The organism is Micromonospora sp. NPDC048935 (genome assembly GCF_043197875.1).
In the GTDB taxonomy this organism is placed as follows: Bacteria; Actinomycetota; Actinomycetes; order Mycobacteriales; family Micromonosporaceae; genus Micromonospora.
In genome coordinates, this window is the sequence record NZ_JBICTZ010000004.1 from 425331 (window position 1) to 483001 (window position 57671).

A 57671-nucleotide genomic window follows, 5' to 3' on the forward strand; every position below is an offset into this window, starting at 1 on the left:
GCTCCGATAGCTTGGCGGCGCGGTCGGGTAGTGTAATCACGAGGCGATCGTACGGCTGGCGCCAGGTTGCCGCTAGCGACGAAAGTGCGACCTGCCTATAGCAACCTGTCACCCTCCTCCAGTACCTTCACCGCATGGAGCGAATCTTTCCGTCGCGCCCCTCGGGTTTGGAGCGACAGCAGACCCTCTTCCTGGATGCCGTAGAGGTCCTGACTCCCGCCGTCGACCTGTTCTATAGACGGATGCTGTCTGCTGCAACCGACTATGAGGCAGCGATGCGGGGCCGCGAGGTGCCAGAAGGCTTTCAATTGTCACTCGTAAGCGATGTCATCGCGTTCGTCGGTACAGTGCAGCGACTTCGTCTTGTAGTGAAAAGGCTTCCTGGTACACCAGAGGTTCGATTGGCGAAGCGGGCATTCGAAGCAGAGGTCAGCAAATACGAGCCAGCGCGACATCACTTCGAGCACTTGGATGAGAGGATTCCCCAGATCGCGGCCACTGGACATGGCCCATTCGGGGGCATCTCTTGGCAAACCCTTACATCGGAAGGCCTTTTAATAACGATGATTGCACCGGGGTCATTGGGAGGGTCTAGAGCGGTTGCTGTGACACGGTCGCATAGCACCTTCCGTCCCCCGACAGATCATTTCTACGCGTCAATCGGCGGAGATCCGTACTACCTGACGGGCGCTCACGATGCGGTCATCGCCTTAGCTAATCGGCTGCGAGATTGGAGCGAATCAATATCCACTTAGCCGCTTCCGACTGGCGCTGGGTCGAAATCCGGTTGGGGCGTCAACTTCGAGATCCCACTGCCCACGCCGAAGGTATGGCCCCGCGCTCGTGGGCGGACAAGCTATCTGTGCAGGTGGAGCCCAAGCGCTGAGGCGCAACGATCACTACCATTGATGCCGTTCTGGTGGACGTGAGAAGACGGCAGGAAGGCGATTAGGAGGAACCATTTCTATTAACTGGGATCACCTGAATCAGCCGGAATTTGACGTGCGGATCGAGGCTCTGCTTTTTCGGCTATACAGCGGACCGGGCGACGAAGTGCGGGTTTACGACGGCCGAGGTGGCGACGGCGGCCGTGACGTCGTCGTCCGACAGGGGCAACGCCTGCGCATCTTTCAGCTCAAGTATTTCCGGGACGGCTTCGGAGCCGAACGTCGAACCCAGCGTAGGCAGATCGCCAACTCGTTCCGCGAAGCCATGGCGCACCAACCCGATGAGTGGACATTAGTAATCCCAACAAACCCGACTCCTGGCGAGGAGCGATTCGTCCACGAGCTTGGTACGGGCCAGCCCAATCTCAAGATTCGGATTCTGGGGAGGGTCGAGCTTGACAACTGGTTCGCGAGGAATGCCGACCTTGTGGACTACTTCAACAGGGATCAGCTTCGGGAAGCCGCGCAGATTTTTCAGCAGGAGCGAGCGGTCCTCGCAGGTGGGCTAGCCGATCTGACCGCACGAACCCGAGCACTTACGCGCGTCGCGGACACACTGGACCCCCACTGGGCCGTTAGGACGGTGATGGATGGGGACGAGGTTGTGCACAGGATCCAGGCGAAGCACCCGCATGCCCATGTCGTCTCGCCGATCACCTTGAGGGTCAGTGGCGATGCGCTGGGGCCTGAGCACGCCGACCTGCGACCGGTCCTACGACGGGTTATAGGGTTCGGTACCGCTGAGCGACTGACTCTTCCGCCTGAGGTCACGCGCAACCTCACCTACACCGGGCCACCTTGGTTGCCCGCGCCGACTGGTCACCTGGAGATTGAAGCGGTTCCGGCTGAGGTGCCGACGGACCATGAAGTGACAGCGCGACTGACTGCGCTTGCCGGCGATGGCAAGCCAACCGCCTCGTTTCAGGGCACTTTGGTGCGGGTCGGGAGGGGCGATCTCGGCAACTCGCTGACGTTGAGGTTCGAAGACACTGCCACCATTCAAATGCTCATCGGCAACGACCACCAGAGTCATATGGATGGGAGCTTCAGGTTCACCCGTGCCATGCCTGCGACTGTGCTGCAAACGATCGCGCTGTACCGCAGCCTGCAAGACAGCGCCTCGATAGAGTTTGAGTTCGACGGACAGCGACTCGGCACCTTTAACCGCGACACCCCACCTGCGGTCGACGACGAGGACCGCCGCTTGCTTCGAATCACGGAGATGCTGGCAGACGACCTGGACGTCGTCCAGCGCCACTGCCGAACCTACTTTCCTATCCCAGACGAGATATCGGCCGCAGATCGCATCGACCTCAGGATTGCTCGGCTACTCATCGAGGGGCATTGCGTGGCGATGCGGACGGTGGTCGCCTACACGGCGACCTTGAACGGATCGGTAGACGAAACTCTTCGATGCCTGCTCAGCCGAGAGACGTCGGTCATACGCGTCACCGCTGATGTCCGTTTGGAGATTCTCGGCATGCATCTAGACCTAGGCCCGGTCACATATTTTCATACAAAGACCGAGATCACAGATCGGTTGGACCTGCTGGCGGAACTTGAAGCGGGTCGCGGGGCAGGAAGAGCCATGAAGATTCGGCCGGCAGACGGTGAGCCGTTCCGCGCTTTTATGCCTGGCCAACGGGCTGGCCGGGACGATGAGCCACTCAAGATTACGGGCTGGGGTTTCCCGGGCCTTGACGGTCCTGAAAAACGGCTCGTCCGGTAGGTGCGCCCAGGTGGTGAGGCGCTGTTGTGATCAGTCGACGGAGGGAGGCTTGCCGAACGTCAGTTGACGGATCACAGGCTGTGGGCAAGATGTGGTGTGAGAACTTTCTGTACGAGATCAAGGCGGCCCGCTTCGCGGACCGCTCGCGCCGCCGAACCTGGGCCGGGCCGATGGCCCGCCGCTCGCGCCTTAGGCCTGCGGCCACGGCGCGATCGGTGATAGCCCGCCGGCGGCGCGACATACGAAGAAGCCCCGGGCCGCCATGATCGATGGCAGATCCGGGGCTTCGGTTTGGTCGAGACACAGACAGTGCCTCCGGCGGGGCGCTCGGGCGCTCTGGGATGGTTGATGCCATCCCGACAACCTTCGTCCGGGCTCAGCCGAGCAGATGGGGCCTGCCTGGCCAAGGTCGTTCAGACAGTGGGGTGCTCCACCTTGGCCAGGCAGGCCCCACCCACTCCACGAAGTGCGGACGAAGGCTGACGGGATGGCCGGTAGGGCGGGGACACGGATCGGGCTTGGAGGCCACCCAGGTTTCAATCGCCGACCAGATAGATCAGAGACAGACCCAGCAGTACATTCTCTCGTTGCGTTCTGTCGCTCTGCGTGCCAGGCCCGCCAACTCGATCAGAACCTCGGCCAGGTCGGACGGCTCCGCATGCCCCCAGAACTCCTCGATCTGTGACCAGGGCACCGCTGCCTCGCGGAGCTGGCTCTCCGAAGCACCAGCCAGCGCGGCCTGGACCTCGTCAGTCAGCGAGACGACCAGTAGTTCGCCGTCATCACGGACGGCGACGTCGTGAACCCACCTCGGATTCTCCGTCACGGCGTCGTAGTCGATGCCGGTCAATAGCTCTTCCAGCTTCCCGAGCTGCACGAAGGGCTGGATCCCCTTCAGCTCGACAACGTCGAAGCCCGGATCTGACGCAACGCGGGGACCGCCTAGGACGTCGATCACCTCGGCGGCGGCCTCATCGGTGGGAGCTGAGAAGTAGTCACAGAGAATCCCCATCGCGCGATCATGCCAGCAACGCGGAGTCCGTGACGGTCGGTCGTGAGCCTCGCCGCCTGCCGCAAGATCATGCCGTCTCCAGGCCGTCGAACGAGACCTAGTGATGACCATCGCTGACCATCCATGCGAGGTGCGGCAGCAGCTCAGGGGTGGAGTCGTCCGGTTTGATCGACTACCTCTCCGGCCTAGATCAATACCGCTGGAAGTAGCAGCGGCATAGCCCCTGGCCTGCGGCTGCCAGCACGGGAGGTCGTGCTCGGCGAGCCGCAGCAGCGAGTCAATCTCCGCGCGGCTATCGCTTGCGCCGTGGAGCTCCGCGCTCGCGTACAAGATAGAAACCCACCCGCCGATCCCGAGCGTTCTGATGAATAGCACCGCGCTGGATTTCGAATCGAGCGACCCGCGCCTGGATCGCAAGGTTCGCGCTGTCAAGGCAGTGGATGCACCCGCTGTACTCGCGTAGTAGCGCCTTGACCGCCGGCTGGGTGGAGATCCGCTCGTCTTGTGTGAGAAGTGACCACCCGCGCTGCAGCCCATACTCGATCCATTCGGGGTCGCTGACCGCCTGGGCGTCGTCTGGAAAATGATCACCAATTACGTGAACAATCCAGCCCAGCTCAACTAGCAACGCCGGTGCCTGTTTGCCGAGGCAGCGGTCAGCGAAGAACTCAGGCGGCGACTCGGATGAGCGCTTCGACCTGCTCAACGCTCAGTCCGTACTCGCTGGCGACGACATCGGGACTTTCTCCGCCTCTCCACATGCCGAGGATCGTGTCAACGGTGACCTTGGCGGGCTCGACAATGGGAGCCCCCCACGCAAACCGTGGGTCGATGACGACCTGGGCGACGGCCGGGTCGTAGCGCCGCAGGGTCAGCCTTCTGGCGAAGCCGTCATCGTCCCATGCGATGTACTGCAGGTAGTTCTCGACGATCTGCCGAATCGGCATTTGCCCGTCGGGTGCGCGGGCGATCTCGTCGCTGTCGAGATAGTGCACGAATACGTCGATGCCGTCGGTCGCGATTTTGCGGGTTGCCAGGCCGTACTCGGTGCCGAACTGGGTTCTAACCGTTGCTGCAGCTTCAGCGATTCTGTGAGGGGAAAGCCCCAGGTCGCGCAGAGCACGTAGTACATAAGCCTCGACCAGCGCGATGAAGGGCACTGACGGCCAGCCTCGACGCTCAGGCCTAACGCTGTGCACAAGCGGCGATCCTGCAGCGTTCTGGTGCAGCCAGCGGCGCATGGTCCGCTCGGGAATCTGCAGGTGTGTGGCGGCTTCGAAGGGGGTCAGCAGTGGAACCGTGAATTTGTCGATCATGGTTCACCCCTTGGTCCTTGGCATCCTCGCCTGAGGATCGCACATGAGAGACGGACGCGACGACTGCCGTCCGGCCGGACACGCTCTGAATGTACCTGGCGCACTCGGTTCCCACGCGCGGCGCCGACCCGCAGGCGGGTGCCAGTCGACAGGCGCCAGCAGCACGGGCGGGAGTCGGCCGTCGAAGCAGTGGCCGAACTTGGCTGACAGGTATGCCTCGTCGAAGTAGCCGAGCCATTGCGGGTCGCTGCTGCGGTCAGGATCGCGCCTGGCGGGCCGTCTCGCGTCCGACCGGGGATAGTCCTACCTGAGTGCGTTCAACGCTTCCCGGAAGTCTTGGGTGGCGTGTTCCCGTGGATACCGGCGGTGCAACTCGGCGTCGACCTCGCCAGCGACCAGCAGCAGGGACGGCAGGGACCGTCGAGCCGCGGTGAATGCGGCCAGCCCCGAGTCGACCGCGCGTTCCAGGTCGCCGGAACGCACGGCGGTGGCGGCGAGGGTGAGACGGGCCTCGGCTACCCGCATCGGTGACCGCTCGACGCCGTTGGGGCCGGTGCCGGTGCGGATGACTTCAGTGGCGTCGTGCTCTGCCAGGGCGTCGTCGCCGGCGAGCCGGTAGGCGTCCATGGCGTAGAACAGCCACTTGTCGGGATCGACTTCGAAGTGGTTGTCGGGCCGGTCCGGTGCCGGCAGGGCGTCGAGTAACTGGAGGCCACGGTCCAGCGCCTCGCGTACTGCGGGAGCGTCGCCGAGTCGAGCCAGCGCTTTGGCTTCCTGGGCGATCAGTTGCACCGTCACCCCTTGCCGTCCGGCGGCCCGTTGTCCGGCACGAGAGGCGGCCAGCACCGCGCCGTGGCGTGACTGGGTGAGGGCAAACCATGCGGCCATCTCCCACGACCAGCCGGTGATGCCGGTGTGGCCGGCTTCGTCGCCGAGCTGACGGGCGGCCGTGCGAGTGGCTTCCGCGCCGGCCCGCATCCCGAGGTCGTACTCGACGCAGCCGACCAGAAGCGCCAGCCATCCGGCGCAGACCAGTAGCTCTTGGTGCTGCTGTAGCCCGGTCGGGCGGTGTAGCAGCCGGACAACCTCGCGGATCCAGCCCTGGCCTTCGGCGCGGAGTTCCCGGGCATCTCGCCACCCGTACTGGCAGCACAGCTCCGTGACGGTCGCCTGCAAGGTTTCGATTGTGGCGGGAGAGGCGTCGTTGGCGCGCATCCGGTGCAGCAGCTCGGCGGTTTCCCAAGGTCGGGCATCCAAGGCGGCGGACACGTCCAGGGTGGCGCACGTGATCAGCTCGCCGCGGGTGCCGAGGACTTCGTCGACCCGACGGGCCAGGTCTTCACCGGGCCGACGGTGGCCATTCTCGATCCGGGACAGGTGACCCTTGTCGGCGGGAAGCAGCTCGGCGAGGTCGGCCAGGCTGAGTCCTCGGGCTTCCCGTGCTGCCCGCATCTGGGCGCCGAACGCTGGCATGTCTCTGCCTTCCGCCGGGGGTTGCCGGGTTGCTGATGCTCCCGGCAACCCGCAACCCATCGACTCCACTGAGCGTACCGCTGCAGGGTAGATCGCACGGATACGAGCAGTAACGAGGATGCCGTATGGAGGATGTCGTGATGATCAGACCGTTCCGCTGGCACCGCCGGCCAGTGCAACTGGACCAAGGCGAGCCCGGTGGCACCCACCCCAAACCCGAGTGGACCGACCCGTCCACGCTGCCGCCGGGTGCGACCCCCCGCACCTGCGGGGACATGAGGTGAGCCAGTGCCAGGCCATCATCCGGTGGGAGACTCCGCCTCCGGTGACCCGTCGACCGGCCACCCGCGACGGGATGACCCCGGTGGAGCGGGTCCGGCAGATGGCCGACGAGCTGCGTGCCCGGCCCGGTGAGTGGGGTGTCGTCGCCGAGGGCGCCAACGCCCGCGCGCACACCACCCGGATCCGTGAGGGCATGGCGCTGGCGTGGCGGCCTGCTGGTGCGTTCGAGGCAGCAGCCCGCACCGTCGACGGGCGGATCACCATCTATGCCCGCTACGTCGGCGTAGCCCAGTGATGGGCGAGGAACCCACGACGGTCCGGGCGGCCCGCGCCGACCTGGCGCAACGGTCGGCCAGAGCGCTCGGCGAGCGCCTGGAGGGTGAGCACCTGCCCAGTCGGCCGACGTGGGACTGCCGAACCTGCGAAACCCCGTGGCCCTGCGATCCGGCGCGCGTTCGTCTCGCCGAGACGTACGGCGAGAACCGGGTCAGCCTGTCCATGTACCTGGCGTCGCTGCTGGACGTCGCCCTCGTCGAGATGCCGGGCACCCCGGCCGCGGAGCTGCACGAGCGGTTCGTGTCCTGGACCCGGTGACCGCCACCACGGCCAGGAGCAGAGGCCCGCCCACCGCCGCGGCTAGACTGACCCGGCCCGTGAGCTGCCCAGATCCCGCCATCAGATCGGAGAGCACCGTGCAGGTATCCCAGGCCCTGGACGTGATGGAGGCCCTACTGCGGGCATCCGAACACCCGGACATCACCGCGATCGAGCGGTACGGACGGGACGCCCAGGTGGGAGGCCAGTCCCCTCCTGGAATCTCGGTGCTGCACCGGTCATCGGACACGCGGGCGTTGCTCACGGCCCTCCCCGCACCGCGTGACGCCACGCCGGTGCAGCTGCCCACGGAGCCGCTGTCGATGCAGCACCGGGCAGCTCGAATGCTCGTGTTCGCGCACCAACTGCTGGACGCCACTCGCCCCGAGGTCTTCGCCTCGTGGGAACTCTGCTCTGAGCCAGGCACGAAGGGGCCGGTCGCTGCGGCGATCCGGATCGCCGCACGTGATGGCTCGGTGATCTACCTGCGAGGCCTCGCGGCGTCGGGCTCGATGCGCGAACCCGAGACCGACCCTCACCCGGACTACCAAATCCCCCAGCGAGTCCAGTCATGGCACCTCAGTCCCAGTGCGGCACGTGCGGAGCCCGTGTCGGCGTAACCCCCGGCAAGCCCGCCCCTGCCCATCAGGCGATGGGCAGCCGGGGCACGTGCCCCGGCACCGGTCGACCCACGATGTAACAGCAAGCGGCCCCGCTCTCCGTGAGAGCGGGGCCGCTACGCGTCTCGATACTGGGGCTGTTGTGTCGACACTGTGGCTCCCATCGAATGATGGCCTGGCCTCTGGCTCACCGCATGTCCCCGCAGGTGCGTGTCTTCCGGCCGGGACAGCACCCTGTCGGGCATGCCGCCACATTGACACATCGTCTAGCAGTTCCGAAGGATGCGCTCGACGTCCGCGCCTGCCTGAACGACCACGGCGTCGGCGCGAAGGTCCTCGGGTAGGTGGCACCGCTGACCTTCGTGTGCGAGCAGGGCGGGGCAGCCAGGTGGAAGCACAACGGCATCAGCGAGTCCGACGAACGTGACGAGCATGTCGAGAACGGTGCCGCCAGAGAACCGGCTGATCATCAGACTGCGGAGCGAGTCGTCGGCAAGTTTGGCGTAGACGTCCGCAGTGCTGCCGTCGTCGGCGCTGATGTGCCAGTAGCTGTACTGCGGCTCCCGATGGTCGGCCCTGGGCGCGAAGACGGCCAGGAAGGCAGCACCCGGCATTGGGGCGGCATCGCCCTGCTCGAACCGCTGAACGGCCATGTTGTAGCTCACCGCAGGAAGTTAGCGCCTCTGGGCGATGTCGAATCTAGGTAGACTGCTCCGAAGTAAGATTCAATCTAGCTTCGGGAGCGCCGATGTTCGTCGGGCGTCGCGCAGAACTTGACCTGCTCGGCCGGCAGCTTGATCAAGTGAAGCGCACCGGCGAGGGGCGATCTGTCGCCGTCCGTGGCCGACGGCAGGTGGGCAAGTCGCGGCTGGTGCAGGAGTTGTGCGACCGGGTCGACCTGCCGTACTGCTTCTACACCGCGGTCAAGGGCGCGTCGAGCATCGAAGCGGTCGGCTATTTTCTCGGTGCCCTGCGCGACTCGTCGCTGCTCACCGCTGGCGGTCGTGATCTTCTGCCGTCCCAGCCGCCGGCCGGTGGCTGGGGAGACATGCTGCGGGTCCTGGCGGGTGTCCTACCCGATACGCCGAGTGTGGTCGTCCTGGACGAACTGCCCTGGATCTCCGAGCAGGACGCGACGTTCGACGGGCACCTTCAGGTCGCCTGGGACCGGCTCATCTCCAGCAAGCCAGTGCTCCTGCTGCTGCTCGGCAGTGATCTGCACATGATGCGGCGATTCACCGAGTACGACCGGCCGTTCTACGGAAGGGCCACGAACATGGTCCTTGGCCCGTTCAATCCTGCCGAAACCGCCGCCGTGACCGGGTTGGGCGGCGCGGACGCGATCGATGCGTACCTGATCACCGGTGGACTGCCCGGTATCGCCCTGGAATGGCTGCCGGGAACGCCGCCCGCCGATTTCCTGACTCAGGAAATTGCCAACAAGACGTCAGCTTTGTTCACCGTCCCTGAACAGTCCCTGGCGTCGGAGTTTCCCGCTCCGGACACTGCCCGGCGCATCTTGGAAGCGGTCGGCGGGACAGGTAGCCGCACGTTCAGCAACATCGCCGCCGCCGCCGGGGACCGGGGTGGCCCGGTCAGCTCCGGCACCCTGTCGCCGCTGCTGCACCGGCTGGTCGAGGAGAAACAGATCCTGGCTGTCGACAAGCCGCTCTCCACAAAGCCCAGCAAGCTGGCCCAGTATCGAATCGCCGACAGCAACCTGCGCCTGTACCTGGCCATTCTGCGAGACGTGCACCAACTGGTTCTGCGTGATCGGACAGCTGCCGCTCGCGCCATCCTTGACAGTCGGTGGTCCGCCTGGCGGGGCAACGCCGTCGAGCCGATCATCCGCGACGCGCTTGCCATCTCCGCTGGCGCTGGCGATTTGCCCTGGACCGACACGTGGGAGGTTGGCGGCTGGTGGAACCGGCAGTCCAACCCGGAGATCGACCTTGTCGGAGCCGACCGCGCCCCGATCGCCTCCCGCATCGCGTTCGCTGGCTCGATCAAGTGGCAGGACGGCCCCTTCGACCGGCACCATCTCGACGACCTGCGCCGCCACGCCCCGATGATTCCGGGTTTTCAGCCCGGGGCCAGCGGGCTGGTCATCGTCAGTCGCTCTGGGGTCAACCTTCCGGCTGGGGCCGTGGACCTTGTCTGGGGGCCCGACGACATCGTGCGGGCGTGGTCGGTCTGATGCCGCCCCCAAGCGAACGGGATCGGCCGCCGCGACCCGGACGGGTCCCGCCGGCCTGGGGGCAAAGCCGTTCGGTGATTCTCCTTGACGACGGTATCGGTAAGTCGTAGCTTACGTTCGTGGCCACTTACGGAGTGCACCCGGGCTGGGAGGCGCTGGGCGACCCCAGCCGGCTCGCGATCGTTCAGCGGCTGGCTGAGCGTCCACGCGCCGTCGGGGAACTGGCAGACGAGCTGCCGATCAGCCGGCCTGCCGTGTCGCAGCACCTCAAGGTGCTCAAGGGTGCGGGCCTGGTCGTCGACCAGTCGGTGGGGACCCGCCGCGTCTACCGGCTCAGCCCAGTTGGGCTGACTGCCCTACGGGACCAGCTCGACACCTTCTGGCGCCGGGCGTTGGACGGTTATCAGGACGTCGTTGAATCGACCGAGGAGAGTTCATGACGCAAGCAGCTACGGCGGTGGTCCGCCGACAGATCGTCGTCAACGCGCCGATCGAGCGTGCCTTCACCGTGTTCACCGAGCGGTTCGGCGACTTCAAGCCGCGCGAGCACAACCTGCTCCAGGCCCCGATCGTCGGGACCGTGTTCGAGCCCAAGGTCGGCGGGCACATCTACGACCAGGGTGCCGACGGCAGCGAATGCCGATGGGCGCGCATCCTGGCGTACGAGCCGCCAACCCGGGTCCTCTTCAGCTGGGACATCGGACCGACCTGGCAGGTCGAGACCGATCCGGACCTCACCAGCGAGGTCGAAGTCGTCTTCGTCGCCGAGACTCCAGACCAGACCCGGATCGAGCTGGAACACCGGCAGCTCGACCGGCACGGCCCCGGCTGGGAGTCGGTCCGAGACGGGGTGGACAGCGATACCGGATGGCCCCTCTACCTCAACCGCTACCACTCCCTCTTCGGTGGCGAAAGCTAACGGTGCGACCCAGCCGCCGCAGGAGTGCGGCATGACTCACCCTTCGCGTGATCGTGCTCGATCCTGGTTGTAGTCCCCTCGCTCGTGGTCGAGGGCCCTCTTTCCTGGATCGAGCACGATCTTGGGTGGGCCGGCCGGCCGAGCGCAGCCGGGGCCGCCGGCCGTTCCGTCAGAAGGGATAGGTGCGGGCGACCGCCAGCATCTCGGAGCTGTGCGACCCGACCACGCCGACACCCGGCGGCCGGGGGCGGAAGCCGGGCAGCGCGTCCAACCCGTCGCTGGCGTCCATGGCCCGCAACGCCACCTGCCCGGTGATCGGCCGCAGGGTCAACGTGACCTCGATGCCCTCGCTGGGCGGGGCGTGGAACACCAGCCCGAAGCCCCACCTGCCCGTGCGGGGCTCCACCGGCACCGGCCGCCCGGCCACCTCGGCCCGTAGCACGGTGGCGGTCGACGTGTCGACGTGCAGGGTGGCGAGCCGGACCGTCCGCTGCGGGGTGAGCCGCAGCCGCAGGGAGCGTTCACCACCGGACGTGGTGTCGGCCACCACCTCCAGCTTCGGCGCCGGCAGGCTGGCCGGCTGCGCCGGGCCGGCCCGCAGCTCAGCGTCGCCGAGCCCGGGGAAGTCGTCGCCGACGTCGGCCGTCCCGTCCACGTAGCCGTCCGTCCACGACTGGGGGTCACTCTCGTGGCTGAGCCAGCGGGCCTGGCCGGTGCCGGCGTCCATCGCGTACATCAGGTGGGTGGGCGCGGGATGGGCGGCGTCGAACCGGTCGGTGCCCAGCCCGACCCCGGCGAGCACCACCGCTGCCACGGCGGCGGCCCCGGCCGGCAGCAGGCCGAGCCGGCGGGCCCGCAACGCCCGCAGGCCGCGCTGGCCACCGGCCTGCGGGTGCAGCAGGTCGACCACCGGCAGGGCGGTCAGGCCGAGCAGCACCGCGACAAGCGCGGCCACTCCGCCCATCGCCATCCCCAGCGCGGGGAAGAGCAACACCACCGTGGGCAGCAGGATGACCACGCCGACCGCCGCGGCGGCGGTCACCGCCACCACCGGCCACGGCCCGGTCTGCCGGGTCCGCAGCGCGACCAGCCCACCGAGGGCGCCGGCCAGCGCCGGCAGGGTGGTGAGGTACGCCCCGCCGGGCACCGCCACGGCGAGCAGCACCCCGAGCAGGGCCAGCCAGGTCAGCCCGCCGACGGCCAGCGCGGCCGGGCCGATCCGGCGACGTAGCAGGGCGTACCAGGCGAACACGATGGCGGCGGCGAGCGCCAGGACGGCCAACCGGTACCAGATCGGGCGGTACGGGTCGAGTAGTTCCGCGTACCCCGGTCGGATCGTGGTGATCGCCAGCCAGAGCAACTGGGCGGCGACCGGCGCGGCGGCGATCGGCACCAGGGCCAGCCCGAAGCCGGCGACCAGCCGCCCGGTGCTGGCCCGGCCGCTGCGGCGGGTCAGCCAGCCCAGCGCGGCGACCAGGGCCACCGCGAGCAGGGCCAGCGGCAGGGTGAGCCAGCCCGGGTAGCGGACCAGCCCACCGGGGACCGGGAAGTAGGTGGCGTCGTGCCCAGAGCGCAGGTCGGTCAGGTCGGTCCGGCCGAACTCCCGGGCCAGGCCCAGCGCGTTGTCCCCGTGCTGTTGGAGGCTGCCCCGGTCCATGGCCGCCGGGGTGTCCAGCGGGGTGTGGTAGATCGCCCCGCCGTCGATGTACGCCGAGTTCAGCCCGACGAACTTCCGATCCAGGAACGCCGTGAAGTCGGTGTCGTTGGGCAGCGCCCGGTAGATCTCCACCGCGAACGAGGTGCCGACCGGGTGCGGGGCGGCCCGGCCGAAGACGTCCACGAGTTTCGCGTTGTTCCGGGACGTCTCGAACATGATCACCGGTCCGGTGGAGCCGCGCGCCTCCAGGTTGAGCACCACACCGCCGTCGGCGGCCAGCGGGTGGCTGGCGGCGAACGCGGACGCCCCGCAGAGGCACGCCTCCTCGGCGTCGGTCAACACGAACACGATGTCGTTGCGGGGACGCGGGCCGGTGGTCAGCGCGCGGGCCACCTCCAGGATGGTCGAGGTGCCGGCCGCGTCGTCGTTGCCGCCCGGCCCGGTCTGCACCGAGTCGTAGTGGGCGACCAGGAAGACGCGGCCGGTCGAGTCGGTCCCGGGCAGCCGGGCCACCACATTGCGGACCCGGGCCAGGGTCGCCCCGCCCGCCGCCCCGCTGAGTTGACCGGCCTCCGGAGCCACGGTGTCCTGCACCTCGGTCTCCAGGCCCAACCCGCGCAACTGCTGCTCAAGGTGCGCGCGGACCTGGTCGTTGGCCGAGCTGCCCGCGGCGTGCGGCCGGGCGGCGATCACCTGGACGTGCTCGTAGGCCCGGCCGGCGCTGAACTCGCCCACCGGGGCGTCCGCCGGCTCCGGCGTCGGCGTGCGCAGGTCGAGCAGGCTGCCGGCGCCGACGGCGACCAGCGCCACAAGCGCCGCCGCGGCGGCCACGAGCCGCCGGTGCGGCCGGGTCAGCGCGCGGTCCGCAGGGGGTACGCCCGGAGTCGCGCGGGCCGGTGTGCCCGTCGTGGCCGGGGTGGGGGGTGCGCCCACGGAAACTCCTCGGGGGTGGTGGGGCCTGGGGTGGCACCATCCTGCCCTTCGTCGACCCGGGGTGGGACGGCCGATCGGCTGCCTGTCCCTGGGCGGGCAGTGATGCGCCCCATCCCCGCCCGTGCCGTGGGCATCGTGTTGTGTGCGACCGTTGTCTAATACAGGATCAGCAGGGCACTCGGAAGGAGCCCGACATCACCAGCGAACTCCCGCGTCTCGCGGCGGTGACCCGGCCGCACCGGGGGTCCGGCTCGACCGGGTCCCCAGCCGTGCCGTACCCGCACGGTGGCCTGGCGCGGCACGCCGACCTGCCACCCGGCGAGCGGTTACGGGTGCTGCTGGTGGAGGACGACGAGGGCGACGCGTTCCTGGTCGGAGAGCTGCTCGCCGAGACCAACTCGATGATCGACCTGTTGGTCGCCACCAGCCTCCGCGAGGCCCGGGAGCGGATCACCGACGTCGACTGCGTCCTGCTCGACCTGGGCCTGCCCGACGCACAGGGGCTGGACGGGCTGCGTCAGGTGCTGGAGATGTCCAGCGGTGCCGCGGTCTGTGTGCTGACCGGCCGCTCGGACGAGCACCTGGGCGTCGTGGCGGTCGCCGAGGGCGCACAGGACTACCTGGTCAAGGGTCAGGTCGACGGGGTGCTGCTGACCCGGGCGCTGCGCTACGCCGTGGAGCGCAAGCGCGCCGACGAGAACGCCCGCCGGCTGCGCGAGGTCGAGTTGCGCCAGGCCGAGTCGGCCCGCCTCGAACGCGGCCTGCTGCCCCAGCCGCTGATGACGACCGACCAGGTGGCGGTGCACACCTTCTACCGGCCGGGCCGGCACGCCGCGTTGATCGGCGGCGACTTCTACGACGTGGTGCAGACCCGTCCGGACCGTCTCGACCTGATCGTCGGCGACGTCTGCGGGCACGGGGTGGACGAGGCCGCGCTCGGCGTCGAGTTGCGGGTGGCCTGGCGGGCCCTGGTGCTCGCCGGTGTGCCGGACGACGAGGTGCTGCCCGCGCTGGAGCAGGTGCTGATGAGTGAGCGCCGCCTTCAGGAGATCTTCGCGACGGTGGCCACGACCAGGCTGGACCTGGACGCCAACCGCGCGACAGTCCGACTCGCCGGGCACCCTCCGCCGCTGCTGCTCTCCGGCGGCCGGGTCGCCCCGGTGCCCGCACCCGGCGGCCTGCTGCTGGGCGTACGACCCCGCCGGCCGATCGCCTACGACCTGGAGTTCGACACTGATGACTGGTCCCTGCTGATGTACACCGACGGTCTCATCGAGGGGCGGGTGGGCGCCGGCGACGAGCGGCTCGACGTGCCGGGCCTGAGTGGGCTGCTGGACGAGCCGGCCAACCGCGAGGTGTCGCTGCCGGCCCTGCCGGGCTGGCTGGTCGGGCGGGCCGAGCAGATCAACGGCGGCCCGCTCGCCGACGACGTGGCCATGCTGCTGGTGAGCCGGGGTGGTGGCCGGTGAGGCCGGTGGCCGGCGGCTGGAGCCTGCGCCGTCGGGTCATCACGCTGCTCACCGTCGTGGGGGTGCTGCTGATCGCCCTGGCCGCCGCGGAGGCGACCATGGCCGCCCGCAACCGCACCCAGATCGACGCCGTGCTCAACCAGACCGGCCCGCTGCGGGTGCAGTCGCAGGAGCTGCTCAACGCGCTGCTCGACCAGGAGACGGCGATCCGCGGGTACGCGGTCAGTGGTGATCCGGCCGACCTGAGCCCCTACAAGGAGGGGCTCGCGCAGGAAAAGAGCGTCATCGCCGCGATGCGGGGGCTGCTGCGCGACTATCCGCAGATCGGCCAGGAGTTGCAGGCCGTCGAGGAGCGCACCGCGCAGTGGCGGCAGTCGGTGGCGGAGCCGGTCATCGCCACCACCGAGCAGGCTGGCACCAGCGCGGGGCAGGCGTTGGTCACCGAACGGGCCCGGCAGCAGTTCGACCAGGTGCGGTCGACCGTGAACGACCTTCAGCAGGAGATCCTGGCCGCCCGGGAGCAGGCCGCCGACGACGTACGCACCAGCAGCAACGTCCTTGTCGTCCTGCTGATCGTGGCCGCCCTGGTGGTCGTCGTGGCCGGCGCGGTGCTGCTGCTCTCCCTGGACCGGATGGTGGTCCGGCCACTGACCGGCCTGGCCACGCAGGTCCGCGAGGTCGCCGAGGGCGACTACCAGCACCGCATCGCCACCACCGGCCCGCCGGAGTTCATCCAGCTCGGCGACGACGTGGACGCGATGCGCCAGAAGATCGCCGCCGACCTGGCCGAGGTGCGGGCCGCCCGCGAGCGGATCGAGTGGGTCAACAGCCAGCTTCAGAAGCAGGCCGAGGAGTTGACCCGGTCCAACCGCGACCTGGAGCAGTTCGCGTACGTGGCCTCGCACGACCTCCAGGAGCCGCTGCGCAAGGTGGCCAGCTTCTGCCAGTTGCTCCAGCGCCGCTACGCCGGGCAGCTCGACGAGCGGGCCGACCAGTACATCGCCTTCGCGGTGGACGGCGCGCAGCGGATGCAGCGCCTGATCAACGACCTGCTCGCGTTCTCCCGGATCGGTCGGCTCACCACCGGCTTCGTCGAGGTCGACCTCAACAAGGTGATGGGCGACGTGGCCGGCCAGACCGAGGCCGCCCGGCAGTACGCCGACGCCGAGCTGACCTGGACCGATCTGCCGGTGATCTCGGGTGAGGAACCACTGCTCACCAACCTGCTGGCCAACCTGGTCAGCAACGCGATCAAGTTCCGCCGCGCGGACGTCCCGCCCACGGTGCACGTCTCGGCCCGGCTGGTGGGCAGCGAGTGGGAGATCAGCTGCCAGGACAACGGCATCGGGATCGAGCCGGAGTTCGCCGACAAGATCTTCGTGATCTTCCAGCGGCTGCACTCGAAGGACGCGTACCCGGGCACGGGCATCGGGTTGGCCATCGTCAAGAAGATCGTCGAATATCACGGGGGTCGGGTCTGGGTGGACACCGACGTGCCGGAGGGCACCGCGATCCGGTTCACGCTTCCGGCGCTTCCCCGGGACCTGGAGGCGGCTGCCGCCGTCGACTCGTCGGAGCAGCCGCCGGCCCTGACAGCGGGCGACGCCGCGCCCTCGAACGAGACTCCGGCAGCGCCGACGGAGGAGTCCGGGGGGTCGGACCGGCCGGACCTGGCCGACGGGTCGCCGGAAGGCGGTAGAACGGGTGACATGAGGGAGACGGTGGGATGACCGCGCCGGCGGATGGCAAGAGCCCGATCGAGGTCCTGCTCGTCGAGGACGACCCGGGCGACGTGCTGATGACCCAGGAGGCGTTCGAGGAGCACAAGCTGCGTAACCGGCTGACCGTCGTCTCCGACGGCGCCGAGGCGCTCGCCTACCTGCGGCGGGAGGGCCAGTACGCGGACGCGGTCGCCCCCGACCTGATCCTGCTCGACCTCAACCTGCCCCGGCGGGACGGCCGGGAGGTGCTGGAAGAGATCAAGAACGATCCGGAGCTGCGTCGGATCCCGGTGGTGGTGCTCACCACCTCGCAGGCCGACGAGGACATCCTGCGCAGTTACCAGCTACACGCCAACGCCTACGTGACCAAGCCGGTGGACTTCGAGCGCTTCATCTCGGTGGTCCGCCAGATCGACGAGTTCTTCGTCAGCGTGGTCAAGCTGCCGCCGCGTGGCTGACACCCTGCTCGACGACGTTGGCGACCTGCTGCGGGAGGCCGCCGACCAGGTCGTCGTGCCACTGTTCCGCAAGCTCGACGACGCCGACGTGTCGGAGAAGGCACCCGGTGAGGTGGTCACCGTCGCCGACCGCCGCGCCGAGGAACTGCTGTCGGCGGGGTTGCGCCGGCTGCGGCCGGGTTCGAAGGTGGTCGGTGAGGAGGGCGTCGCCGACGATCCGACGTTGCTGCGGCACCTGCGCGACGCCGGCGACGTCTGGCTGGTCGACCCGGTCGACGGCACCGCAAACTTCGCCGCCGGTCGCCGGCCGTTCGCCCTGATGGTGTCGTTGCTGACCGATGGCCAGCCGATCGCCGGATGGATCCTCGACCCACTCGCCGACACCCTCGCGGCCGGCCGGGCGGACGACGGCACGCTGCTCAACGGCCAGCCGGTGGACGGCACCATCTCGGTGCCGCCGCTAGGCGAGCTGCGCGGCGCGGCGATGACCCAGTTCCTGCCGCCGGAGACCCGCGACCGGGTCCGTGCCGGCGGTCGACGGCTCGGTGAGCTGCTGCCCGGCCAGCACTGCGCCGGCCGGGAGTATCTGGACATCCTCACCGGCGAGCAGCAGTTCGTCCTCTTCTGGCGCACCCTGCCGTGGGACCATGCCCCGGGCACCGTGCTGGTCCGTGCGGCCGGTGGCGTCGCCCGCCGGTTCGACGGCGTCGACTACCACCCCGCCGACGACGGCCGCGGTCTGCTCGTCGCCGCCAACGAGGAGATCTGGGCCGAGGTGCGCGACGCCCTCCTCGACGGCTGATCCGCGCGCCGCGCGACGGCTGATCCGCGCGCCGCGCGACGGCTGATCCGCGCGCCGCGCGACGGCTGATCCGCGCGCTGCGCGACGGTGCCGGGACGCTCCGTCGACATCTGGGCACACCGGCGGTCAGGGGGCTGGTCAGCAGTCCACAGTCCGGTATCGTGACCGGCGGTCTCCGCCAGCAGGCCGCCGACCGGCGCCGGTGGGGACGCCGCCGTGCAGTTGTTCACCGGGGGCCGGCGGTCGACGGAAGGACGCTTTCGTGCCCAGGACCAGGCTCCGCCCGCGGCTCGGTCGCCGCGCTCTGTTCGCCCTGCTCGCCGCCGTCGCGCTGGTGCTCGGCGGTGCCGCCGTGCCGGCGTACGCCGAGCCCGGCGAGGGTGGCAGCAAGAAGTTGCAGGACGCGTTGGAGCTGACCGCCAAGGGGCACATCGAGGCCAAGGCCAAGCTCGACAACTCCAAGCGTCGCCAGACGGCGTTGACCGGCGAGTTGACGGCGATCGAGGGCCGTATGGGTGGGCTCACCGCCCAGGTCGGCGAGGTCGCCGCGCAGTCCTATCGGATCGGCCGGCTCGGGCCGGCGTCGATGCTGCTCAACACCGCCACGCCGCAGGCGTTCCTGGAACGGGCGAGCGATCTCGACCTGATGGCCCAGCGGGACAGCAAGCGGCTGCGTGAACTCGTCGACGCCCGGCAGCAGGCGCAGGAGGCGAAGGTCGCCATCGACGCGGAGGTCCGCGAGCAGCAGAAGCAGCTCGCCGTCATGGCGAAGAAGAAGAAGGAGGCCGAGGCTGCGCTCGCCGAGGTCAGCTCGGGCAGCAGCAACGGTTTCAGCGGCGGCAGCTCCGCCTCGGCGAAGCCGGCGCCGCGCAACTCCGACGGATCCTGGCCCTCGGAGTCGTGCTCGGTGAAGGACCCGACCACGTCCGGCTGCATCACCCCACGCACCCTCAACGCGCTCAAGCAGACCCAGGCGGCCGGCTACAAGCGGCACGTCTCCTGTAAGCGAGAAGGTGGCGGCGGCGAGCACCCGAAGGGGCGTGCCTGCGACTTCGCGGCCGCCACGAACGGCTTCGAGGACAAGAACGCGACAGGCGGCGACAAGGCGTACGGCGACAGCCTGGCCGCCTGGCACGTGCGCAACGCCGAACGACTGGGTGTGCTCTACGTGATCTGGTACCGGCAGATCTGGCATCCCGGCACCGGGTGGCGGTCGTACAGCGGCAGCGGCAGTCCCGCCGCGTCCCACACGAACCACGTTCATCTATCGCTGTACTGACCCTGGGCACCAGCTTCGCTGCGTACCATCGCGACGATGAGTTCCCCATCGCCTGACGTCGCGGCCCCGCCGGCCGCCGCGGCCCCGTCCGTGCCGGTCACCGGCCGGGCGCTGCCCAACGGCCTGGCCGCCTTCCTGGTCTTCTTCTCCAGCGGTGCCGTGCTGGTGTTGGAGACCGTCGCGCTGCGCCTGGTCGGCCCGTACGTCGGGGTGACCCTCCAGGTGACCAGCTCGGTGATCGGTGTCGCGCTGGCCGCGATCGCCTACGGGGCGTGGACCGGTGGCTGGCTTGCCGACCGGCGCAACCCGCGCGGTCTGCTGGCCCCGGCGCTGGTGCTGGCCGGCATCGCCACCGCCGTCACCCTGCCCGTCGTCCGGTACGCCGGAGAGGTGCTGCGCGGTGGCGCGGCCAGCGGCATCCTGCTTCTGGTCTCGCTTGCCGTGTTCGTGCCGGCCGCGCTGTTGGCGGCGGTCACCCCGTTGGTCGTGAAGCTTCAACTGGCCGATCTGCGCCGCACCGGTCAGGTGGTCGGTCGACTCTCCGGGATCGGCACCCTGGGCGGCATCACCGCGACCCTGCTCACCGGCTTCGTGCTGGTCGCCGCCCTGCGCAGCACCGTCATCCTGCTGACCCTGGCGATCGGGCTCGGGTTGGTCGGCATCGGTCTCGGCTGGTATCTGCGCCGGCAGGAGCCCACCGAACTGCCCGGTCCGGCCCGGACCCGGGCCGCGCTGGCCGTGCTCGGCCTGGTGGGGGCGGGGCTGAGCACCGTGGCACCGAACCCGTGCGACATCGAGACGGCGTACCACTGCGCCCGGGTCACCACCGACCCGAACCGGCCCACCGGCCGGACGCTGCTGCTCAACTCGGCCCAGCACTCGTACGTGGACCTCGCCGATCCCAAACACCTGGAGTACGCGTACACGAAGTGGATCGGCGCCGTCGCGGACGTCACCGCGCCGGCCGGTCAGCGGCTGGACGCGCTGCACCTGGGCGGCGGCGGATTCACCGTGCCCCGCTACCTGACCGCCACCCGGCCGGGCACCGACAACGTGGTGTTCGAGATCGACGGCGGGCTTGTCGAGCTGGGCGAGCAGGAGTTGGGCGTACGGACGGGGCCGGAGCTGCGGGCGGTGGTGGGCGACGCCCGGATGCTTGTCGCGGGCGAGCCGACGGACAGCCGTGACCTGGTGGTCGGTGACGCGTTCGGTCACCTGGTGGTGCCCTGGCACCTGGCGACCCGGGAGATGGCCGCCGAGGTCCGGCGGGTGACCCGCCCCGGCGGCGTGTACGTGCAGAACGTCATCGACTATCCGCCGCTGCGGTTCATCCGCGCCGAGCTGGCCACGGTGGCCGCCGAGTTCCGCAACGTCGCGTTGATCGCGCCGCCGGAGGCCCTCGCCGAGGAGCAGGGCGCCAACTTCCTCCTCGTCGGCTCCGACGCGCCGCTGCCGCTGGAGGCCGTGCGGGCCCGGCTGGCCGAGGTGGACCCGAAGGTCAGCCTGCTCTCCGGCGCCGAGCTGACGGACTTCGTCGGCGGGGCGCTGGTGCTGACCGACGACTACGCCCCGGTGGACCAACTGCTTGCCACCGCCTGAACGGGTGACAATCCTGACCGATTCCGATACTCCAGGTGTAGGTTGTTTGATCCTGGGCAACAACGGTCACCATGGGCGGTGGGGACCGAAACAGCGCGCAGCTCCTCGATGAGCGGTACAGGCTGATCGAGCAGCTCGGCGCGGGGGGCATGTCCGTGGTGTGGCGCGGCTACGACGAGGTGCTCGGCCGTCAGGTCGCGGTGAAGGTGCTGGCCTCCAGGCTGGCCAGCGACCGGGCCTTCCGCCACCGGCTCCGGATCGAGGCGCAGGCCGCCGCACGACTCTGCCACCCCAACATCACCAACGTGTACGACTACGGCGAGTCCGAGCAGGTCGGTCTGACCGTGCCGTACGTGGTGATGGAACTCGTCGACGGCACCTCGCTGGCCGGTCGACTGGGCCGGGAGAGCCAACTGCCCTGGCGGGAGGCGGTGACGATCGGCGCGGAGGTCAGCTCGGCGTTGGCCACCGCACACGCCCGGGGCGTGGTGCACCGCGACGTCACCCCGGGCAACGTCATGCTCACCACCAACGGGGTCAAGGTCGTCGACTTCGGCATCTCCGCCCTCGTGGGGGAGAGCGAGAAGGGGCCGGACGGCGCGCTGCTGGGCACACCCGCGTACCTCGCCCCGGAACGGCTGGACAACGGCCAGGTGTCCCCGGCCACCGACGTGTACGCCGTCGGGCTGCTGCTCTACCGGATGCTCACCGGCCGGCTGCCGTGGCAGGCCACGACGACCACCCAGATGTTGCGCGCGCACATGTACGCCGACCCGGAGCCGATGCCCACCGTCGTGGGGCTGCCCGCGGAGGTGACCGACCTGGTGGGGCGCTGCCTGGCGAAGCGGCCCGCCGACCGGCCGGCCTCCGCCGAGCTCACCCGGATCCTCTCCGACGCGGCGGGCATGCTCCCGGCGGTGCCGGTCTCCCCGGCCGGCGGCCCCTTGGACCCGGCCCTGCTGAGCAGCGCGCGGACCACGATTCTGCCCTGGTCGGCGGCGACCGACGCGATGCCGCTGCCGCGTACCCGCGAACGGGACCGGCGAGCCCGGCAGCGGGTGACCCGGCGTCGGCGGGTGGAGGCCGGCGTGGCAGCCGTCGGGCTGATCGCGGTCACCGGCGTGATGTGGGGGTTCACCTCCCGCAGCCCGGCCAGCGGCGAGGGCCGTCCGACGACCGAGGCCCGGATGGGTCCGCCGGCCGCGGCGCCCTGCGAGGTGGCGTACGCGCTGCGCACGGACTCCGGCACCGACTTCGCGGCCGACCTGACGCTTACCAACACCGGTGACCGGGAGCTGCGGGACTGGGCGATGAGTTTCAGCTTCCCCGGTCAGCAGACGGTGACGAAGGCGGAACCCGCACCGGTGCACCAGCAGGGGAGCACTGTGGTGATCCGGCCGGCGGCCCACCGCAACACGCTGGCCCCCGGCGCGGCCGAGAAGCTCACCCTCACCGGGACGTACAACGGGGCCAACCCGCTGCCTGTGGAGTTCCGACTCGGCGGGGTGACCTGCGGCGTACGCGTCTCCGGGGTCGCCGGCAGCACGCCGTCCACGGCCCCGCCGCCCAAGCCCACCGCGCCGAAGGCCCCGCCGAAGAAGACGACGGTGCGTGCCGGCACCGGTGCCGGCGGTGGAGCGCCGAAGGCCAAGCCACCGGCGGCGCCCAAGGGCCCGGCGAAACCGAAGGCCGCGGGCCCGGGTGGTGGTCCGGGAAAAGCGCCACACTGACCGGGGGGCATGGTCACGGCCCCCGTCTGCGGTGACGGTCAGCGCTGCCCGGCGAAGCGCTGCACCTGGTCGATCCCACCCTCCACGATGAGCACCCCACCCTCGGGAAGCGCGGTGTCGTCCGAGGTGTAGCGGAAGCGTTCACCCGGCAGCTTGGCGCCGACCACCCGGATCCCGTAGTGCTCCTCGGGCCGCAGGTCGCGCAGGGTACGACCCACCAGGGTCTGGGGCACTCGGACGGTGGCGATGGCGAAGTCGTCGTCGAACTCGATGAAGTCCAGCAACCGGCTGACGATCAGGTGCGCGACCCGGTCCCCGGTCTCCGCCTCCGGAAAGATCACGTGGTGGGCGCCCACCGACGACAGGATCTTCGCGTGCTTCTGCGAGGTGGCCCGAGCCCAGATCTGCGGCAGGCCCAGCTCGACAAGGGCCAGCACGGTGAGCACACTCGCCTCCACCGAGGCCCCGATGGCCACCACCGCCTGGCCGAAACCGGTGATCCCGAGTTGCCGCAGCGCCCCCTCCTCGGTCGAGTCCGCCTGCACGACCCGGTCGAGCTGCGCCGACCAGCGCTGCACCTGCGCCGGGTTGTGGTCGATGGCCAACACCTCGCGGTTCATCCGGGTCAGCGACCCGGCCAGGTGGCAACCGAAGCGACCCAGCCCGATCACCACGATGCCGCCGCTGTCCGCCCGTCTCGCCGACACTCGCCCCTCCTCGTGCTAACCGACAACTGGTTGTTCCTGGGGATAGCGGTAGAGCCGGCGTCGCGTGTTCAGGGCGATCGCCGACCCGAGGGTGAGCGTCCCGACCCGGCCGATGAACATCAGCACGGTCAGGACGAGTTGACCGCCGGCCGGCAACTCGGCGGCCAGACCGATGGTCAGACCGGTGGTGCTGAACGCGGAGGTCACCTCGAACAGGGCCGCCACGAAGCGGACGCCCTCGGTGAGCAGCAGCAACGTCATCGTTCCGGCCGTGACCAGTGCGACGCTGAGCAGCGCCACGGTGATCGCCTGCCGCTGGCTGGCGGTGGCCACCCGGCGGTGCCCGACCGTCACGTCGGGCTCGCCGCGCAGCTCCGCCCAGATGGTGAACGCCAGCAGGAAGAAGGTGGCGACCTTGATGCCTCCCGCCGTGCTGGCGCTGCCCCCACCGATGAACATCAGCACGATCAGCAGGGGGTAGCTCTCCTCCTGTAGGGCGACGATGTCCAGGACGCTGAAACCACCCGTTCGGCTCAACGCGATCTGGGTGAACGACGCGAGCACCTTGCCGGGTACGTCGTACTGGCCGATCGTGCCCGCGTTTGTCCACTCGGCGGAGAGCAGGCCGACGAAGCCGACCACCAGCAGCACGACGGTGCCCCAGACGGTCAGCTTGGTCGCGACCGCCCAGTGCGCCGGTTGACGCCACTCGCGGACCGCCTCGAACAGGGCGGGAAACCCGAGCCCGCCGATGATCGCACCGCCCGCCAGGGGCAGCGAGACCCACGCGTCGCGACTGAAGGCCAGCAGGCCGTCCGAATAGAGCGCGAATCCGCCGTTGTTGAACCCCTGCACGGCGTGGAAGACACCCGACCACAGCGCCCGCCCGGGTGGGTAGTCGTAGGCCAGCCAGAGCCGGCCGGAGATCAGCGCGGTCATCACCGCCTCGCAGGCGAAGACTGTCACCGCGATCCGGCGCAACAGCCGACCCACCTCGCCGATGCCGAACTCCGCGGTCTCGGCCTGCACGAGCAGCCGGTTGCGCAGCCCGAGCTGGCTGGAGACCACCAGGATGACAAGCGCCGCGACGGTGAGGATGCCGAGACCGCCGAGCTGGGTGAGCAGGGTGATCACCACCAGTCCCCAGCCGGACCAGTAGTTCGGCGTGTCGGTGATCGCCATGCCGGTGACCGAGACGGCCGAGGTGGCGGTGAAGAGCGCCGTGACCAGGGGCGGACGTTGGTGATCGGCGGTCGCCCAGCGCGCCGTCAGCAGCCCGGTGCCCAGCAGGATCGGCACCAGGAACGCGAACGGCACCAGCCGCACGGGGTTGCGGAAGAACCGGCGCACCAGACAATCTTCCTTTTCCGCTCGCCGCCTGGCACGGGAACGCGCATACCCGGAGATTCACCTTCCGGCCAGCCATCGACCAACTGCCGGTCAATCCAGGGCGGTCTGCTGTAGCGGCTTCCCCCACGACAGGAGACGGCGATGCGACGTACCCTTGCGACCCTCGGCCTGGCCGGCGTGCTGCTCGCCGCCGCCGTGGCCGTGCCAACCATGGCCGAAGCCGGCCCCGCGACCGACGCGGACCGCTCCCGGGCGAACGACCGACCGATTGTGATCGGTCACCGGGGCGCCAGCGGCTACCGACCGGAGCACACGTTGGAGGCGTACCGGTTGGCGATCCGGATGGGTGCCGACTACATCGAGCCGGACCTGGTCTCCACCCGCGACGGGGTGTTGGTCGCCCGGCACGAGAACGAGATCTCCGGCACCACCGACGTGTCCGCGCACCCGGAGTACGCGGCCCGCAAGGCGACGAAGACCATCGACGGCGTCGCGGTGACCGGATGGTTCACCGAGGACTTCACCCTCGCCGAGCTGAGGACGCTGCGAGCCAAGGAGCGGCTGCCGCAGGTCCGGGTGGCGAACACCGCCTTCGACGGCCGCTTCGAGGTGCCCACCCTCCAGCAGGTCATCGACCTCGCCCGAGCCGAGGGGCGGGCACGGGGCCGCACCATCGGCATCTACCCGGAGACCAAGCACCCGAGCTACTTCGCCTCGATCGGCCTGCCGCTGGAGGAGCCGCTGCTGAAGGTGCTGCGCCAGAACAAGCTGGACCACAAGAACTCGCCGGTCTTCATCCAGTCGTTCGAGACGGCCAACCTGCGTCGCCTGAGCCGGCTGACCGACGTGAAGCTGATCCAACTGCTCGACGCGACCGGCCGCCCGTACGACTTCACCGTCTCCGGCGACACCCGCGGCTACCAGGACCTCGCCACCGCGGCCGGGCTGAAGTGGATCGCCGGTTACGCCGACGGCATCGGGGCGAACAAGAACCTGATCGTGCCCCGGGACGCCGCCGGCAAGCTGCTCGCCCCGACGAACGTGGTGCGTGACGCGCACCGCGAGCGGCTGCTCGTGCACGCCTGGACGTTCCGCGCCGAGAACCAGTTCCTCCCGGTCGACTTCCGGATCGGCACCGACCCCAACGCACGTGGCGACATCACCGCCGAGTACGAACTCTTCCTCGGCCTGGGTCTGGACGGCGTGTTCAGCGACCACCCGGACACCGCAGTCGCCGCCCGCGCCGGCCGCTGACCCCGCTTCACCGCTGACCCCGCTCCGCCTCGGAGTTACCGCGAGCCTCGGCCCGGAGCTGACCCGCTCCGAGTCGACCACCGGGCCGATCACGCCCGGCCCACCCGCTGGCCCGTCGTCCGCCACCTCGGACGCCGGGCCAGCGGCGTTCCCGACGCTGGCACCGGATCGCGCCACAGCAGGGGCCGCCACACGCTCCGCACGGGAACCACCCGCAAGATCGTGCTCGATCGTGGATGTAGTGGCATCGCCGCGCCCCGAGGCCACTACATCCACGACCGAGCACGATCTTGGCGGGGGCGAACGCGGCAGGAGACAGCAACATCAGGGAAGTTGCTGTCTCGGGCCCGGCGGAGGCAGCAACATCAGGGAAGTTGCGACGATCTTCGCCTGCACGACCTCGGGGCGCGGTGCCCGCGCCCGGCGGACCACGACGGGTCGTGCGGGTGACGGCGGATGGCGCGAGGCGACACACGGCCCTGGTGGCCCGTGGGGGTGTGAGCCAGCGAGGGGGTGGCCCGCTGTTACCCCCGGCCACCCCCTTCCTGTTACTTGTGTGTTTCCGCCACATAGCTCGTGGGTGACGTCACTTCTAGCGTGAGCCGACAACACAGCATCCTGTCCTCACCTGGAGTCGCGATGACGGTCCGGCACACGCGGCGGGCGTTCCTCTCCGCCGCCACGATGATGGCCGCGGCGCTGGCCGCCACGGCCTGCGGTAGCCCGCAGGACACCGCCACCGGCGGCGGCGACAACGCCGCGCCGGTCAAGGTTGGCCTGGTGTACTCCCAGTCGGGAGCCCTGGCCAGCTACGGAAAGCAGTACATCGAGGGGTTCAGGGCGGGGCTGGACTTCGCCACCCAGGGCACCGGCAAGGTCGGCGACCGGAAGATCGAGCTGACCGAGGTCGACGACGCGGGCGACCCGGCCAAGGCCGTCTCCGCCGCGAAGGACCTGATCGGCAAGGGCACGAAGATCATTGCCGGTTCCACCGCCTCCGGGGTGGCGTTGCAGGTAGCGCCGATCGCGGCGCAGAACAAGGTCCTGTTCATCTCCGGCCCGGCCGCCACCGACGCGGTGACCGGTGCGAACAAGTACACGTTCCGCTCGGGCCGGCAGTCCTACCAGGACGTCGTCACCGCCAAGTCGTTCATCGGCGACCCGACCGGCAAGAAGGTGGTGGTCTTCGCCCAGGACGGCGCGTTCGGTGACGCCAACGAGGCTGCCGTCAAGGCCGTCATCGGCGGCGCGGGTGCCACCGTGAGCAGCGTCCGGGCGCCGGCCAGCGCCACCGAGTTCACCCCGTTCGCCAGCCAGATCAAGGCGGCCAAGCCGGACCTGCTCTTCGTGGCCTGGGCCGGCACCACCGCCCCGGCGATGTGGCAGAGCCTCGACCAGCAGGGCGTGCTCTCGTCCACCACAGTCGTCACCGGCCTGGACATCCGCTCGTCCTGGCCCACCTTCGGCGCGGCCGGCACGAAGATCTCCTTCCTGTCGCACTACTTCGACGGCGCCAGCGACACCGAGGCCAGCAAGGCCCTGAAGGCCAAGGTCAGCACCATCGACCTGTTCCACCCGGACGGCTTCGCCGCCGCCCAGATGGTGGTCCGCGCGGTGCAGGAGGGCGGGGACGACGTCGACAGGATGGTCACCGCCCTGGAGGGCTGGAGCTTCGACGGGGTCAAGGGCAAGATGACCATCCGCGCCGCCGACCACGCGCTGCTCCAGCCGATGTTCCAGGCCAAGCTGACCGGCAGCGGCACCGCGTTCACGGCCACCGCGCAGAAGAGCCTCACCGGTGACGAGACCGCGCCGCCGGCCGTGGCGATGAAGGGCTGAGCCGTGCTCGCCACCCGCGGTCTGACCTGGCGGATCGGTGAGGTCGCCATCGTCGACAGCGTCTACCTCGACCTGGCGCCCGGGGAGTTCCTGGGCGTGATCGGGCCGAACGGCGCCGGCAAGACCTCACTGTTCAACCTGATCACCGGCCTGCGCCGGGCCACGGAGGGCCGGGTCGTCCTGGACGGACAGGACATCGGGGAGCTGCCGCCGCACCGGCGGGCCCGCCTCGGGCTGGGCCGTACCTTCCAGGCGTCCTCGGTCTTCGGCTCGCTCAGCGTTCGGGAGAACGTCCGGCTCGCCGTGCAGGCGCACCGCGGGGGCTCGATGGCACTGTGGCGGCGGGCGGCGGCCGACCGGGAGGTCGTCGCCGCCGCCGACGCGGCGCTCGACCGGGTCGGCCTCGCCCACCGGGGTACGGCGCTCGCCGGCACCCTGGCGCACGGCGAGAAGCGCAAGCTGGAGATCGCCCTGCTGCTCGCCGGCGAACCGCGGGTGATGCTGCTGGACGAGCCGATGGCCGGGGTCAGCGCCGAGGACGTGCCCGAGCTGGTGACCGTCATCAAGTCGTTGACCGGCGACAGCGGCCGGGCGGTGCTGATGGTCGAACACCACATGGACGTCATCCTGGAACTGGCCGACCGGATCGCCGTCATGCACCACGGCGCGCTGCTGGCCTGCGACACCCCGGAGACGGTGATGGCCAACCCCACGGTGCAAGAGGCATACCTGGGGGAGTCGCTCTGATGGAACCGATCCTCAGCGTGCAGGATCTGTCGGTCCGGATCTCCGGGCTGCACATCCTGCAGGGGGTGTCCTTCACCGTCGCCCCGACCGGCGTGACGGTCCTGCTCGGCCGCAACGGAGTCGGCAAGACCACCACGCTGCGCGCGATCGTCGGCCTCACCCCGCCCGCCGGGGAGGTCCGCGGCACGATCCGGATGGGCGCGCAGAGCCTGCTGGCCCGCCCGACGCACCGGCTGGTCCGCGGTGGGCTCGGCTACGTGCCCGAGGACCGCTGCGTGTTCGCCGGCCTCACCGTCGCGGAGAACCTGCGGCTCGCCGAGCGGCGCGGCACCAGCCCGGCGTACGACAGGGTCTTCGCGCTCTTCCCGGAGCTGGACCGGCGCGGACGGCAACGGGCCGGTTCGCTGTCCGGCGGGCAGCAGCAGATGCTCGCGATCGGGCGGGTGCTGCTCAACGACAACCGGCTGCTGCTCGTCGACGAGCCGACCAAGGGGTTGGCGCCGAAGGTGGTGACCGAGGTCGCCGAGGTGCTGGAACGGGTCGCGGAGTCGGTGCCGGTGCTGCTCGTCGAGCAGAACCTGGCGGTGGTACGCCGACTGGCCCGCGACGCGGTGGTGCTGGCCGCCGGCAGGGTGGCCTGGACCGGCGACGCCCGGGAGTTGCTGCTGGAGACGGCGCTGACCAAGTCGCTGCTGGGTGTGGGCTCGGCGGAGGTGAGTCACTGATGGACACCGTGATCCTGTTGACGTTGACCGGGCTGGGCCTGGCGGCGCTGTACTTCCTTGTCGCCTCCGGCCTGTCCCTGGTCTTCGGCCTGGCCGACGTGCTCAACTTCGCGCACGGGCTGTTCCTCGGCGTCGGCGCGTACGGCACCTGGTGGGCGGCGGGCAACCTGCCGGGCGCGGGCTCCGACGGGTTCGGCTTCCTGCTCGCGGTCGCGTTCGGGGTGGCCGCCGGCACGCTCGTGGCGATCCTGGTCGAGCTGGTGCTGATCCGCCCGCTCTACTCCCGCACCATCGAACAGGTGCTGGTCACGGTCGGCCTGTCGCTGGCCGGGGTGGCGTTGTTGCAGGCCACCTGGGGTGCGGACGCCCGCACCTTCCCGCGCCCCGACTGGACCCGGCAGGTGACCGGCATCCTCGGCGCGCAGGTGCCCAACGGTGGCCTGCTGCTGATCATCGCGGCGGTGCTGATGCTCGGTGCGATCCTGGCGTTCCTGCGCTGGACCCGGTACGGCCTGGTGATCCGGGCCGGGGTGGAGAACCGGGAAATGGTGACCGCGCTCGGCATCGACGTGCGCAAGGCGTTCACGCTCGTCTTCGCCATCGGTGGGGCGGCAGCGGCGCTCGCCGGTGCGCTCGGCGGGGTCTACTTCGGCACCGTCTCGCCCGGTCAGGGCGGCTCGCTGCTGATCTTCGCGTTCATCGTGGTGGTGATCGGGGGGATGGGCTCGGTGGTCGGCTCCGCGTACGCGGCGGTCGTCGTCGGGCTGGTGCAGCAGTTCGTCAACTACTACGGCACGTCCGGGCTCGGCGACATCTGCGTGGTCGGGCTGCTGGCCGTGGTGCTGCTGCTGCGTCCGCAGGGCATCGCCGGAAAGGTGGCAACGGCATGACCCTCATCGAGGCAACACCGGCACCGGCCCCCACCTCGCCCCGACCGAGCCGGGTGCACCGTGTGCGTCCGTTCCTGCCGTTGGTCGCGGTGGTCGTGCTGGCGATCCTGCCGTACTCGACGATCTCCCTGCCGGGGATCTTCGAGGGGCCGCTCAACTCACCCGGGACCCTGCAACTGCTCGCCATCTGCCTGATCTTCGGCGGGCTGGCCGCCGGGTACGACCTGCTCTTCGGCCGGACCGGCATGCTCTCCTTCGGGCACGCGCTGTACTTCGCCGCCGGCGTGTACGGCACCGACATCCTCGTCACCCGGGCCGGTCTGCCGCTGTGGCAGGCGGCGCTGCTGACCATCACCGGCGGCACCATCCTCGCGGCGCTGCTCGGCGCGGTGGCGCTGCGGACCGTCGGCATCGCGTTCGCCATGGTCACGCTGGCCTTCGCCCAGGTCGGCGCGATCCTGGTCGCCCGGGACTTCGGCGGCCTCACCGGTGGCGAGGAGGGCCTGCCGCTGGACGTGTCCGGTCTGCCCGCCGGGCTGGTGGGGGTGACCAACACGGTCAACCTGTACTGGCTGGCGCTCGCGTACCTGACGCTCGTGGTCTTCGTGGTGCACCGGGTGAGCGGGTCGCCGACCGGGCGGGTGCTCGCCGGGCTGCGCGACGACGAGCGGCGAATCGGTGTGCTCGGGCTGGACCCGTACCGCTACAAGCTTGTGGCGTTCACCCTGGCCGGCGGGCTGGCGTCGGCGGGCGGGGTGGTCTACGTCCTGATCGTCGGGGGCGCGTCACCGCACATCACGTCCTCCGAGCTGACCCTGTCGCTGCTGGTCATGGTGGTGCTCGGTGGGCCCGGCACCCGGTGGGGGCCGGTGCTCGGCGGCGTCCTCTACATGTACCTGGACCACCGGCTCACCGCGTTCGGCACGAGCGACGCGGTGGACAACCTGCCGGCCGTCCTGAGCCACCCGCTGAGCCAGCCCCTCTTCGTCCTGGGCACGGTCTTCATCCTGGCCGTCTACTTCTTCCCCGGCGGCCTCACGAGCCTGGCCCCGCGCCTGTCCCACCTGACCCGAACCCTCCGCCCTCCAAGCTGACCCCACCCCCTCTGACCCCGTCGATCATGCGCTATCGCCACGACGCGCCATGGTGGATGGCGATAACGTCATGATCGACGGGGTTCGGTGGATGGGGAGGGTGGGACATGGGGTCGCGGACTGCGGTTGTCAGCGGGGGCGGGACCGGGATTGGTGCGGCCGTCGCGGGGTCGCTCGCGCGGGACGGGTACGACGTGCTGATCGTCGGGCGGCGGACGGACGTGGTGACGGCTGCCGCCGAACGGATCTCCGTCGAGTGTGGACGGCCGGACTCCGTGTCCGCCGTGACGGCCGACCTGACCGACCCGGAACAGGTCGACCGGGTGCTGACGGCACTCGGCGGTCGGCCGGTCGACGTGGTGGTCAACAACGCCGGCAGCTACCTGGCCGGAGACACTGGCACGTTGGCCGGGATCGCCGCGCACTGGCGGGCCAACCTGGATGCCAACGTCCTCACCGCGGTACTGCTGACCGAGGCGCTGCGACAGGTGCTGCGTCGACCCGGCGGGCGGGTGATCCTGATCAGCTCGATCTCCGCGCAGCGGGGCGGCGGTGGGCCCTACTCGGCGGGGAAGGCGGCCCTGCACGGCTGGGCGTACGACCTGGCGGCGCAGCTCGGCCCGGACCAGATCACGGTCAACGTGGTGAGCCCGGGCTATGTCGCCGAGACCGATTTCTTCGGTGACCGGATGACCGCCGAGGGGCACGCGAAGCGGGTGGCGGCGACACTTGTCGGGCGGGCCGGGGTGCCGGACGACGTCGCCGAGGCCGTCCGCTATCTCGCCAGCCCGGCCGCCGGCTACGTCACCGGCCAGGTCCTCGGCGTCAACGGGGGTTCGGTCCTCGGCCGTTGACGCACACGTACACCGAGGGGCGGCGGCCCCCCGTGTGGCCGCCGCCCCTCGTGCGTCGTCTGTCAGTTGTTCAAGATCTCGTACGCCATCTTCGGCGCATTCGTCGCGGCGGCACCGGTCGGTACGGTGATCTTCGGCGCGGTGCCGTAGTCGGCGTAGTTGATCACGTAGTCGTACGCCTTCGCCTTACCGGCGGCCGGGATCTTCAGCGTCAGCGAGGACAGTTGTTTGTCCGCGCCGACCACCGCGGTGAACGGCACCGTCTTGGCGGCTTCGCCCAGCGCCGCCGCCTCACCCTCCTCCAGCACCTTGGCGGCGTTACCGACACTGACGTCGATGACACCCGCGTACTGCCCGGGGCTCTGCTCCTGCACCGAGGTGGCCGCCTGGATGAGCGGACCCGCGTTGCCCTGGTCGGCACCGTCGTAGGCCGGGATGGTGTCGCTGTCGGTGAGCTTCGTGCGGTCCAGCTTCATCCACTTGTCCGGGAACTTCGGCAGGCCCGCCTGGCCCGTCAACTTCATCTTCATCCAGGCTTCCTCGGCAATGATCAGCACCGACATCTTGACGGAGATGCCATCGGCGCCCGGCGGGATCGTGGTGTTCAGTTCGACGCCCTTCGCGGCCGGGTCGACTCGTCCGCTGATCGTGCTTGTCGCGTCCTTGCCACTGAACCGGAACGTCCCCTCGGTGCCGTCCGGAACGGCGTCGAGGAGCGACTCCTTCGGGTCGGCGGTCGGGCTGGCGCTCGGGCTGCTCTGCGGTGCCGAGGCCGGTTCGCTCTTGGGCCCACACCCCCCGAGCAGGGTGGTTGTGGCCAGCATGGCGGCGATCACGCCAACCGTGCGTCGGGTGGTGCTCGCGCTGCCCGTTGCCTGTGTCATCACATTTCTCTTTCTCGCTGCGTGGCCTGTGCCGGTGACCATCCTGGGGGCGGGCACGGCGGTTCGGCTGCCGATATGCTGCCGTCCGGCTGCCGGGCACTGCCGTCCGGCGCTGCCGGAGGTGTCAGGAGCGGGAATTCGCATGTCAGCAACGCTGCGTTTCGAGATCCTCGGGCCTCAGCGGGCCTGGTATGCCGACCGCGAGATCGACCTCGGTCCCGGCAAACAGCGTGCCGTGCTGACCGTTCTGCTGCTTTCCGCGGGACGTCCGGTGCCCACCGGGCAGATCGTCGAGGCGGTCTGGCCGGAGGATCCGCCCGCGAACGGCCCGAACGTGGTGCAGAAGTACGTCGCCGGGTTGCGCCGGGTGCTGGAGCCGGACCGGTCACCGCGTACGCCGGGGCAGGTGTTGAGCCTGACCGATGCCGGCTATCTGCTCCGCGTCGATCCGGACGCGCTCGACGCGGTCCGTTTCCAACGAGGAATCCACCGCGCCCGGCAGCGCCGCGCCGAGGGCCGTGCCGCCGAGGCGCTGACCGAGGTGGCCACCGCCCTGGCGCTCTGGCAGGGAGAGCCGTTCACCGGCTTCACCGGGCCGTTCCTGGAGGCGGCCCGGCAACGACTTGTCGAGCTGCGGGCCGTGGCGTTGGAGACCCGGGCCGATCTGATGCTGGACCTCGGCCGGCACCGCGAGATGGTCGGGGAGCTTGTGGAGGTGGTGGCCGAGTTCCCGGTCCGGGAACGACTGCGGCACCAGCTCATGCTCGCGCTGTACCGCAGCGGGCGGCAGGCGGAGGCGCTCGCGGCCTATCGGGAGTTCGGTGACCTGCTCCGGGAGGAGTACGGCATCGAGCCGGGCGAGGCACTTCAGGAGCTGCACCGACGCATCCTCTGCTCCGACCCGACGCTCACGGTGGCGAGGCCGCCGAACGCGCCGGACCTGCCACGCCCCACGCCGGCCCCCAGCCCCCGCCAACCAGCCGCGCCGCCAGCACCCGCGCCAACGCCGACCGCGCTTCCCGTGCCGACCGCGCTTCCCGTGCCGCCCGCGCCAACGTCGGCCGCGCCGCCAACGTCGGCCGCGCCGCCGCCGATGTCCGCGCCGCCGCCGGCCGCGCGGCCCAGCCCGCCCGGTGTCGCGGTCACCCCGCAGCCCGCTCCGTTTCCGGTCTCGGTGCCCCCGGACGGACATTCGTCCCGGGACACCCGGGGGCAGTCGATGCCGCGCTGGCTGAGTCTCAGCGCGACGGTCCTCGGCACGCTGACCGCCGTGTTCTCCTTCGGTCTGCTCACCTGGCTGGTGGTGCTGCTCTACGCCAGTTGGCGGCGGAGCTGGCGCAACGGGCTCACCGCCGTGGGCTACCTGTCGCTGACCGCCACGCTCATCGCGATCTTCGGCAGCAGCGACTCGGAGGAGACGAGCGACACCGAAGCTTTCCTGATCGTGGCCTGGATGCTCGTCTGGCTGCTCGGGGTCCTGCACACGATCCTGCTCAACGGCGCGCTCTGGTCGGCCCTCACGAACCGGATCGCGGGGTCGCCACCGCCGGTGGTCGACGATCGTCGGGTCCGCCGTGAGCAGGCCCGCTATCTGCTGTACCACTACCCGGCGGCGCGGCAGGAACTGCACATCGGCCGGCCCGACCTGCACCGCACCTTCGACGACGGCGGCCTGGTGGACGTCAACGCGGTCGGGGAGCGGACGATTGCCGAGCTGCCCGGGGTCACCGCCGGGCAGGCGCGTCAGGTGGTGACGGACCGTTGGCTTCGTGGCCCGTTCGGTTCGATGGAGGACCTGGCCGGCCGGTGCCTCCTCCCGCCGGTGCTCACCGATTCCCTGCGTGACCTCCTCCTCTTCCTTCCCCCACCGTCCGTGCCCGCCGCACCCACGGGCGTGCCCGGTCGGGTCGAGTGAGGCATACCGCTCAGGCGCGACGCGGTGGGAAGTCTCCCGTTGCTGGTAGAAATGCCGGATGAGCGACGAGCGGGCGGCGGTACGGGAACGGGCCGAGGCGGTGCTGCGTCGGCTGGCCGGGGACCATGCCCGGCTGCGCGAGGACCAGTGGCGGGCCATCGAGGCACTTGTCGTCGACCGGCGGCGGGTGCTCTGCGTGCAGCGCACCGGTTGGGGCAAGTCGGCTGTCTACTTCGTGGCCACCGCCCTGCTCCGGGACCGCGAGCAGGGCCACCAGGCCGGGCCGACCGTCATCGTCTCGCCGCTGCTGGCGTTGATGCGCAACCAGGTCGAGGCGGCCGCGCGGGCCGGCATCCGGGCCCGCACGATCAACTCGGCGAACCTGGACGAGTGGGACGAGATCACCGCCGAGATCCAGACCGGTGCGGTGGACGTGCTGCTGATCAGCCCGGAGCGGCTCAACAACCCCGACTTCCGCGACGGTGTGCTGCCGAAGCTGGCCGCGACCACCGGGCTGCTGGTGGTCGACGAGGCGCACTGTGTCTCCGACTGGGGGCACGACTTCCGGCCCGACTACCGGCGACTGCGGACGTTCCTCGCCGAGCTGCCCGAGCGCACTCCGGTGCTGGCGACCACCGCCACCGCCAACACCCGGGTCACCCAGGACGTGGCGGAGCAGTTGGGTGACGCCCTCGTCCTGCGCGGCACCCTGGACCGGGAGTCGCTGCGCCTCGGCGTCCTCGACCTGCCCAGCCCGGCGCACCGGCTGGCCTGGCTCGCCGACCATCTGGACCAGCTGCCCGGTTCCGGCATCGTCTACACGCTGACCGTGGCGGCAGCGGGGGAGACGGCCGAGTTCCTGCGCAGCCGTGGCTACCCCGTCTCCTCGTACACGGGTCAGGTCGAGGACGCCGATCGGCGGGCCGCCGAGCAGGACCTGCTCGACAACAAGATCAAGGCTTTGGTCGCCACCAGCGCCCTCGGCATGGGATTCGACAAGCCCGACCTGGGCTTCGTCGTGCACCTGGGCGCTCCGCCCTCGCCGATCGCGTACTACCAGCAGGTCGGCCGCGCCGGCCGCGCCGTGGAGCACGCCGAGGTGCTGCTGCTGCCCGGCGTCGAGGACGCGGCGATCTGGCGCTACTTCGCCTCACTGGCGTTCCCTCCCGAGCAGCAGGTGCGCGCCGTGCTGGCCGCCCTGCACACCGACCGCCCGCTCAGCACGCAGGCCCTCGAACCTCTCGTCGACCTGCGCCGGGCCCGGTTGGAGCTGATGCTCAAGGTGCTCGACGTGGACGGCGCGGTCCGCCGGGTGCGCGGTGGTTGGCTCGCCACCGGCGAGCCCTGGGTCTACGACGAGGCCCGGTTGCGGCGCGTCGCCGAGGCACGCACCGTCGAGCAACAGGCCATGCGGGAGTACGCGGCCACACCCGACTGCCGGATGCGGTATCTACGGGAGTGCCTGGACGACACCGGGGCGACCGACTGCGGCCGGTGCGACAGGTGCGCCGACCCGCTCTTCGGCGCCGACGTGTCGACGGCCGCGCTCGCCGCCGCGCAGACGTTCCTGGGCCGGCCCGGCGTGGAGATCGCTCCGAAGAAGCTCTGGCCGACCGGGCTCGACGCGGTGGGCGTACCGCTGAAGGGCCGGATCGCCCCCGCGGAGCAGGCGCTGCCCGGCCGGGCCGTCGGGCGCCTCTCCGACCTGGGTTGGGGTGGGCGGTTGCGTGATCTCGTCGGCCCGGAGGCACCGGACGCGCCGGTGCCCGACGACGTCACCGGCGCGGTCGTGGAGGTGCTGAAGGCGTGGGCGCACGGCGACGACCCGTGGCCGCGCCGGCCGGTGGGTGTGGTCGCGGTCGGTTCCCGGCGGCGGCCCCGGCTGGTCGGCTCGTTGGCCGAGCGGATCGCCGCCGTGGGCCGGCTGCCGCTGCTCGGCGAGGTCACCCCGGCCGGTCCGGGCGGCCCGGCGGGGCCGCGCGGCAACAGCGCCCAACGGGTACGCGCGTTGCACGACACGTTCACCGTGCCGGCCGACCTGGCCGACACCCTGGCCGGGCTGGACGGTCCGGTGCTGCTCGTCGACGACCTGGTCGACTCCGGCTGGACAGTGACGCTGGTGGCCCGGGCACTGCGCCGGGCCGGCGCACCCGACGTGCTCCCGCTCGCCCTCGCCGTGGCCGGCTGAGCCCCGCTGGCCCGCAGCTTGGCCGGCTGACCCGCGCCCGCCCGCAGCTTGGTCGACTGAGCCACGTCCGCCCACGCCGTTTTCGGCTGACCCGCGCCCGCCCAGGCCGTTTCGGCTGACCCCCGCCCGCTCGCGGCCGGGTGGGCCGGTCCGCGCAGGTCGGCGCGGGAAAGTTCCCGGGCGGCGGCGAATGCGACAGTCGCCACGGCGTCCGGGCGGCGGCCTGGGGTGGCTGGCCGCGGCGGTACGGTGGGCGGCATGACCGACCAGCACCCCGCCGCCGTGCCGGTGGTGCCTGACCAGGCCCCCCACGCGTCGGTGGTGGCTGCTCCGGTCTCCGACGTGGCGGTGTCCAACCGGGTCCCCGATGCGGCGGTGGTCTCCGACGTGCCGGTGTCGTCCGACCCGGACCCCGCTGCGGTGTCGTCCGACCGGGTCCCCGATGCGGCGGTGGTCTCCGACGTGCCGGATCGGAGCACACTCCGGCTGGCACTGGTGGTCGGCGGGCTGGTGCTGGCGGTGCTGCTCGGCTTCGGCCTCGGCCGGCTGAACGCCACCGGGACCACCACCGGCAGCCCGTCATCCCTGGCTGCCGAGCACACCGACCCTCCGGGCATCGGCCCGCACAGCCACGGCACCGCCACGAGCACCGACCAGGGCGCGGCCATCGAGCCGGGCGGGCTGGCGGTCAGTTCGGCCGGGCTCACCCTCGCCCCGCTGGGCACCGAGTTCGCGGCCGGTCGCCCCGGTCAGCTCCGCTTCCAGGTGCGCGACACGCAGCGCCGGCCGGTGACCCGCTTCGCGGTCGTCCACGACAAGCCGATGCACCTGATCGTCGTCCGCCGGGACCTGACCGGCTACCAGCACCTGCACCCGACCATGGCGGCGGACGGCACCTGGTCGGTGCCGTTGACCCTCGCGCGGTCCGGCGTCTGGCGCGCGTACGCCGATTTCACCGTGGTCGCCGACAACGGCGCGCAGACCGCGGTGACCCTCGGGGCGGACCTGGTCGTGCCCGGCGACTACCAGCCTCGGCCGCTGCCCGCACCCGCCACCTCGACGACGGTGGACGGGTTCACGGTCGGCTACCAGGGCACTCCGCAGGTCGGGGCGACAGTGCCGCTGAGCTTCCGGGTCGACGGCGCAGACGGTGCCGCGCCGCTGGAGCGTTACCTCGGGGCGTACGGGCATCTGGTGGCGCTACGCGAGGGTGACCTCGGCTACCTGCACGTGCACCCGGAGCCGGAACTGGTAGACGGTCAGATCAGGTTCTGGCTGACCACCCCCGGCCCCGGCCGCTACCGCCTCTACCTCGACTTCCAGGTGCAGGCCACAGTCCACACCGCCGAGCTGACCCTCACCGTCCCCTGACCCCCCACGCGTTGATCATCAGCCTCTCGCCTCGGCGTGTCGCGGCGATAACCCCATGATCAGCCCGTGCGGGTGGGGTGGGGGTCAGCCGGCTCGGCGGATGGGGCGGCGGGCCAGGTAGCGGAGCAGGTCGCGGATGTGGTGCTTCTCCTCGGCGGGGACCGTGGGGTCGGCCAGCCGATCGAGGATGGCCCGGACGTCGGCCTCGACGGGGCCGTCGTCGTGGCGTCGGCGGGGCGTGGGACCGGCGTCGGGCAGGCCGAGGGCGCGGAACGCGGCAGCGACCGGCAGGTCGAGTGCGGCGCAGAAGCCGCGGACCTTGGCGAGCTCGGGGTAATCCTGCCAGTCACCGGCCAGCCAGCGGAACACGGTGGAGCGGCCCACGCCCGTGTGTGCGGCAAGATCGGTCACGGTCCAGCCACGTTCGTCGCGAGCGTCGTCGATGGCGCGCCGGACGAAGCGGGCGAAGGCCATCTGCGGTGTTACGTCGGCTGATCCCATCCCTGTGTGTCTTTCCCCCTGCCGGAGCGCCGGGACGATGCGCCTTCCGAGGGTAGTACGCCCGAGGGCCGAAACCATTGACTGAGCGCACAAACTGTCCCGTGGATGAGACTTTTTCTCCGCCAGGATGTGTGCCGACCGCAACTCGCACCGAGCGATCATCATCACTGTTCTACTAGGCTCGGTGCCCGTCCCAGCACGGCGTCTGACCGCCCGCCGTGTTCGACCGGACCACCGCCGAGGAGCACCATGGCCGACCTGAGCCGCCCCCAGCCGTACCAGCCCGGTGCGGTGAGCCGGCGTGTTCGCCGCCGCCGGCAACGCCGGGAGCGCGGGCAAGGTGGTGCCGTTCCCCATCGCACCGGCCGACGGCGGGCGCGCCGGCCAGCGCGGCGGAGGCGAGCGGGTGACGCTCCTCGACCGTGGCGAGCGCACCAGCGGCCGGGATCGCGGCGGTCGCGGCGAACGGGGTCGCTGACCGCCCAGGCTAGGTGGCGGGCTGCCGGTCGGTCGGCCCCCCGTCGGTGGCCAGCAGGGTCGCCAGCCGGGGCGTGACCTGCCACTGCTCGACCAACTCGCGGTATTCGGCGCGCTGCGGTTCGGTCGCCTCGACGCCGGTGCGGCGGGCGCGGATCAGCAGGTTGCGCGGCGTGTGCTGGGAGTCCACGAACTCCACCACCTCGGCCCGGTACCCGTGCACCCGCAGCAGACCGGCCCGCAGTGCGTCGGTGAGCACGTCGGCGAAGCGTTCGCGGAGGATGCCCTGCCGGGTCAGCAGGTCGTACGGGGCCGGGGCGGGGTGGGCGCGCAACTGCTTGGCCAGATCGTGGTGGCAGCACGGCGCGGCCAACACCCAGCGGGCCTCCCAGCGCACCGCTCGGGCGAGCGCCTCGTCGGTGGCGGTGTCGCAGGCGTGCAGTGCCAGCACCAGGTCGGGGGCGGGGTCGACGACGGCGTCGGCGATCGTGCCGGCCACGAAGCTGACCCGGTCGGCCCAGCCCAGCCGCTGCGCCAGCTCGGTGTTGCGCCGCCGCTGGTCCTCCCGGACGTCCACGCCGATGAGCTGGACGTCGAGCCCTCGGCCGGACAGGTAGCGGTACGCGGCGAACGTCAGGTAGGCGTTGCCGCAGCCCAGGTCGACCACCCGCAGCGGCCCGGTCAGCTCGTCGGGCAGGGTCGCGGCCAGGGCGCGGAGGAACGCGTCCACCTGGCGGCGCTTGGCCGCCGAGCCACCGATCTCCGCGAAGATCGGGTCACCGGGGTCGAGCAGGTATTCCTTCGTCCGGTCGTTTCCGGTGGGCGTCGCCGCCGGCCGGGACGTCGCGGCCCGGTGCACCTGCGCCTCGCCGGACTTGGTCACCCGCAGTTGGAGGGTCGCGTCGGCTGTCTCGACGTGCCAGTTGCCGAACGGCTCGGCGAGCAACTCGTCGATCGCCGCGGCGGCCTCGGGGCCGGAGGCGAGGTTGCGAGTGTACGGGCGGGCGCCGTCGGACGTGGTGATCTGCATCCGGGGCCCGGCCTTGAGCCGCACCGGCCGCAGTTCGGCCCGCTCAACGGTGGGGCGGCGGCCGCGTCGACGTCCGGCGGCGACCGCCCGGGTCAGCGCGGGGTCGAGCAGCAGCGCCCGAACCTCGGTCAGGGCGGCGTCCAGTGGTTGCGGCATCGTTCCATCTTCGGCAGGTGGGGTGGGAGAAGGGAACATCCCCCGTACCGCGCGAGGCGGTGCGGGGGATGTCAGGTGGGGCTGGTGGTCAGTCGGCGGTCGCCTCGGCCGGCGTACCCGAATCGGAACCGCCACCACGACGGCGCCGACGGCGGCGCGGCTTCGACGGCTCGCCGTCGGACGCGGCGACCGGCTCGGTGGGCCCGGCGTCCGCGGAGATCACCGCGGTCGGCTCGCTCCCGACCGCCTCACCGGCGCGGCGGCGACGCCGGCGGCGGGGGGTACGGGTGCCGTCCTCGGCCGCGTCGGCGACGGGCGCCTCGGCGACGGCCGGCGTGCCGGAGTCGGAGCGGTCCCGGCGACCGTCGCCCCGACCGCGGCGCTCGCCGCGGCCCTCGCCCCGGCTCTCACCGCGTCGGGGACCCCGACCACCGCTGTCGCCCCGGCGGGAGCGGGCCGTGCCACCCAGATCCTCTTCGATCTCGGCGGACAGCCCGGCCCGGGTGCGCTCGCCGGTGGGCAGCGTGCCGCTGACCTCGGTGGAGATGTGCAGGTCGGTGTAGAGGTGCGGCGACGTGTGGTACGTCTCCGGCGGCTCCGGCATCTCCAGACCGAGGGTCTTGTCGATGATCCGCCAGCGCGGCATGTCGTCCCAGTCGACGAAGGTCACCGCGACGCCCGTCGCGCCGGCCCGGCCGGTGCGACCGATCCGGTGGGTGTAGGTGTCCTGGTCTTCCGGGCAGTCATAGTTGATCACGTGGGTGACGCCTGTGACGTCCAGCCCGCGGGCCGCCACGTCGGTGGCGACCAGAATGTCGATCTTGCCGGCCCGGAAGGCCCGTAGCGCCCGCTCGCGGGCACCCTGCCCGAGGTCACCGTGCACCGCGGCGACCGCGAACCCGCGGAAGTCGAGATCCTCGGCGACCCGGTCGGCGGCCCGCTTGGTGCGGGTGAAGATCATGGTCAGCCCACGCCCCTCCGCCTGGAGGATGCGCGCCACCACCTCGACCTTGTTCATCGAGTGGGTGCGGTAGACCAACTGCTGGGTCTGCGGCGACGGACCGGTCTCGGCGGTGTGCCCGGCGTGGATCGTCATCGGCTGGCGCAGGAAGCGCCGGGACAGGGTGACGATCGGGTCCGGCATGGTGGCCGAGAAGAGCATCGTCTGGCGGTCTTCCGGGAGCATCGCCAGGATCTTCTCGACGTCGTCGAGGAAGCCCAGGTCGAGCATCCGGTCGGCCTCGTCGAGGACGAGCGCGTGCACCCGGTCCAGACGGAGGTGCTTCTGCTTCTGTAGGTCCATCAGTCGGCCCGGGGTGCCGACCAGGATCTCGACGCCCTTGCGCAGCGCGTCGATCTGCGGCTCGTACGCCACGCCGCCGTAGATCGGCAGCACCCGGACGCCGCGCGTGCGGCCGGCGGCGGCCAGGTCCTTCGCGACCTGGATGCCCAGCTCGCGGGTGGGGACCACGACAAGCGCCTGGGGGACGCCGTCGCTGCCCTCGCCCGGCGCGAAGACCCGGTCCAGCAGTGGCACGCCGAAGCCGAGGGTCTTGCCGGTGCCGGTGGGCGCCTGACCGATCAGGTCGACGCCGCGCAGCGCGATCGGGATCGCGTATTCCTGGATGGCGAACGCGCGGGTGATGCCTGCCGAGGCCAGGGCCTCGACGGTCTCGGCGCGGGCGCCGAGTGCGGCGAACGTGGGGGCCTCCGGTCGAACCGGGGCGGTGGGGGCCAGTTCCTGGCCGTCCAGCAAATCTTGAGTCAGCTCGCTCATGTGGATGTGGGGGTGCCCTCTCGTGGGTGCGCCCGTCATGTCCTCAGGGCGCGATCGGTATGACGCGGGCCACACGGTCGGCGGCAGATTGCCGAGCCGGACCGGGCCGCACGCGCGCCGCGGGCTGAGCTTCGATCAGATCGGCGCCCACGGCAACTGCTCCATGCTACCTGAACAGGCATGGCTTCGTCCCGATTCCCCGCCGGCCAGACGCCACGCGGGGGCCACGATTGTGACTTGCGTCACAGGAAGGAGGGTGGGGCGTGCCCCGTGCGGGTCACCGGCGGGCCGCTGAACGCCGCGCCGGGCCTGGGGCCGGCCCGCGGCAGGTGGCCAACGCCGACCTGCCGCGATGGCCGGACCGGTCAGCGGACGGTGAAACCGACCGACCGGGGCGACGCCTCGGCGATCTCGACGTAGGCGACCTTCTCGACCGGAACGATGACCCGCCGGCCCTTCTCGTCGGTCAGGGAGAGCGTGCCGCCGTTGCCGGCGAAGGCGTCGGTCACGATCTGCTCGATCTCGGCCGGCGACTGCGCGCTGTCCAGTACCAGCTCACGCGGCGCGTACTGCACGCCGATCTTGACCTCCACTGTGCCTCCTCAACTGGGGCGAAAGAACCGCCCTGCGAAGGCTATCCGATCACGGGGTCGGCGGTCAGGCTGACTCACCTTGCAGCGGGAAGCTCGCGATGCCCCGCCAGGACAACGCGGCCACCAACGCCTCGGCCTCGGCCTTCGGCACCTGGCGGCCACCGGCCAGCCAGAACTGCGCGGCCGTCTCCGCCGCGCCGACCAGCCCGGAGGCGAGCAACTCGGCGTGGGCCCGGCTCACCCCGGTGTCCGAGATGATGGTGTCGGTGATCGCCGCGATACAGCCCTGCTCGACCCGCTCCACCCGCTGCCGCACCGCTGGGTCGTTGCGCAGGTCCGACTCGAAGACGAGGCGGAAAGCCTCGCTCTCGTGGTCGACGAAGTCGAAGTACGCCCGCACCGACGCGCCGACCCGCTCCTTGTTGTCGCTGGTGCCGCGCATCGCATCCTGCACCTGGGCGACGATGGCGTCACAGTGCGTGTCGAGCAATGCCAGGTAGAGATCCATCTTTCCGGGAAAGTGTTGGTAGAGCACCGGCTTGGAGACCCCGGCCCGCTCGGCGATGTCGTCCATCGCGGCCGCGTGGTAGCCCTGCGCGACGAACACCTCCTGCGCCGCAGCGAGAAGCTGCTTACGGCGCGCGGAGCGGGGCAGGCGGGTGGGCCGGCCGGCGGTCTGTGCACCGTTCCCCGCAGCGGTCATGGGATCCTCCGAGTTCTCCGTACGAGCCGGCATTTTCCCCCCAGACCGGGCGAGGCCCGTGACCCCCGTCGTGGAAATGCTCCGCCGCTGTAACTTATCGCCACTCTCGGCACACGGTAGCCTCAGCGGGGGCGACCAAGGAGCGCGCGGTGAGTGAAACAGGGCAACCCGGAGCCGCCACCCCGGGAGAGCACGGTGACGGAGCGGGTCAGCACGACGACCCGGGCCGTCCCGTCAGCGGGTGGGCGCCCCCGGCGGGTGGGTGGCCCCGAGCCGCCGATCGCGAGGATGCCCGGGACGAGGCACCGCGCTGGCAACCCGACCCCGCGTCCGGTTGGCGCAGCTCCTCCAGTCGACACGGCGACCTGCCGCCGCCCCTGGTCGGGCAACCGGGTGACCTCGCTCCGCCGGCCCGCGCCAACGGCCACCACACCAACGGCGTGCACCACCCGGACGACGCCAACGGTGTCCGCCATCCCGGTCTCGAACCATCCGCGGGACGCCCCACGCCGGTGAGCGCCCCGCCCGGGCTGCCCGCGGACGGTCGACCCGAGGTGCCCGCCGACCGCCTGGTGGTGCCCGCCCAACGTCCCGCGCCTGCGCTGGAGCAGGGGGCCGGCGAGCCCGACACGGGCCCCGCCACCCGCTCCACCGTGGATCCGGCGGCCCACCGTGCCCGCTGGGCCGAGCCCGGCCTGCCCACCTCGGCGCCACCGGCCGTCCAGGTGCCGCCTGTCGGCACCGCCGCGTCGGGTTTCGAGGTGCCGCCCGGCTTCCGCGCGCCCACCACCGAGCGGCTGGCCGCCGACGACCCGGCCGCGCCACGCGACTGGCGGGACCCGGTCCCACCGGAGCAGTCAGCACCGGGCCGCACGCCCGGGCACGCCGACGCGACCGAGCCAGGTCGCGCCGGGGACAGCTCCCGGCCAGCAGAAACGCCGCGCCCCGGGGCAGAGCAGCGCGCCGGAGAATCGTCGGCCATCGAGCCGGACTGGTCGGGGCCGAGTTGGAACCGCCCGAGTTCCGGTGGCGGGTGGGCCCCGCCCTGGTCCCGCCAGGACGACGAGCCGGCAGCCCCCGCGGCCCGGGACGAGTCCACGCCGGGTTGGGTCGCCGAGCCCCACCAGCCGTACGAGCCGGTGCGCGCCGAGTCGCCTCGCCCGTACGAGCCGGTGCGAGCCGAGCCGCCCCATGGGTACGACCCTGTCCGGGGTGAGCCCGGGCCCGATCCCACGCCGGTGCGCCCCACCAGGCCGATCAGCTCGCCGCCGTCCGATCGCCCGTCCTGGGCCGCGTCCGAGGCAACCGGCGCACCCCGAGCCGACCGCCCGTCCTGGGCCGGCGGGTCCGACCCCGGGCCCACAAGCGTCCCTGCGAGGCGGCCGTCCTGGGCCGGGGAATCCGATCCGGCCAGCCCGCCGAAGCGCCCGTCCTGGGCTGCCGGGTCCGAGGCGGCGACCACCATTCCGTCGGTACGGCCATCGTGGGCTGGCGGGTCCGACGCCGAGCCCACCAGTGCGCCGCCAGCGCGGCCGTCCTGGGCCGGCGGGTCCGATCCGACGCCGACAAGCGTCCCTCCGGCACGCCCGTCCTGGGCCGGCGGGTCCGAGGCGGCGACCAGCACCCCGTCGGTACGCCCATCGTGGGCTGGCGGCTCCGATCCCGAGCCCACCAGTGCGCCACCGGCACGCCCGTCCTGGGCCGGCGAGTCCGATCCGACGCCGGCAGGCGTTCCTCCGGTGCTGCCGTCCTGGGCCGGCGGGCCCGACCCGACACCGACCAGCGCACCGCCGACGCGGCCCTCCTGGGTCTCCGGCGCCGCACCGGCCGACCCGCCACCCCCGGCCGGGTCAACGCCCACCCTGGCCGACGCGCCCCCGGCCCCGGCGGGCCTCCCACCCCTGGTGGCGGAGCGCCCCTCCTGGGGCGGCGGAGCGCCGACGGCGAGCAGCCCACGGGCTGAACGGCCGGACTGGTCCGAGGGCCGGATCCCGGCCGCCCCGGCCGAGCGTCCGTCCTGGCCGGCCAGCCAGTCCACCGGCACGGGCGGCGGCGCTGCGGGCGAGCCGTCCGGCCTGCCCCGACCCGAGATCCGGCCGACCGCGCCGTTCCGGCTCCGACCGGCGACACCCGAACCTCCCGTCGAACCACCCCGCTCGACAACGCCGTCATCCGCCGACCCCGCGTCCTCCCCCTCCGCGGTGGCTCCGCCCTCCGCGATGAGCGGGTCCGGGCGTCGGGATCGGCCCGCGGTCGCTTCCACCTCGCCCTACGCGGCACGCCGATCCGCACCCGATCCGACGTCGTCGACCGGACCGGCCGACGACGGCCGACAACCAGACCCGAGGGCGGCGGTGCTGCCGCAGCGCGTCCCCGCGGAACCGGACGTGCCCGTCGTGCCGGAGCCGCCAGCCGTGGAGCCACCCGCCGAAACCCCGGAACTCGCCCGTATCGCCACCCACCTGCGCCGTGACGACGAACCAGCCCCGCTGCGGGAGCGCCCCGAGGGGTTCGACGTCAACGCCATCCTGGACGCCGTTCGGGAGGTCGCCGGTGTCCGCGACGCGGCGCTGCGTCGTACCCCGGCGGGGGCGCACAGTCTGCGACTGGACCTGGCCGACGGCGCCGACCCGGCCGAGGTGAGCCGACAGGTGGCCCGGCTGCTCCAGGAGCGGATGGGGCTGGCCGCCGCCCCGCAGAACGTGCCCGGCCTGCCCACCACGCCACCCCCGCCGGTTCGCCGACGCCTGGCCGAGCCCCGACCCGCCGAGCGGCGTACGGCGGAGCCCCTGGGCGCAGCCCCCCGCGACGCCGGTCCGGATCCACGCGCCGCCGACGGCCGGGCGGCCGAGCCGACGGCACCCGCCCATCCTGCGGGTGCTCCGGTGGAGGCCACACCGGCCAGCTCGGCACCGGCGACCGGCACGGACACCACACGCCGCCGCCGGCCGAACGCGCCGCACCGGGGTCGCGCCACGGTCGAGGAACCGGGCTCGGTCTCGGCCGCACCGGCCGGTGCCGCGACCGGCAGCCCGGCGACGCTCGGCACGTCGTACTCCGGTGGTCAGGTGACCACGACGGAGTCGGCGCCGTCGCGACCGCTGGACACCGGCGGCACGCCGGGGCCGCGGGTGGTGATCGACCACGTGCAGGTGAGCACGTTCGGCCTGGACGCGAACGTGGAGGTCCGGCTGCTGGCCGACAGCGACAGCGCCTCCGGGTACGCGACCGGGCCGGCGGTGGACGGCTACGTGCTGCGGCTCTGCGCGGTGGCGGCGGCCGCCGCGGTGGACGAGTTGCTGCGCGGCGCCGACAACGCCGAACGCGGGCGTTGCTTCGTCGAACACGCCGCGGTGGTGCCCTTCGGCAACTGCGAGGTGGCCACGGTGGTGGTGCTGCTCGTCTGTGCGGGCTGGGTCGAGCAGCTCGCCGGTTCGGCTCTGGTCGCCGGTGACCCACGGCAGGCGGTGGTCCGGGCGACGCTGGCGGCGGTGAACCGTCGGCTGGAGGCCCTGCTGTCCTGAGTGGAACGGGGCAGACTGGAACGATGAAGAGCGCCACCCTCTGGCCGGACCACCTGCTCCCCGACCACCAGGTCCCGCCGCCGTGGCCGGGGCGGGAGGTCCGCCTCGACGGCCTGGTCACGTACGTGCGGGACACCCCGGCCACCGCCGCGGGCGCGGAACCGGCGTTGTACGTGCACGGGTTGGGCGGGTCGTCCCAGAACTGGACCGACCTGGCCGGGCTGCTCGCCGACCGGCTGGACGGCCAGGCCATCGACCTGCCCGGCTTCGGTCGTAGCGAGCCGGGTCCCCGCTACACCATTCCGGCCTTCGCTGATCTCGTCGTCCGCTGGATCGAGCACTCCGGCCGGGGGCCGGTGCACCTGTTCGGCAACTCGCTGGGCGGTGCGGTCGCGGTCCAGGTCGCCGGGCTCCGGCCGGACCTGGTCCGTACCCTCACCCTGATCTCGCCGGCCCTGCCGTTTCTCGACTTCCGCCGCTCGTTGCAGGGGCGGATGTTGCCGGTGCTCGCCATTCCGCGCGGTGAGCGGCTGGTTGCCCGGCACCTCACCCAGCTCGCTCCCGAGGTGATGGCGCAGCAGGTGCTGGAGGCCTGCGTCGCCGACCTGAGCCGGATCTGCGACCAGCGCCGGGCCGAGGCGCTGGAGGAGATCCGGGTCCGGTACGAGGCGGAGCACTACGCCGCCGCGTACGTCCGCACGTTCCGTGGACTGGTCTCCAGCTTCCTGCGGGCGTACCTGCCGGGGCCGGGGTCGCTGTGGCGACTCGCCGGGGCGGTACGCGCACCGACCCTGGTGGTGGGCGGCCGACAGGATCGTCTGGTCGACGTACGGGTCGCGCCGCAGACCGCCCGGATCATCCCGGACAGCCGGTTGATGATGCTCGACGGCGTCGGTCATGTGGCGCAGTTGGAGGTCCCCCGCCTGGTCGCCCGGGCGGTGGTCGGCCTGCTCACCGAAACGGGGGACACCACCGGGCGGTCCGATCTGGCAGGCTGACGTGGATGCCCAGCTCAGCCCGCTCCTTCATACGCCGTCGGCGGCGCTTCGCACTGCTCGCCCAGCTGGTGGCGGTGGTGGTGGCGATCGGCGCGGCGGTGACCGTGATCGCCGAGGGGTCGGGTGGGAGCCCCGCTGCCGACCGGTTGGCCGCCGACACGGTCGCCACGCCGGCGCCGCTGGTCGCCGCGCCGCTGCCGCAGTCGGTCGGCCCGTCGCCCTCCGCCGCGGTCGTGTCCCCGTCCCCGGTGCTGCGGGTGCCCGGCCCGGTCCCGAGTGCCGGCACCGGGACCTTCGACTACGACGCCCGCTCCGGCCCGGTGCTGGGTCGCGCGGGTGAGCTGCGGCGTTACCGGGTCGCGGTGGAGTCGGGCAGCAACGAGGCCGTCGCGGACTTCGCGCAGGCGGTCCAGGTGGCGCTGGCCGGGCCGGGCAGTTGGGTGGACAGCGGCAGCCTTCGGCTGCAACAGGTGCCGGGGGGCGCGCCGCGCGACTTCACCGTCTACCTGGCCACCGCCCGCACGGCGGGTCAGATGTGCGCCAGGGGTGGGGTGGACATCCGGGTCGACGGTCGGCCGTACACGTCCTGCCGCGCGCCCGGTCAGGTGATCATCAACCTGGATCGGTGGCGGCTGTCCGTGCCGCACCTCGTCTCGGCCCGCGTGCCGCTCGACGTGTACCGGACGTACGTGGTCAACCACGAGGTCGGTCACCAGCTCGGGCACCGGCACGAGCGTTGCCCGGGTGCGGGTCGGCCCGCACCGGTGATGATGCAGCAGACGCTCTTCCTCAACGGGTGCCGGGTCAACCCGTGGCCGTACCTCGACGGGCGCCGCTACGCGGGCCCGGCCCTCTGAGCGAGCGGCGATCGTCCGTACACCATCAGGCGTCTTGCGTTAATAGCGGCAAAAACGGAGAAATGCCCGAATAATCTGGCAGGCTCGACATCATGACGCCGTCGTCCCCTTACGGCCCGCCCTCGCCGCCGCCCGACCAGCCGGCGTACGAGGGCGCGCGTCCCACGCTCGTCCGGATGCACCGGCGGCGTCGCCGCACCCTGCTGCTGGGCGCGCTCGTCCTCGCCGTCGCCATCGGGGTGACGCTGAACCGGGGTGGTGACCCGCCAACCGAGCCTCCCATCACCATCACCCAGGGCGAGATGGGCCACGGCGGTGGAGGGCTCGCGCACCCGACGCCCACCAGCTACCCCTCGGTCGGAGCGGGACGCTTCACGGTGGCCGACGGTGAGACGGCCGTGCGGGGTACGGACGGGCCGCTGCGTCGCTACCGGGTGGTGGTGGAGCGTGGCGCCGGCCAGGACGCCGACGCGTTCGCCGCCAAGGTGGACGAGGTGCTGACCGACAAACGCAGTTGGATCGCCTCCGACGAACTGCGGGTGCAACGGGTGGCCGACGCCGGGGCGGCGGACTTCACCATCTACCTGGCCACCCCTGTCACGTCCGAGCGGATGTGCGCCGAGGGCGGGTTGACCACCGAGCGCTACACGTCCTGCCGCCTGCCCGGCCGGGTCGTCATCAACCTGGCCCGCTGGATGGAGGCGGTCCCCGACTACGGTGCCCCGCTGGACACCTACCGCACCTACGTGATCAACCACGAGGTGGGCCACGAGTTCGGCGAGGAACACGAGGCATGCCCCGGCCCGGGGGAGCCCGCCCCGGTGATGCAGCAGCAGACGTACGGCCTGCACGGCTGCGTCGCCAACGCCTGGCCGTACCTCGACGGACGTCGCTACGCGGGTGACATCGTCCCCTGATCGACCGGGTCGTCGGTTATTCCCGCTCCCGCATCGCGGACCACGTGTCGTCCCTCATGGCCGAGCGGGGCTCCCGCGAGCGACAATGGCGCGGTTCACACCGCCGATCCCGGGGAGTCCACCGTGTCGTTGCCCCCGCTCGTCGAGCCCGCCGCCGAGCTGACCGTTGACGAGATCCGCCGCTACTCACGCCATCTGATCATCCCGGATGTCGGGGTGACCGGGCAGAAGCGGCTGAAGAACGCCCGGGTGCTCTGCGTCGGCGCGGGCGGCCTCGGGTCGCCCGCCCTCATGTATCTTGCCGCGGCCGGGGTCGGCACGCTCGGCATCATCGATTTCGACACCGTCGACGAGTCCAACCTCCAGCGTCAGATCATCCACGGTGTGTCCGACATCGGCCGGTCCAAGGCCGAGTCCGCCGCCGCGTCGATCCGCGAGATCAACCCCCTGGTCCAGGTGGAGATCCACAACACCGCACTCGACCGGGAGAACGTCCGGGAGATCTTCGCCCAGTACGACCTGATCGTCGACGGCACCGACAACTTCGCCACCCGCTACATGGTCAACGACGCGGCGGTGCTGCTCGGCAAACCGTACGTCTGGGGCTCGATCTACCGTTTCGACGGTCAGGCGTCGGTGTTCTGGGCCGAGCACGGCCCCTGCTACCGCTGCCTCTACCCGGAGCCGCCGCCGCCCGGCATGGTCCCGTCCTGCGCCGAGGGCGGCGTGCTCGGCGTGCTCTGCGCCTCGATCGGCTCCATCCAGGTGAACGAGGCGATCAAGCTGCTGACCGGCATCGGTGAGCCGCTCGTCGGCCGGCTGATGGTCTACGACGCCCTGGAGATGGAATACCGCAAGATCAAGGTCCGGAAGGACCCGAACTGCGCGCTCTGCGGCGACAACCCCACGGTCACCGACCTGCTGGAAGACTACGAGGACTTCTGCGGCGCGGTCTCCGAGGAGGCCCAGGAAGCGACGCTCGACGCGACCATCACCGCGCTGGAGCTCAAGGAATGGCAGGACGCCGGCAAGGACATCTTCCTGGTCGACGTACGGGAGCCGGCCGAGTACGAGATCGTCCGCATCCCCGGTTCCACGCTGATCCCCAAGGGCGACATCATCTCCGGCGAGGCGCTGGCGAAGCTGCCGCAGGACAGGCAGATCGTGCTGCACTGCAAGTCCGGCGTCCGCTCGGCGGAGGCGCTCGCCGCTGTCAAGGCGGCCGGTTTCAAGGACGCCGTGCACGTACAGGGCGGCGTGCTCTCCTGGATCAAGCAGATCGACCCGTCGCTACCCGCGTACTGACCGACGGCCGCCGGGGTGGCGCACACCGCGCCGCCCCGGCTGGTCCGCGTGCCGACCGCCCCGGCTGGTCCTCGTGCCCGCCGCCCCGGGCGGCTGACGAATCGACGCGGGTGACGCCGAGTAGGCCGCTGGCCGGAGCGACGCAGTCATTCCGGGCTGGCCGATTCTCCGAGGCGGCATCGCGTCTGCGCAGGTAGCGTCTCCGTCGTGGTCGACATGGAAGCCGCGATCGGGTTCGTCGTGGCGCACGGAGACGCGGTGGAGCGCGCCCGCCTCTCCTGGCTCCGCAACGGCACGGCCGTGCCCGTCGAGCTGCTGGAGATCGCCGAGGTCGGCCAGTCATCCGACGGCGGCTGGCCGGCCACCTGGGGCGGCGGGGTCGCCTCGATCGATGCCACCTGCTTCCGGCTCACCGAGCTGGACGACCTGGGCGCGCTCGGCCGTCCGGCCGCTCGCCGCGCACTGGACTGGTTGGCGTCCCGGCAGCAGGCCGACGGCGGCTGGGACGAGGATGCGTCGCTCGCCGACTCGGCTCCGGAGTGGGCCCGGCCCGGCGATCCGGAGGCTGGCTTCCTCCAGTCGGCCAACGCCGGTTTCTGGCTCACCGTCGCCGGTCTGGACGCCCGCGCCTCGGGTCCACTCGACCATCGGGTCGGCGGGGCGTACGCCGGGGTGGTGCAGGCGGCGGCCCACTCACTCGCCGCGCGGCTGCGGCCGGACGGTAGTTGGCCGTCGTTCCTGGCCGCCGGCTGGCTGAGCGCGGCGGTGCTGCACCGGCAGGACATGTTCCAGGAGTCGGCGCGGATCCAGGTGGTGCTCGCCGAACGGATGGCGAAAATGTCGCCGGGCAACGTGGCGTGGCTGGCGGCCACACTCCGCCGCGCCGGCATCGACCCACAGGAATGGATCATGGTGCGGGCGTTGCGCCGCCTGACCGAGACCCAGCGCAGCGACGGCGGCTGGGAGAGCGACGACGGCCACCAGTTCGACGTGCACGCCACGCTGTCCGTGATCCGAGCCGCCCGCCCCACCCCAAAAACCTGACCACCCCCCCGCACCCCCACCCCCGCGCCGATCTTGCAGTTTCTGTCGCCGATTCACGTGCATTGCTCCCCTTTTGTCGGGGCAGAAAGTGCAAGATCGGCGCGGGAGGGGGGAGGGACGGGCGCGGGGGGTTAGCGTAGGTGGCCTTCTCCGGTTACTACGTACTTTGTGCTGGTTAGCTCGGGTAGGCCCATTGGGCCACGGGCGTGCAGTTTCTGGGTGGAGATGCCGATCTCCGCGCCGAACCCGAACTCGCCGCCGTCGGTGAAGCGGGTCGAGGCGTTCACCATCACCGCGGCCGAGTCCACCCGCGCGACGAATTCGCGGGCCGCGCTCGCCGAGTCGGTGAGGATGGCCTCGGTGTGCCCGGTGCCGAAGCGGCGGATGTGCGCGACAGCCGCGTCCAGCGAGTCGACCACCGCGACCGAGATGTCGGCGGACAGGTATTCGGTGGCGAAGTCCTCCTCGGTGGCCGGGACCACGGCGGGGGAGTACGCGGCGACCTCGGGGGAGCCGTGCACGGTCACCCCGGCCTCGGCGAACGCGGCGAGCATCGGCGGTAGGAACGCGTCGGCGACGCCCGCGTGCACCAGCAGCGACTCGGCGGTGTTGCAGGTGGACAGGCGCTGCGTCTTGGCGTTCAGCGTCACCGCGAGGGCCTTTGCCACATCTGCGGCGGCATCGACGTAGACGTGGCAGTTGCCCACCCCGGTCTCGATCACCGGCACTGTCGACTCCTCGACCACGGTGCGGATCAGGGACGCGCCACCGCGCGGGATGAGCACGTCGACAAGCCCCCGGGCGCGCATCAGCTCCTTGACGGAGTCGCGGGAGCTGGCGTCGAGCAGTTGCACCGCGTCGGCCGGGAGCCCGGCGTCGGTGATCGCGTCGCGCAGCACCGTGACCAGCGCGGCGTTGGAGTGCGCGGCCGAGGACGACCCGCGCAGCAGCGCCGCGTTGCCGGACTTCAGGCAGATCCCGGCGGCGTCGACCGTCACGTTCGGCCGCGCCTCGTAGATGATGCCGACCACCCCGAACGGCACCCGGATCTGGCGCAGCTCCAGCCCGTTGGGCAGGGTGGAACCGCGGACCACCTCGCCGACCGGGTCGGGCAGCGCGGCCATCTGGCGCAGCGCGTCGGCGATGCCGGCCACCCGCGCCGCGTCGAGGGCGAGCCGGTCCAGCACGGCCGCGCTCAGCCCGGCCTCCCGGCCGGCCGCCAGGTCCGTCTCGTTCGCGGCCAGGATCTCCGGGGTACGCGCCACCAGCGCATCGGCCATCGCCGCCAGCGCGGCGTCCTTCACCGTACGGGTGGCGGTGGCCAGGTCGGCTGCGGCGTCCCGGGCCCGTCGCGCCTGCTCGCTCACGCTCATGCCGGCACTCCACTGCGCCCCGCGCCGCCCGCAGGCACCACCGCACCGAGTTGATGATCCGCTCGCTGGCGCTCACTCATGGCTCACTCCTCACAGCAGGACGAGGTCGTCGCGGTGGACGACCTCTCGTTCGTACGCCGGGCCCAGGGCCGCGGCGAGTTCGGAGGTGGACCGGCCGAGCAGCCCCGGCAACTCCACCGCGTCGTAGTTGACAAGCCCACGGGCCACCGACGCGCCGGCGTTGTCGACCAGGTCCACCGGGTCGCCCGCCGTGAAGGTGCCGTCGACGGCGGTGATGCCGGCCGGCAGCAGCGACTTGCGCCGCCCGACGACGGCGGCCACCGCGCCCGGGTCGAGGTGCAGCCGCCCCCGGGGGGAGGTGGCGTGCGCCAGCCAGAACAGCCGGGCCGTCGGGCGTTGCCGCTGCGGATGGAACAGGGTGCCGACCGGGTCACCGGCCAGCGCCCGCGTGGCCAGGTCGGCGGCGGTGAGCACCACCGGGATGCCGAAGCCGGTGGCGATCCGGGCGGCCTCGACCTTGGTCACCATGCCGCCGGTGCCGACGCCGGACCGGCCGGCCCCGCCGATGGTGATCCCGGCGAGGTCCGTCTCGTCACGCACCTCGGTGATCCGGGTCGAGTGCGGTTTGGCGGGGTCGCCGGTCCAGAGCGCGTCCACGTCGGAGAGGAGCACCAGCAGGTCGGCGTGCACAAGCGCGGCCACCAGGGCGGCCAGCCGGTCGTTGTCGCCGAATCGGATCTCCTGGGTGGCGACCGTGTCGTTCTCGTTGACGATCGGCACCGCACCCAGGTCGAGCAGCTTGCGCAGCGTCCGGTACGCGTTGCGGTAGTGCGCCCGTCGGGTCACGTCGTCGACGGTGAGCAGCACCTGCCCGACGGTGCGGCCGTGCCGGGCGAAGCTGGCCGCGTACCGGCCAATCAGGAGGCCCTGCCCGACGCTGGCGGCGGCCTGCTGGGTGGCCAGGTCGCGCGGACGTCGGGGCAGCCCGAGCGGGGCGAGGCCGGCGGCGATCGCGCCGGAGGAGACCAACACCACCTCGCGTCCCTCGCCGGTCAGCCGGCCGAGGGTGTCGACGAGCGTGTCGACGCGCTCGTCCGCCAGCCCGCCGGTGGCGGTGGTCAACGAGGAGGATCCGATCTTGACGACGACCCGCCGGGCCGTCGTGACTGCGTCGCGCACCCGCCCATTCTGCGTGGTCACGGGCGCACCGCCCGGCGGCGTTCCCATATGGTGGCGGATTGTGACTCCTGACGAGTATGTCGAGGCGGTGCTCGACCTGGTCGAGCGGATCCCAGAGGGCCGGGTGATGTCCTACGGCGCGGTGGCCGACGCGCTCGCCGAGCGCTCGGGTCGCGCCTCGGCGCGGCTGGTGGGCAACATCATGGCCCGGCACGGCGGCTCGGTGCCCTGGCACCGGGTGGTGACCTCCGCCGGCCGGCTGCCGCCCGGGCACGAGCGGGAGGCACGGGCCCGCCTGCGCGCCGAGGGGGCGCCACTGCGCGGCGAGGGCGTGGACATCGCGGCGGCCGGTTGGTCGCCGCAGGAGGGGATGTGACCTCCACCGCAACGTGAGTAATATTCGGCCCCATGAAAACGCCGCCGGGCACCGGCTCGCTGCCTCGACGGGTGCACGCCGGCTATGCGCTCGGCTCCCTGGCCACCGGTGCGTTCGGCACCGTGCCCGGTCTGCTGCTGCTGCCCTACCTGACCGACACGCTCGGTGTGGCCGCCGGGCTGGCCGCCCTGCTGGTGCTGCTCCCCAAGGCGTGGGACGTGCTGGTCAACCCGGTCGCCGGGCGGATCTCCGACCGCACCCGGTCGCCCTGGGGTGCCCGTCGGCCGTATCTGCTCGTCGGCGGCCTCGCGCTCGCCGTCCTGTTCGCGTCGATCTTCGCGGCGCCGTTCGGCAACGGCTCGGCCGCCGCCGCGTACGTGGCGTTCGCCTTCCTGCTCACCGCCACCGCGTTCGCCTTCTTCCAGGTGCCGTACGTGGCGATGCCGGCGGAGCTGACCGACGACTACGCCGAACGCACCCGGTTGATGACCTGGCGAATCGCGGTGCTGGCGCTGGCCATCCTGGTCTCCGGCGCGATTGCTCCGCTGGTGGTGACCGCCGGTGGCGACGGCGTGGCCGGGCACCGGTGGATGGGGCTGTTCGTGGCGGTGCTGATCGCCCTCGGTGCCCTCGGCGCGTTCCTCGGCACCCGGTCCGCGCCCACCGGCACGGCGGGCGACAGCGAGCCGACCCTGCGCGCCCAACTCGCCGTGGCCGGCGCCAACCGCCCGTTCCGGGCGCTGCTGATCTGCTTCGTGGTGCAGTCCGCCGGGGTGGCGACGATCCTGGCCGGGGTCAACTACTTCGCGGCGCAGATCCTGCGCGACGAGCAGAGCGGGCCGACCCTGCTCTTCGTCTGCTTCGTCGGCCCGGCACTGCTGGTGATGCCGCTCTGGACCCGGGTCGGTGCCCGGCTGGGCAAGCGCACCGCGCTGGTGATCGGCTCGCTGCTCCTCGCCGCCGGTGCGCTGGCCCTGGTCGCCGCGCCGGTGCTGCCCCCGGTCGCGGTCTACCTGGTGGTGGCGGTGATCGGCGTCGGGTACGCCGGACAGCAGGTCTTCGCGCTGGCGATGCTGCCGGACTGCATCGCGTACGACACGGCACGCACCGGTCGACGGCAGGCGGGTGTCTTCACCGGCCTGTGGACCGCCGGTGAGACCCTCGGCCTGGCGCTCGGGCCGGGCATCTACGGGCTGATGCTCCAGCTCGGCGGCTACGTCTCCTCCGACACCGGTACGGCAGCCGCCCAGTCCGACACGGCGAGACTCGGCGTCCTCCTCGGCTTCACGCTGATCCCGGCGCTCCTGGTAGCCCCACCCGTCCTCCTTCTGCGCCACTACACCCTGACCCCCGACACCCCGGCCGCCCCGAAGGACGACCGGGTCGAGCACGGAGCTGTGCCGGGGAAAAAAGCCGTTGAGCGTCACGAGAAGGGCACCATAACTCCATGATCGACGAGAGCAGGGTCTTGCCTTCCGGGGTTGCCGCTGACGTCGCACTCTCCGAGGTTCGACAGTTGCGCGCCGGGGACCGGCCGACGCACGGGGGGCAACTGTTCGCGTACGTCTACGACTCGGCGGTGTCCGGGCTGGACGAGTTGGCAGCCGCCGCCCACCGGGAGAGCGCGCACGTCAACGGGCTGGACCCGACCGCCTTCCCCTCGCTGCTGGCCATGGAGAACGCGCTCGTCGCCGCCGCCGGCCGAGTGCTCGGCGCCGGCCCGGGGACCACCGCCCCGGACGTCGTCGGCAGTGTCACCAGCGGCGGCACCGAGTCGCTGATCCTCGCCGTCAAGACGGCCCGGGACGCGCACCCGGAGATCACCGCACCCCGGTTGGTGGTGCCGTCGACCGCGCACGCGGCGTTCGCCAAGGCGGCGCACTACCTGCGGGTGGCGCTGGACGTCGTGCCGGTGTCCCCGGACACGCTGCGCCCCGACCCGGCCGCGATGGCGGCCGCGATCCGCCCGGAGACGGTGCTTGTCGCGTGCTCCGCGCCGTCGTACGCGCACGGCGTGGTGGACCCGGTCGCCGAGATCGCCGCCGTGGCGGCCGACGCCGGGGTGCGCTGCCACGTGGACGCGTGCTTCGGCGGCTGGACCCTGCCCTACCTGCGCCGACTCGGCGAGCCGGTGCCGGCGTTCGACTTCGCGGTCGGCGGGGTCACGTCCATCTCGGTGGACCTGCACAAGTACGCGTACGCGCCGAAGGGGGTGTCGGTGCTGCTGCACCGTGACGCCCAACTGCGCGCCCCGCAGTACTTCGCGTTCGCGGACTGGCCCGGCT

Annotated in this window: 51 protein-coding genes (2 of these 51 cut by a window edge); 34 read left to right on the top strand and 17 right to left on the bottom strand. The window is 71.4% G+C overall.

Translation table 11 applies throughout. The features are described 5' to 3' along the window. A protein-coding gene (locus ACGFIW_RS15245) for an HD domain-containing protein (protein ID WP_393315044.1) crosses the window boundary here: on the bottom strand, window positions 1-40 show its start. The gene continues 530 nt to the left of window position 1, outside the view; 40 of the gene's 570 nt are visible here — the first part of the coding sequence; the start codon lies at window positions 38-40; its stop codon lies off the left edge, out of view. A gap of 962 nt (window positions 41-1002) precedes the next feature. On the opposite strand from ACGFIW_RS15245, the gene ACGFIW_RS15250 reads away from it, so the two are divergent. Then, complete coding sequence (locus ACGFIW_RS15250; RefSeq protein WP_393315047.1) at window positions 1003-2676, top strand: hypothetical protein; 1674 nt, start codon at window positions 1003-1005, stop codon at window positions 2674-2676. Between the two features lie 556 nt (window positions 2677-3232). Here ACGFIW_RS15250 and ACGFIW_RS15255 read toward each other — a convergent pair. The 4 genes from ACGFIW_RS15255 to ACGFIW_RS15270 form a co-directional block, all read right to left on the bottom strand. Then, window positions 3233-3688 (bottom strand): hypothetical protein, encoded by a 456-nt coding sequence (locus ACGFIW_RS15255; protein ID WP_393315051.1) that lies wholly within the window; start codon window positions 3686-3688, stop codon window positions 3233-3235. Window positions 3689-3980: 292 nt separating this feature from the next. Continuing rightward, window positions 3981-4394 (bottom strand): hypothetical protein, encoded by a 414-nt coding sequence (locus tag ACGFIW_RS15260; RefSeq protein ID WP_393315054.1) that lies wholly within the window; start codon window positions 4392-4394, stop codon window positions 3981-3983. Then, window positions 4357-5004 (bottom strand): DUF433 domain-containing protein, encoded by a 648-nt coding sequence (locus tag ACGFIW_RS15265; RefSeq protein WP_393315057.1) that lies wholly within the window; start codon window positions 5002-5004, stop codon window positions 4357-4359. Before ACGFIW_RS15265 ends, ACGFIW_RS15260 begins: the two co-directional genes overlap by 38 nt. Window positions 5005-5307: 303 nt before the next feature. Further along, window positions 5308-6477, bottom strand: coding sequence for a multiprotein-bridging factor 1 family protein (locus ACGFIW_RS15270; protein ID WP_393315060.1), 1170 nt, complete (start codon window positions 6475-6477; stop codon window positions 5308-5310). Window positions 6478-6757: 280 nt separating this feature from the next. On the opposite strand from ACGFIW_RS15270, the gene ACGFIW_RS15275 reads away from it, so the two are divergent. The 3 genes from ACGFIW_RS15275 to ACGFIW_RS15285 all read left to right on the top strand — a co-directional run bounded on the left by ACGFIW_RS15275 (window position 6758) and on the right by ACGFIW_RS15285 (window position 7973). Further along, a complete protein-coding gene (locus tag ACGFIW_RS15275; protein ID WP_393315062.1) occupies window positions 6758-7054 on the top strand; it encodes a hypothetical protein in 297 nt (98 codons plus the stop codon). After that, window positions 7054-7353, top strand: a complete 300-nt coding sequence (locus ACGFIW_RS15280) for a flavin reductase (protein ID WP_393315065.1) — start codon at window positions 7054-7056, stop codon at window positions 7351-7353. The genes ACGFIW_RS15275 and ACGFIW_RS15280 overlap by 1 nt, the downstream gene beginning before the upstream one ends. 98 nt (window positions 7354-7451) lie before the next feature. Continuing rightward, the gene (locus tag ACGFIW_RS15285; RefSeq protein WP_393315068.1) at window positions 7452-7973 is read left to right on the top strand and encodes a hypothetical protein; all 522 of its coding nucleotides are present in this window, start codon (window positions 7452-7454) and stop codon (window positions 7971-7973) included. 266 nt (window positions 7974-8239) lie between these two features. Here the strand turns inward: ACGFIW_RS15285 and ACGFIW_RS15290 are convergent, their stop codons facing one another. After that, the gene (locus ACGFIW_RS15290) at window positions 8240-8638 is read right to left on the bottom strand and encodes a hypothetical protein (protein ID WP_393315071.1); all 399 of its coding nucleotides are present in this window, start codon (window positions 8636-8638) and stop codon (window positions 8240-8242) included. Window positions 8639-8721: 83 nt separating this feature from the next. Between ACGFIW_RS15290 and ACGFIW_RS15295 the strand changes: the two genes are divergently transcribed. From ACGFIW_RS15295 to ACGFIW_RS15305, 3 genes are all read left to right on the top strand, one after another. Next, the gene (locus ACGFIW_RS15295) at window positions 8722-10170 is read left to right on the top strand and encodes an ATP-binding protein (RefSeq protein ID WP_393315074.1); all 1449 of its coding nucleotides are present in this window, start codon (window positions 8722-8724) and stop codon (window positions 10168-10170) included. Window positions 10171-10289: 119 nt separating this feature from the next. Beyond that, the gene (locus ACGFIW_RS15300) at window positions 10290-10610 is read left to right on the top strand and encodes an ArsR/SmtB family transcription factor (RefSeq protein WP_393315077.1); all 321 of its coding nucleotides are present in this window, start codon (window positions 10290-10292) and stop codon (window positions 10608-10610) included. Beyond that, on the top strand, window positions 10607-11089 hold the full coding sequence (locus tag ACGFIW_RS15305) for an SRPBCC family protein (protein WP_393315080.1): 483 nt from the start codon (window positions 10607-10609) through the stop codon (window positions 11087-11089). Before ACGFIW_RS15300 ends, ACGFIW_RS15305 begins: the two co-directional genes overlap by 4 nt. 169 nt (window positions 11090-11258) lie before the next feature. On the opposite strand, the gene ACGFIW_RS15310 is transcribed toward ACGFIW_RS15305, so the two are convergent. Next, the gene (locus tag ACGFIW_RS15310) at window positions 11259-13679 is read right to left on the bottom strand and encodes a M28 family peptidase (protein ID WP_393315082.1); all 2421 of its coding nucleotides are present in this window, start codon (window positions 13677-13679) and stop codon (window positions 11259-11261) included. Window positions 13680-13948: 269 nt separating this feature from the next. Between ACGFIW_RS15310 and ACGFIW_RS15315 the strand changes: the two genes are divergently transcribed. From ACGFIW_RS15315 to ACGFIW_RS15345, 7 genes are all read left to right on the top strand, one after another. Next, window positions 13949-15148, top strand: coding sequence for a PP2C family protein-serine/threonine phosphatase (locus ACGFIW_RS15315; protein ID WP_393315085.1), 1200 nt, complete (start codon window positions 13949-13951; stop codon window positions 15146-15148). Further along, window positions 15145-16878: an ATP-binding protein gene (locus ACGFIW_RS15320; RefSeq protein WP_393315088.1), complete on the top strand. Its 1734-nt coding sequence runs from the start codon at window positions 15145-15147 to the stop codon at window positions 16876-16878. The genes ACGFIW_RS15315 and ACGFIW_RS15320 overlap by 4 nt, the downstream gene beginning before the upstream one ends. Beyond that, window positions 16875-17327, top strand: a complete 453-nt coding sequence (locus ACGFIW_RS15325) for a response regulator (RefSeq protein WP_007465485.1) — start codon at window positions 16875-16877, stop codon at window positions 17325-17327. Before ACGFIW_RS15320 ends, ACGFIW_RS15325 begins: the two co-directional genes overlap by 4 nt. After that, window positions 17320-18129: an inositol monophosphatase family protein gene (locus tag ACGFIW_RS15330; protein WP_393315091.1), complete on the top strand. Its 810-nt coding sequence runs from the start codon at window positions 17320-17322 to the stop codon at window positions 18127-18129. Before ACGFIW_RS15325 ends, ACGFIW_RS15330 begins: the two co-directional genes overlap by 8 nt. Window positions 18130-18391: 262 nt before the next feature. After that, window positions 18392-19408 carry a coiled-coil domain-containing protein gene (locus ACGFIW_RS15335; protein WP_393315094.1) on the top strand — a complete coding sequence of 339 codons (1017 nt, stop codon included), beginning with the start codon at window positions 18392-18394 and terminating at the stop codon, window positions 19406-19408. A gap of 36 nt (window positions 19409-19444) precedes the next feature. Continuing rightward, entirely contained in the window at window positions 19445-21007 is a 1563-nt protein-coding gene (locus ACGFIW_RS15340) for a fused MFS/spermidine synthase (RefSeq protein WP_393315097.1), read from the top strand. 71 nt (window positions 21008-21078) lie between these two features. Continuing rightward, entirely contained in the window at window positions 21079-22737 is a 1659-nt protein-coding gene (locus tag ACGFIW_RS15345; RefSeq protein ID WP_393315099.1) for a protein kinase, read from the top strand. Between the two features lie 38 nt (window positions 22738-22775). On the opposite strand, the gene ACGFIW_RS15350 is transcribed toward ACGFIW_RS15345, so the two are convergent. Beyond that, entirely contained in the window at window positions 22776-23444 is a 669-nt protein-coding gene (locus tag ACGFIW_RS15350; protein WP_393315102.1) for a potassium channel family protein, read from the bottom strand. 15 nt (window positions 23445-23459) lie between these two features. Further along, a complete protein-coding gene (locus ACGFIW_RS15355) occupies window positions 23460-24794 on the bottom strand; it encodes a TrkH family potassium uptake protein (RefSeq protein ID WP_393315105.1) in 1335 nt (444 codons plus the stop codon). Window positions 24795-24935: 141 nt separating this feature from the next. Here ACGFIW_RS15355 and ACGFIW_RS15360 point away from each other — a divergent pair, with 141 nt between their 5' ends. The 7 genes from ACGFIW_RS15360 to ACGFIW_RS15390 all read left to right on the top strand — a co-directional run bounded on the left by ACGFIW_RS15360 (window position 24936) and on the right by ACGFIW_RS15390 (window position 32197). Beyond that, on the top strand, window positions 24936-26048 hold the full coding sequence (locus tag ACGFIW_RS15360) for a glycerophosphodiester phosphodiesterase (protein WP_393315107.1): 1113 nt from the start codon (window positions 24936-24938) through the stop codon (window positions 26046-26048). A 639-nt stretch (window positions 26049-26687) separates the two neighbouring features. Further along, on the top strand, window positions 26688-27887 hold the full coding sequence (locus ACGFIW_RS15365) for a substrate-binding domain-containing protein (RefSeq protein ID WP_393315110.1): 1200 nt from the start codon (window positions 26688-26690) through the stop codon (window positions 27885-27887). 3 nt (window positions 27888-27890) lie between these two features. Next, entirely contained in the window at window positions 27891-28634 is a 744-nt protein-coding gene (locus ACGFIW_RS15370; RefSeq protein ID WP_393315112.1) for an ABC transporter ATP-binding protein, read from the top strand. After that, window positions 28634-29359 (top strand): ABC transporter ATP-binding protein, encoded by a 726-nt coding sequence (locus ACGFIW_RS15375; protein ID WP_393315115.1) that lies wholly within the window; start codon window positions 28634-28636, stop codon window positions 29357-29359. Before ACGFIW_RS15370 ends, ACGFIW_RS15375 begins: the two co-directional genes overlap by 1 nt. Further along, window positions 29359-30249: a branched-chain amino acid ABC transporter permease gene (locus ACGFIW_RS15380; protein WP_393315118.1), complete on the top strand. Its 891-nt coding sequence runs from the start codon at window positions 29359-29361 to the stop codon at window positions 30247-30249. The genes ACGFIW_RS15375 and ACGFIW_RS15380 overlap by 1 nt, the downstream gene beginning before the upstream one ends. Further along, window positions 30246-31343, top strand: a complete 1098-nt coding sequence (locus ACGFIW_RS15385; RefSeq protein ID WP_393315121.1) for a branched-chain amino acid ABC transporter permease — start codon at window positions 30246-30248, stop codon at window positions 31341-31343. The genes ACGFIW_RS15380 and ACGFIW_RS15385 overlap by 4 nt, the downstream gene beginning before the upstream one ends. 107 nt (window positions 31344-31450) lie before the next feature. Next, window positions 31451-32197 (top strand): SDR family NAD(P)-dependent oxidoreductase, encoded by a 747-nt coding sequence (locus ACGFIW_RS15390; protein ID WP_393315124.1) that lies wholly within the window; start codon window positions 31451-31453, stop codon window positions 32195-32197. 62 nt (window positions 32198-32259) lie between these two features. Here ACGFIW_RS15390 and ACGFIW_RS15395 read toward each other — a convergent pair whose 3' ends face one another. Beyond that, the gene (locus ACGFIW_RS15395) at window positions 32260-33081 is read right to left on the bottom strand and encodes a hypothetical protein (RefSeq protein WP_393315127.1); all 822 of its coding nucleotides are present in this window, start codon (window positions 33079-33081) and stop codon (window positions 32260-32262) included. Between the two features lie 142 nt (window positions 33082-33223). Between ACGFIW_RS15395 and ACGFIW_RS15400 the strand changes: the two genes are divergently transcribed. The 3 genes from ACGFIW_RS15400 (at window position 33224) to ACGFIW_RS15410 (ending at window position 38555) form a co-directional block, all read left to right on the top strand. Then, entirely contained in the window at window positions 33224-34996 is a 1773-nt protein-coding gene (locus tag ACGFIW_RS15400; RefSeq protein WP_393315130.1) for a BTAD domain-containing putative transcriptional regulator, read from the top strand. Between the two features lie 58 nt (window positions 34997-35054). Further along, window positions 35055-37184 (top strand): DEAD/DEAH box helicase, encoded by a 2130-nt coding sequence (locus ACGFIW_RS15405; RefSeq protein ID WP_393315133.1) that lies wholly within the window; start codon window positions 35055-35057, stop codon window positions 37182-37184. 258 nt (window positions 37185-37442) lie between these two features. Next, complete coding sequence (locus ACGFIW_RS15410; RefSeq protein WP_393315136.1) at window positions 37443-38555, top strand: hypothetical protein; 1113 nt, start codon at window positions 37443-37445, stop codon at window positions 38553-38555. Window positions 38556-38639: 84 nt separating this feature from the next. Here ACGFIW_RS15410 and ACGFIW_RS15415 read toward each other — a convergent pair whose 3' ends face one another. Then, a complete protein-coding gene (locus ACGFIW_RS15415) occupies window positions 38640-39056 on the bottom strand; it encodes a helix-turn-helix domain-containing protein (RefSeq protein ID WP_355027716.1) in 417 nt (138 codons plus the stop codon). 301 nt (window positions 39057-39357) lie between these two features. On the opposite strand from ACGFIW_RS15415, the gene ACGFIW_RS15420 reads away from it, so the two are divergent. Continuing rightward, complete coding sequence (locus ACGFIW_RS15420) at window positions 39358-39534, top strand: hypothetical protein (RefSeq protein ID WP_393315139.1); 177 nt, start codon at window positions 39358-39360, stop codon at window positions 39532-39534. A gap of 9 nt (window positions 39535-39543) precedes the next feature. Here the strand turns inward: ACGFIW_RS15420 and ACGFIW_RS15425 are convergent, their stop codons facing one another. The 4 genes from ACGFIW_RS15425 to ACGFIW_RS15440 all read right to left on the bottom strand — a co-directional run bounded on the left by ACGFIW_RS15425 (window position 39544) and on the right by ACGFIW_RS15440 (window position 43792). Beyond that, on the bottom strand, window positions 39544-40719 hold the full coding sequence (locus ACGFIW_RS15425) for a class I SAM-dependent methyltransferase (RefSeq protein ID WP_393315141.1): 1176 nt from the start codon (window positions 40717-40719) through the stop codon (window positions 39544-39546). 88 nt (window positions 40720-40807) lie between these two features. After that, entirely contained in the window at window positions 40808-42496 is a 1689-nt protein-coding gene (locus ACGFIW_RS15430) for a DEAD/DEAH box helicase (protein WP_393315144.1), read from the bottom strand. Window positions 42497-42861: 365 nt separating this feature from the next. Further along, window positions 42862-43089 carry a DUF3107 domain-containing protein gene (locus ACGFIW_RS15435; RefSeq protein WP_110563159.1) on the bottom strand — a complete coding sequence of 76 codons (228 nt, stop codon included), beginning with the start codon at window positions 43087-43089 and terminating at the stop codon, window positions 42862-42864. Window positions 43090-43153: 64 nt separating this feature from the next. Then, window positions 43154-43792 (bottom strand): TetR/AcrR family transcriptional regulator, encoded by a 639-nt coding sequence (locus ACGFIW_RS15440; RefSeq protein WP_110563158.1) that lies wholly within the window; start codon window positions 43790-43792, stop codon window positions 43154-43156. A gap of 149 nt (window positions 43793-43941) precedes the next feature. On the opposite strand from ACGFIW_RS15440, the gene ACGFIW_RS15445 reads away from it, so the two are divergent. From ACGFIW_RS15445 to ACGFIW_RS15470, 6 genes are all read left to right on the top strand, one after another. Next, the gene (locus ACGFIW_RS15445; protein WP_393315148.1) at window positions 43942-47316 is read left to right on the top strand and encodes a hypothetical protein; all 3375 of its coding nucleotides are present in this window, start codon (window positions 43942-43944) and stop codon (window positions 47314-47316) included. 23 nt (window positions 47317-47339) lie between these two features. Then, window positions 47340-48314 (top strand): alpha/beta fold hydrolase, encoded by a 975-nt coding sequence (locus ACGFIW_RS15450; RefSeq protein ID WP_393315151.1) that lies wholly within the window; start codon window positions 47340-47342, stop codon window positions 48312-48314. A gap of 5 nt (window positions 48315-48319) precedes the next feature. Continuing rightward, window positions 48320-49171 carry a DUF3152 domain-containing protein gene (locus ACGFIW_RS15455; protein ID WP_393315154.1) on the top strand — a complete coding sequence of 284 codons (852 nt, stop codon included), beginning with the start codon at window positions 48320-48322 and terminating at the stop codon, window positions 49169-49171. Window positions 49172-49263: 92 nt separating this feature from the next. After that, window positions 49264-50088 (top strand): DUF3152 domain-containing protein, encoded by an 825-nt coding sequence (locus ACGFIW_RS15460; RefSeq protein ID WP_393315157.1) that lies wholly within the window; start codon window positions 49264-49266, stop codon window positions 50086-50088. Between the two features lie 123 nt (window positions 50089-50211). Next, window positions 50212-51393, top strand: a complete 1182-nt coding sequence (gene moeZ, locus ACGFIW_RS15465; protein WP_393315160.1) for an adenylyltransferase/sulfurtransferase MoeZ — start codon at window positions 50212-50214, stop codon at window positions 51391-51393. Between the two features lie 216 nt (window positions 51394-51609). Then, a complete protein-coding gene (locus ACGFIW_RS15470; RefSeq protein WP_393315321.1) occupies window positions 51610-52437 on the top strand; it encodes a prenyltransferase/squalene oxidase repeat-containing protein in 828 nt (275 codons plus the stop codon). A 131-nt stretch (window positions 52438-52568) separates the two neighbouring features. Here the strand turns inward: ACGFIW_RS15470 and ACGFIW_RS15475 are convergent, their stop codons facing one another. Both ACGFIW_RS15475 and proB read right to left on the bottom strand, forming a co-directional pair. Beyond that, entirely contained in the window at window positions 52569-53810 is a 1242-nt protein-coding gene (locus ACGFIW_RS15475; RefSeq protein ID WP_393315163.1) for a glutamate-5-semialdehyde dehydrogenase, read from the bottom strand. 90 nt (window positions 53811-53900) lie between these two features. Beyond that, window positions 53901-55058: a glutamate 5-kinase gene (gene proB / locus ACGFIW_RS15480; protein ID WP_393315166.1), complete on the bottom strand. Its 1158-nt coding sequence runs from the start codon at window positions 55056-55058 to the stop codon at window positions 53901-53903. A gap of 13 nt (window positions 55059-55071) precedes the next feature. Here proB and ACGFIW_RS15485 point away from each other — a divergent pair, with 13 nt between their 5' ends. The 3 genes in view from ACGFIW_RS15485 to ACGFIW_RS15495 are tightly spaced (at most 32 nt apart) and all read left to right on the top strand, a layout consistent with a single transcriptional unit that may run on beyond the window. After that, window positions 55072-55386 carry an MGMT family protein gene (locus ACGFIW_RS15485; RefSeq protein WP_393315169.1) on the top strand — a complete coding sequence of 105 codons (315 nt, stop codon included), beginning with the start codon at window positions 55072-55074 and terminating at the stop codon, window positions 55384-55386. Window positions 55387-55418: 32 nt separating this feature from the next. After that, complete coding sequence (locus ACGFIW_RS15490) at window positions 55419-56837, top strand: MFS transporter (protein WP_393315172.1); 1419 nt, start codon at window positions 55419-55421, stop codon at window positions 56835-56837. Beyond that, a protein-coding gene (locus ACGFIW_RS15495; RefSeq protein WP_393315175.1) for a pyridoxal phosphate-dependent decarboxylase family protein crosses the window boundary here: on the top strand, window positions 56834-57671 show its 5' portion. It continues 635 nt past the right edge of the window; 838 of the gene's 1473 nt are visible here — the first part of the coding sequence; its start codon is at window positions 56834-56836; its stop codon lies off the right edge, out of view. The genes ACGFIW_RS15490 and ACGFIW_RS15495 overlap by 4 nt, the downstream gene beginning before the upstream one ends.

Coding starts and splice junctions, on each gene's coding strand:
- proB (WP_393315166.1), bottom strand. CDS start 55,058: ATGGGAACGCCGCCGGGCGGTGCGCCCGTGACCACGCAGAATGGGCGG.
- ACGFIW_RS15475 (WP_393315163.1), bottom strand. CDS start 53,810: ATGAGCGTGAGCGAGCAGGCGCGACGGGCCCGGGACGCCGCAGCCGAC.
- ACGFIW_RS15325 (WP_007465485.1), top strand. CDS start 16,875: ATGACCGCGCCGGCGGATGGCAAGAGCCCGATCGAGGTCCTGCTCGTC.
- ACGFIW_RS15430 (WP_393315144.1), bottom strand. CDS start 42,496: ATGAGCGAGCTGACTCAAGATTTGCTGGACGGCCAGGAACTGGCCCCC.
- ACGFIW_RS15450 (WP_393315151.1), top strand. CDS start 47,340: ATGAAGAGCGCCACCCTCTGGCCGGACCACCTGCTCCCCGACCACCAG.
- ACGFIW_RS15255 (WP_393315051.1), bottom strand. CDS start 3,688: ATGGGGATTCTCTGTGACTACTTCTCAGCTCCCACCGATGAGGCCGCC.
- ACGFIW_RS15470 (WP_393315321.1), top strand. CDS start 51,610: ATGGAAGCCGCGATCGGGTTCGTCGTGGCGCACGGAGACGCGGTGGAG.
- ACGFIW_RS15265 (WP_393315057.1), bottom strand. CDS start 5,004: ATGATCGACAAATTCACGGTTCCACTGCTGACCCCCTTCGAAGCCGCC.
- ACGFIW_RS15360 (WP_393315107.1), top strand. CDS start 24,936: ATGCGACGTACCCTTGCGACCCTCGGCCTGGCCGGCGTGCTGCTCGCC.
- ACGFIW_RS15460 (WP_393315157.1), top strand. CDS start 49,264: ATGACGCCGTCGTCCCCTTACGGCCCGCCCTCGCCGCCGCCCGACCAG.
- ACGFIW_RS15425 (WP_393315141.1), bottom strand. CDS start 40,719: ATGCCGCAACCACTGGACGCCGCCCTGACCGAGGTTCGGGCGCTGCTG.
- ACGFIW_RS15340 (WP_393315097.1), top strand. CDS start 19,445: ATGAGTTCCCCATCGCCTGACGTCGCGGCCCCGCCGGCCGCCGCGGCC.
- ACGFIW_RS15345 (WP_393315099.1), top strand. CDS start 21,079: ATGGGCGGTGGGGACCGAAACAGCGCGCAGCTCCTCGATGAGCGGTAC.
- ACGFIW_RS15390 (WP_393315124.1), top strand. CDS start 31,451: ATGGGGTCGCGGACTGCGGTTGTCAGCGGGGGCGGGACCGGGATTGGT.
- ACGFIW_RS15385 (WP_393315121.1), top strand. CDS start 30,246: ATGACCCTCATCGAGGCAACACCGGCACCGGCCCCCACCTCGCCCCGA.
- ACGFIW_RS15410 (WP_393315136.1), top strand. CDS start 37,443: ATGACCGACCAGCACCCCGCCGCCGTGCCGGTGGTGCCTGACCAGGCC.
- ACGFIW_RS15280 (WP_393315065.1), top strand. CDS start 7,054: ATGGGCGAGGAACCCACGACGGTCCGGGCGGCCCGCGCCGACCTGGCG.
- ACGFIW_RS15440 (WP_110563158.1), bottom strand. CDS start 43,792: ATGACCGCTGCGGGGAACGGTGCACAGACCGCCGGCCGGCCCACCCGC.
- ACGFIW_RS15305 (WP_393315080.1), top strand. CDS start 10,607: ATGACGCAAGCAGCTACGGCGGTGGTCCGCCGACAGATCGTCGTCAAC.
- ACGFIW_RS15380 (WP_393315118.1), top strand. CDS start 29,359: ATGGACACCGTGATCCTGTTGACGTTGACCGGGCTGGGCCTGGCGGCG.
- ACGFIW_RS15415 (WP_355027716.1), bottom strand. CDS start 39,056: ATGGGATCAGCCGACGTAACACCGCAGATGGCCTTCGCCCGCTTCGTC.
- ACGFIW_RS15490 (WP_393315172.1), top strand. CDS start 55,419: ATGAAAACGCCGCCGGGCACCGGCTCGCTGCCTCGACGGGTGCACGCC.
- ACGFIW_RS15455 (WP_393315154.1), top strand. CDS start 48,320: ATGCCCAGCTCAGCCCGCTCCTTCATACGCCGTCGGCGGCGCTTCGCA.
- ACGFIW_RS15295 (WP_393315074.1), top strand. CDS start 8,722: ATGTTCGTCGGGCGTCGCGCAGAACTTGACCTGCTCGGCCGGCAGCTT.
- ACGFIW_RS15405 (WP_393315133.1), top strand. CDS start 35,055: ATGAGCGACGAGCGGGCGGCGGTACGGGAACGGGCCGAGGCGGTGCTG.
- ACGFIW_RS15375 (WP_393315115.1), top strand. CDS start 28,634: ATGGAACCGATCCTCAGCGTGCAGGATCTGTCGGTCCGGATCTCCGGG.
- ACGFIW_RS15395 (WP_393315127.1), bottom strand. CDS start 33,081: ATGACACAGGCAACGGGCAGCGCGAGCACCACCCGACGCACGGTTGGC.
- ACGFIW_RS15400 (WP_393315130.1), top strand. CDS start 33,224: ATGTCAGCAACGCTGCGTTTCGAGATCCTCGGGCCTCAGCGGGCCTGG.
- ACGFIW_RS15365 (WP_393315110.1), top strand. CDS start 26,688: ATGACGGTCCGGCACACGCGGCGGGCGTTCCTCTCCGCCGCCACGATG.
- ACGFIW_RS15270 (WP_393315060.1), bottom strand. CDS start 6,477: ATGCCAGCGTTCGGCGCCCAGATGCGGGCAGCACGGGAAGCCCGAGGA.